Source organism: Ralstonia sp. SET104, assembly GCF_003851545.1.
GTDB lineage: Bacteria > Pseudomonadota > Gammaproteobacteria > Burkholderiales > Burkholderiaceae > Ralstonia.
On the sequence record NZ_BHVX01000023.1, the window covers coordinates 1 to 50,367 of the forward strand.

General features: G+C 63.4%; 49 protein-coding genes. 29 read left to right on the forward strand and 20 right to left on the reverse strand.

Annotated elements, in window-relative coordinates:
- The first annotated feature begins 172 nt into the window (after positions 1–172).
- Complete coding sequence (locus tag PSUB009319_RS20925) at positions 173–868, forward strand: cytochrome c biogenesis CcdA family protein (protein WP_124384100.1); 696 nt, start codon at positions 173–175, stop codon at positions 866–868.
- Between the two features lie 182 nt (positions 869–1,050).
- Positions 1,051–1,575, forward strand: a complete 525-nt coding sequence (locus PSUB009319_RS20930; protein WP_260393095.1) for a cytochrome c family protein — start codon at positions 1,051–1,053, stop codon at positions 1,573–1,575.
- An 80-nt stretch (positions 1,576–1,655) separates the two neighbouring features.
- Here PSUB009319_RS20930 and dsbD read toward each other — a convergent pair whose 3' ends face one another.
- The 10 genes from dsbD to cueR all read right to left on the reverse strand — a co-directional run bounded on the left by dsbD (position 1,656) and on the right by cueR (position 10,060).
- The gene (dsbD, locus tag PSUB009319_RS20935; protein WP_124384102.1) at positions 1,656–3,602 is read right to left on the reverse strand and encodes a protein-disulfide reductase DsbD; all 1,947 of its coding nucleotides are present in this window, start codon (positions 3,600–3,602) and stop codon (positions 1,656–1,658) included.
- Positions 3,603–3,742: 140 nt separating this feature from the next.
- Positions 3,743–4,072 (reverse strand): P-II family nitrogen regulator, encoded by a 330-nt coding sequence (locus PSUB009319_RS20940; RefSeq protein WP_124384103.1) that lies wholly within the window; start codon positions 4,070–4,072, stop codon positions 3,743–3,745.
- A 59-nt stretch (positions 4,073–4,131) separates the two neighbouring features.
- Entirely contained in the window at positions 4,132–4,737 is a 606-nt protein-coding gene (gene petA / locus PSUB009319_RS20945) for a ubiquinol-cytochrome c reductase iron-sulfur subunit (RefSeq protein WP_124384104.1), read from the reverse strand.
- A 58-nt stretch (positions 4,738–4,795) separates the two neighbouring features.
- On the reverse strand, positions 4,796–5,455 hold the full coding sequence (locus PSUB009319_RS20950; protein ID WP_124384105.1) for an isoprenylcysteine carboxylmethyltransferase family protein: 660 nt from the start codon (positions 5,453–5,455) through the stop codon (positions 4,796–4,798).
- A 159-nt stretch (positions 5,456–5,614) separates the two neighbouring features.
- On the reverse strand, positions 5,615–5,848 hold the full coding sequence (locus tag PSUB009319_RS20955) for a DUF2933 domain-containing protein (protein ID WP_260393096.1): 234 nt from the start codon (positions 5,846–5,848) through the stop codon (positions 5,615–5,617).
- Positions 5,849–5,908: 60 nt separating this feature from the next.
- Positions 5,909–6,214 carry a hypothetical protein gene (locus PSUB009319_RS20960; RefSeq protein ID WP_124384107.1) on the reverse strand — a complete coding sequence of 102 codons (306 nt, stop codon included), beginning with the start codon at positions 6,212–6,214 and terminating at the stop codon, positions 5,909–5,911.
- Positions 6,215–6,346: 132 nt separating this feature from the next.
- Positions 6,347–6,589 (reverse strand): hypothetical protein, encoded by a 243-nt coding sequence (locus PSUB009319_RS20965; RefSeq protein WP_185453515.1) that lies wholly within the window; start codon positions 6,587–6,589, stop codon positions 6,347–6,349.
- A 121-nt stretch (positions 6,590–6,710) separates the two neighbouring features.
- Positions 6,711–7,097 carry a hypothetical protein gene (locus PSUB009319_RS20970; RefSeq protein WP_124384109.1) on the reverse strand — a complete coding sequence of 129 codons (387 nt, stop codon included), beginning with the start codon at positions 7,095–7,097 and terminating at the stop codon, positions 6,711–6,713.
- Positions 7,098–7,210: 113 nt separating this feature from the next.
- Complete coding sequence (locus PSUB009319_RS20975; RefSeq protein WP_124384110.1) at positions 7,211–9,619, reverse strand: heavy metal translocating P-type ATPase; 2,409 nt, start codon at positions 9,617–9,619, stop codon at positions 7,211–7,213.
- Between the two features lie 12 nt (positions 9,620–9,631).
- Complete coding sequence (gene cueR, locus PSUB009319_RS20980; protein WP_124384111.1) at positions 9,632–10,060, reverse strand: Cu(I)-responsive transcriptional regulator; 429 nt, start codon at positions 10,058–10,060, stop codon at positions 9,632–9,634.
- A 247-nt stretch (positions 10,061–10,307) separates the two neighbouring features.
- Between cueR and PSUB009319_RS20985 the strand changes: the two genes are divergently transcribed.
- The 10 genes from PSUB009319_RS20985 (at position 10,308) to PSUB009319_RS21035 (ending at position 20,916) form a co-directional block, all read left to right on the forward strand.
- On the forward strand, positions 10,308–10,715 hold the full coding sequence (locus PSUB009319_RS20985; protein ID WP_124384112.1) for a hypothetical protein: 408 nt from the start codon (positions 10,308–10,310) through the stop codon (positions 10,713–10,715).
- Between the two features lie 70 nt (positions 10,716–10,785).
- Positions 10,786–12,087 (forward strand): TolC family protein, encoded by a 1,302-nt coding sequence (locus PSUB009319_RS20990; RefSeq protein WP_124384113.1) that lies wholly within the window; start codon positions 10,786–10,788, stop codon positions 12,085–12,087.
- Entirely contained in the window at positions 12,084–13,616 is a 1,533-nt protein-coding gene (locus PSUB009319_RS20995) for an efflux RND transporter periplasmic adaptor subunit (protein ID WP_124384114.1), read from the forward strand. The genes PSUB009319_RS20990 and PSUB009319_RS20995 overlap by 4 nt, the downstream gene beginning before the upstream one ends.
- Entirely contained in the window at positions 13,613–16,783 is a 3,171-nt protein-coding gene (locus PSUB009319_RS21000) for an efflux RND transporter permease subunit (RefSeq protein ID WP_124384115.1), read from the forward strand. Before PSUB009319_RS20995 ends, PSUB009319_RS21000 begins: the two co-directional genes overlap by 4 nt.
- Positions 16,780–17,118, forward strand: a complete 339-nt coding sequence (locus tag PSUB009319_RS21005; RefSeq protein ID WP_124384116.1) for a copper-binding protein — start codon at positions 16,780–16,782, stop codon at positions 17,116–17,118. Before PSUB009319_RS21000 ends, PSUB009319_RS21005 begins: the two co-directional genes overlap by 4 nt.
- Positions 17,119–17,513: 395 nt before the next feature.
- Complete coding sequence (locus tag PSUB009319_RS21010) at positions 17,514–17,795, forward strand: hypothetical protein (RefSeq protein ID WP_124384117.1); 282 nt, start codon at positions 17,514–17,516, stop codon at positions 17,793–17,795.
- A gap of 118 nt (positions 17,796–17,913) precedes the next feature.
- Positions 17,914–18,420: a CzcE family metal-binding protein gene (locus PSUB009319_RS21015; protein ID WP_185453516.1), complete on the forward strand. Its 507-nt coding sequence runs from the start codon at positions 17,914–17,916 to the stop codon at positions 18,418–18,420.
- Positions 18,421–18,552: 132 nt separating this feature from the next.
- Entirely contained in the window at positions 18,553–18,780 is a 228-nt protein-coding gene (locus PSUB009319_RS21020) for a hypothetical protein (RefSeq protein WP_124384119.1), read from the forward strand.
- 343 nt (positions 18,781–19,123) lie between these two features.
- The gene (locus PSUB009319_RS21030) at positions 19,124–19,465 is read left to right on the forward strand and encodes a copper-binding protein (RefSeq protein WP_124384121.1); all 342 of its coding nucleotides are present in this window, start codon (positions 19,124–19,126) and stop codon (positions 19,463–19,465) included.
- 140 nt (positions 19,466–19,605) lie between these two features.
- Positions 19,606–20,916: a site-specific integrase gene (locus PSUB009319_RS21035; RefSeq protein WP_124384122.1), complete on the forward strand. Its 1,311-nt coding sequence runs from the start codon at positions 19,606–19,608 to the stop codon at positions 20,914–20,916.
- Positions 20,917–20,928: 12 nt separating this feature from the next.
- On the opposite strand, the gene PSUB009319_RS21040 is transcribed toward PSUB009319_RS21035, so the two are convergent.
- From PSUB009319_RS21040 to PSUB009319_RS21060, 6 genes are all read right to left on the reverse strand, one after another.
- Positions 20,929–23,862 (reverse strand): Tn3 family transposase, encoded by a 2,934-nt coding sequence (locus PSUB009319_RS21040; RefSeq protein WP_124384123.1) that lies wholly within the window; start codon positions 23,860–23,862, stop codon positions 20,929–20,931.
- A gap of 104 nt (positions 23,863–23,966) precedes the next feature.
- Positions 23,967–24,101, reverse strand: coding sequence for a hypothetical protein (locus PSUB009319_RS23325; protein WP_260393099.1), 135 nt, complete (start codon positions 24,099–24,101; stop codon positions 23,967–23,969).
- A gap of 375 nt (positions 24,102–24,476) precedes the next feature.
- Positions 24,477–26,090 carry a rhodanese-related sulfurtransferase gene (locus PSUB009319_RS21045; RefSeq protein WP_374704221.1) on the reverse strand — a complete coding sequence of 538 codons (1,614 nt, stop codon included), beginning with the start codon at positions 26,088–26,090 and terminating at the stop codon, positions 24,477–24,479.
- Between the two features lie 35 nt (positions 26,091–26,125).
- Complete coding sequence (locus PSUB009319_RS21050; RefSeq protein WP_124384124.1) at positions 26,126–26,791, reverse strand: cysteine dioxygenase; 666 nt, start codon at positions 26,789–26,791, stop codon at positions 26,126–26,128.
- A 200-nt stretch (positions 26,792–26,991) separates the two neighbouring features.
- Positions 26,992–27,357 carry a hypothetical protein gene (locus PSUB009319_RS21055; RefSeq protein ID WP_124384125.1) on the reverse strand — a complete coding sequence of 122 codons (366 nt, stop codon included), beginning with the start codon at positions 27,355–27,357 and terminating at the stop codon, positions 26,992–26,994.
- 54 nt (positions 27,358–27,411) lie between these two features.
- Positions 27,412–28,308: a LysR substrate-binding domain-containing protein gene (locus PSUB009319_RS21060; protein ID WP_124384126.1), complete on the reverse strand. Its 897-nt coding sequence runs from the start codon at positions 28,306–28,308 to the stop codon at positions 27,412–27,414.
- Between the two features lie 127 nt (positions 28,309–28,435).
- Between PSUB009319_RS21060 and PSUB009319_RS21065 the strand changes: the two genes are divergently transcribed.
- The 9 genes from PSUB009319_RS21065 (at position 28,436) to PSUB009319_RS21105 (ending at position 39,849) form a co-directional block, all read left to right on the forward strand.
- Entirely contained in the window at positions 28,436–29,497 is a 1,062-nt protein-coding gene (locus PSUB009319_RS21065; protein ID WP_124384127.1) for an SMP-30/gluconolactonase/LRE family protein, read from the forward strand.
- Between the two features lie 183 nt (positions 29,498–29,680).
- On the forward strand, positions 29,681–30,619 hold the full coding sequence (gene kdgD / locus PSUB009319_RS21070; RefSeq protein WP_124384128.1) for a 5-dehydro-4-deoxyglucarate dehydratase: 939 nt from the start codon (positions 29,681–29,683) through the stop codon (positions 30,617–30,619).
- Positions 30,620–30,645: 26 nt separating this feature from the next.
- On the forward strand, positions 30,646–32,217 hold the full coding sequence (locus tag PSUB009319_RS21075; RefSeq protein WP_124384129.1) for an aldehyde dehydrogenase (NADP(+)): 1,572 nt from the start codon (positions 30,646–30,648) through the stop codon (positions 32,215–32,217).
- Positions 32,218–32,316: 99 nt separating this feature from the next.
- Entirely contained in the window at positions 32,317–33,669 is a 1,353-nt protein-coding gene (locus PSUB009319_RS21080; protein ID WP_124384130.1) for an MFS transporter, read from the forward strand.
- 18 nt (positions 33,670–33,687) lie between these two features.
- Positions 33,688–35,097 carry an enolase C-terminal domain-like protein gene (locus tag PSUB009319_RS21085; RefSeq protein ID WP_124384131.1) on the forward strand — a complete coding sequence of 470 codons (1,410 nt, stop codon included), beginning with the start codon at positions 33,688–33,690 and terminating at the stop codon, positions 35,095–35,097.
- A gap of 37 nt (positions 35,098–35,134) precedes the next feature.
- A complete protein-coding gene (garD, locus tag PSUB009319_RS21090) occupies positions 35,135–36,736 on the forward strand; it encodes a galactarate dehydratase (protein ID WP_124384132.1) in 1,602 nt (533 codons plus the stop codon).
- A gap of 1 nt (position 36,737) precedes the next feature.
- The gene (locus PSUB009319_RS21095) at positions 36,738–37,583 is read left to right on the forward strand and encodes an NAD(P)-dependent oxidoreductase (RefSeq protein WP_124384133.1); all 846 of its coding nucleotides are present in this window, start codon (positions 36,738–36,740) and stop codon (positions 37,581–37,583) included.
- Between the two features lie 4 nt (positions 37,584–37,587).
- Positions 37,588–38,490 (forward strand): SMP-30/gluconolactonase/LRE family protein, encoded by a 903-nt coding sequence (locus PSUB009319_RS21100; RefSeq protein WP_124384134.1) that lies wholly within the window; start codon positions 37,588–37,590, stop codon positions 38,488–38,490.
- Positions 38,491–38,547: 57 nt separating this feature from the next.
- Positions 38,548–39,849 (forward strand): MFS transporter, encoded by a 1,302-nt coding sequence (locus tag PSUB009319_RS21105; RefSeq protein WP_124384135.1) that lies wholly within the window; start codon positions 38,548–38,550, stop codon positions 39,847–39,849.
- Between the two features lie 25 nt (positions 39,850–39,874).
- Here PSUB009319_RS21105 and PSUB009319_RS21110 read toward each other — a convergent pair whose 3' ends face one another.
- Positions 39,875–40,456: a hypothetical protein gene (locus tag PSUB009319_RS21110; protein WP_124384136.1), complete on the reverse strand. Its 582-nt coding sequence runs from the start codon at positions 40,454–40,456 to the stop codon at positions 39,875–39,877.
- A 383-nt stretch (positions 40,457–40,839) separates the two neighbouring features.
- Between PSUB009319_RS21110 and PSUB009319_RS21115 the strand changes: the two genes are divergently transcribed.
- Positions 40,840–43,596, forward strand: coding sequence for a DNA translocase FtsK 4TM domain-containing protein (locus PSUB009319_RS21115; RefSeq protein WP_124384137.1), 2,757 nt, complete (start codon positions 40,840–40,842; stop codon positions 43,594–43,596).
- Between the two features lie 81 nt (positions 43,597–43,677).
- Here PSUB009319_RS21115 and PSUB009319_RS21120 read toward each other — a convergent pair whose 3' ends face one another.
- The 3 genes from PSUB009319_RS21120 to PSUB009319_RS23330 all read right to left on the reverse strand — a co-directional run bounded on the left by PSUB009319_RS21120 (position 43,678) and on the right by PSUB009319_RS23330 (position 44,275).
- Positions 43,678–43,863 (reverse strand): hypothetical protein, encoded by a 186-nt coding sequence (locus PSUB009319_RS21120; RefSeq protein WP_124384138.1) that lies wholly within the window; start codon positions 43,861–43,863, stop codon positions 43,678–43,680.
- Between the two features lie 45 nt (positions 43,864–43,908).
- Complete coding sequence (locus tag PSUB009319_RS23430; protein ID WP_306308035.1) at positions 43,909–44,016, reverse strand: phage integrase family protein; 108 nt, start codon at positions 44,014–44,016, stop codon at positions 43,909–43,911.
- A gap of 70 nt (positions 44,017–44,086) precedes the next feature.
- Positions 44,087–44,275 carry a hypothetical protein gene (locus PSUB009319_RS23330; protein ID WP_260393097.1) on the reverse strand — a complete coding sequence of 63 codons (189 nt, stop codon included), beginning with the start codon at positions 44,273–44,275 and terminating at the stop codon, positions 44,087–44,089.
- 339 nt (positions 44,276–44,614) lie between these two features.
- Here PSUB009319_RS23330 and PSUB009319_RS21130 point away from each other — a divergent pair, with 339 nt between their 5' ends.
- The 7 genes from PSUB009319_RS21130 (at position 44,615) to PSUB009319_RS21165 (ending at position 50,123) form a co-directional block, all read left to right on the forward strand.
- The gene (locus tag PSUB009319_RS21130; protein WP_020830062.1) at positions 44,615–45,055 is read left to right on the forward strand and encodes an Hsp20/alpha crystallin family protein; all 441 of its coding nucleotides are present in this window, start codon (positions 44,615–44,617) and stop codon (positions 45,053–45,055) included.
- Positions 45,056–45,070: 15 nt separating this feature from the next.
- The gene (locus PSUB009319_RS21135; RefSeq protein ID WP_016727451.1) at positions 45,071–45,478 is read left to right on the forward strand and encodes an Hsp20/alpha crystallin family protein; all 408 of its coding nucleotides are present in this window, start codon (positions 45,071–45,073) and stop codon (positions 45,476–45,478) included.
- A 185-nt stretch (positions 45,479–45,663) separates the two neighbouring features.
- Positions 45,664–46,230: an Hsp20/alpha crystallin family protein gene (locus PSUB009319_RS21140; RefSeq protein WP_124384139.1), complete on the forward strand. Its 567-nt coding sequence runs from the start codon at positions 45,664–45,666 to the stop codon at positions 46,228–46,230.
- Positions 46,231–46,431: 201 nt separating this feature from the next.
- On the forward strand, positions 46,432–46,818 hold the full coding sequence (locus tag PSUB009319_RS21145; protein ID WP_124384144.1) for a hypothetical protein: 387 nt from the start codon (positions 46,432–46,434) through the stop codon (positions 46,816–46,818).
- A 172-nt stretch (positions 46,819–46,990) separates the two neighbouring features.
- The gene (dnaK, locus tag PSUB009319_RS21150) at positions 46,991–48,928 is read left to right on the forward strand and encodes a molecular chaperone DnaK (protein ID WP_124384140.1); all 1,938 of its coding nucleotides are present in this window, start codon (positions 46,991–46,993) and stop codon (positions 48,926–48,928) included.
- 178 nt (positions 48,929–49,106) lie between these two features.
- Positions 49,107–49,379 carry a hypothetical protein gene (locus PSUB009319_RS21155; protein ID WP_071615345.1) on the forward strand — a complete coding sequence of 91 codons (273 nt, stop codon included), beginning with the start codon at positions 49,107–49,109 and terminating at the stop codon, positions 49,377–49,379.
- A gap of 486 nt (positions 49,380–49,865) precedes the next feature.
- On the forward strand, positions 49,866–50,123 hold the full coding sequence (locus PSUB009319_RS21165; RefSeq protein WP_124384142.1) for a hypothetical protein: 258 nt from the start codon (positions 49,866–49,868) through the stop codon (positions 50,121–50,123).
- Positions 50,124–50,367 lie beyond the last annotated feature (244 nt).

A 50,367-nucleotide genomic window follows, 5' to 3' on the forward strand; every position in this document is an offset into this window, starting at 1 on the left:
TATGTGAGGCTTCGCATATTCACGAATCCCGGCCATCCCTCTACCCAGCGCCGCCAAACTGCGCGAGGCGTTGGCACGGCGACTGAGGTGGACCGAACCGGGCGGCGCCGTCCATGAGCGGTCGGCCAAGTGATAAACGGCTCGGCACCGGCACACTGAAAGGAACAGGCTAATGGATATCGAGGCATTGCGAAGCACCCTGGAGCAAGCCAGCCTGGCATCGCTGGGCGTGGGCTTTCTGCTCGGGTTCGTGTTCACCTTCAACCCGGTGGCGCTGGCCGCGATCCCGGTGTCGCTGGCCTACGTCACCAAAGCACGCGAAACGAAAACGGCGATCCGGTATGGCGCGATGTTCATCCTCGGGATGGTCCTCACGCAAACGCTGCTGGGACTGGCGGCGGCCTTGGGTGGCCAAGGGGTGGAGCGGGTCATCGGACGTGAGTGGGGCGTCGTGCTGGGACCGGCGCTGATTCTGCTTGGACTCATATGGCCAGGATGGATCAGGCTGCCCTTGCCATCGCTTCCCGTTCGCGCCAAAAGAGTGGGTAGCGGTTGGGGCGCGTTCGCTCTCGGTGCCCCCTTTGCCGTGGCCGTCTGCCCTGCGTGCACGCCGGCTATGGTGATCTTGCTCGGCATCGCCGCCGTGATCGGCTCCCCGTTGTTCGGCGCGACCCTGTTATTCGCGTTCGCTTTGGGCCGTGCCGTGCCGATCATCGTCGGCGCGGTGGCCTTGGGACGGCTGGAGAGCCTCTCGATGCTGAAGCGTTACCAAAAAACCTTCGAGATTGCCGGCGCGGTCGTGCTGATTCTTTCCGGCCTTTACATGTTGAATGCGTACTTCTTCATCATTCCGGAGCTCGCGGCCTGAAGGTGAGCTGGCGCGCAAACAGGAGCAGTCCAATGATTCGACGACTTGGCGTTCATGCGGTCGTGGCCGCTTTGGGCCCACTTGTGTTTAGTGTGCCGGCTCGTGCAGAGGGTGACCTCACACGTGGCGCACAAGCCGCCCGTGCCTGCATGGCGTGCCATTCATTTGCACCGGGTCGGCACATGACAGGCCCGAGTTTGGCAGGCGTTTTGGGCCGCAAAGCAGGCACAGCCGACGGTTTCGTGCGCTACTCTGACACCCTCAAGCAATCAGGTCTGGTCTGGGACAAACGGAACCTCGATGCATGGCTCAAAAATCCGGCGGCCGTGGTGCCGGGTAACGCGATGACCTTTCCCGGTATTGCCGATGCACGTGCGCGAGCCGATCTGGTTGCTTACCTTGAAGCCGTTTCCACGGGTCGTGTGAAGGTGCCCGATAGTGGCCTGCCGAACTTGAAGGAGCTCGACGCGGCGTCGAGGGTCACCTCAATCCGTTACTGTAGCGACACCTATCGCCTGACCACCGCCGACCGGAAGACCCACGCCTTTTGGGAGTTCAACCTGCGATTCAAAACCGATGGCAGCGCTGCCGGCCCGGCTGCCGGTCAGCCTGTGCTGATCGGCGCAGGCATGCAAGGCGACCGTGCTGCCGTGGTGTTCGCACGCCCCGAGGAAATCTCGACCTTCATTCAGAGGCGGTGCCCATAAAATCTGGCCACCCAACCTGCGGCATCTGGAACTCAGCGGCGATGCCGCTGCAGAGCTGCGGCCGGGGAATCGGCCAATTCTCAACTCTTCCCGTTGTGGTTCCACGCCCGCGAGAGGCTGTCGAGAAAAAGGCTTGCCGACTGAAAACCGATCACCCGCACCGAGCTCTCACGTCCGTCGGCACCAAACAAGATGATGCCGGGCGGCCCGAACAAGCCGAAGCGTTTGAGCAGGGTGCGGTCGTCGGCCGTATTGCCGGTCACGTCCGCCTGCAACAGCACAGCCCCCGCCAGCTGCGCCTGGACTCTTGGATCGCTAAAGGTCAGGCGTTCCATTTCCTTGCAACTGACGCACCAATCGGCATAGAAATCCAGTAGCACCGGCTCGCCGGCCGCGGCGGCCTGCACCAAGCGCGCATCGAGCTCGGTCACAGAACGGATGCGCTCGAAGTGCACCACCGCCGGGCCAGCAGTGGAGGCAGGTGCCACCTGGCCAGCACGCAGATGCGACAGCGGCTGGAGCAGGTCCCGTCCGCCAGACGCCAGCCCGACCAGCAGGATCGCCCCTGCCAGCGCGGCCACCACGCCCATGCCTTTCCCCAACCGGGCCAAGCTGCGAGGCTCGGGACCAAGCGAATCGAAGGCGCCCAGGAAGGCGGAGGCAATCAGCAGCAGCATGCCCCACGCCGTCATTGCTGCCCAGGGAGGCAATAGCGGACCGACAGCCCAGAGCGCCTCGCCCAGCAGCAAGAAGCCCAAGAAGCCCTTCGTCACCTTCAGCCAGTGTCCAGCGCGCGGCAGAAGATTGCCGGCGGCGACGCCGATCAGCACCAGCGGTGTCCCCACGCCGATCGCCATAGCGAATAGTGCAACGCTACCGCTGATGCCATCACCGGTTTGCATGAGATAGGCCAGCGTGCCCGACAGCGGCGCACGCACGCCGCGAACGACGACCAACGCTGAAATCACCCCCGATACTGCGGCAACAGCAATCTGGCCGCCCGACCGCTGGTTCGAGGACGCCGCCATTGGGGGCTGTCGCCCCAGCTCATAGAGTCCGAACATCGACAGCGCCAGGGCCACTGCCAGCGTGGCAAAAGCTCCCAGCGCCCACGACATCTGCGGCCCCGCCGAGAATCTCTCGCCGAAAAATCCTGCAGCCACGCCGACGCCGGCATAAGCCACCGTCATTCCAAGCACGTAGGCTAGCGAGACCAGCAAGGCGCGACCGCGCGTGACGTGCTCGCCGACGACGATTGACGACAGCATCGGCACCATCGCCAGCACGCTTGGCGTGAGCGTCAGCAGCAGGCCGAAGCTGAGGAAGACCGTGGCAATCTTCCCCAACTGGCGGCTGGCCAGCACACGGGCAATGCGGTCGCCGTCGTCATTCCTTGGCGCAGCTGATGGAACAGCAGGCTCAATTTGCCCCTCTCCCAAGCCGGGCAAAGTCGGCGCCGCCGGCGGCACGGGCGACGTCATTGGCGTGCTGCTCCGATGCCGATCGAATAGGCCACCGAGCAAGCCACCGCCGACCTTGTACACACTCTTCATCGGCGGGTAGCAGATTCCCTTGTCGGCACAGCCTTGTGATGTCACCGTCAGCGACCATTTGCCGTCGGCAGGCACGACCGCCACCGGCACGCGAATGGTGACGCCGCCATGATAGGTCTCCATCTGCTTGCCGAGCGCTTCGTCAAACTTGACCTGCCCCGGCGGAAACTCGGGGGCGCCGAGATTGACCTCAGCCGGTTGTGCGGTGAACGCGAATCGCTCACGGTAGAGGTGATAACCGTCGGCAATGTCGAAGTGCACCTCGATGGAGTGGTCTTCGAGTTGCCGCGCCACCAAACGGAAGGCCCGTTCCGGTGGCAGGAGATCTTGCTCGCCAGCAGCATGGGCAACCCCACCGGCGCCTGCGATGCAGAGCCATATAAAAGCAAGCAGCTGCAAAACGAGCTGTGCCGGGGCGAGGAGTCGTACTCGCCCGTCACCGCCAGTGCGCATGGCTGCCACGCTCCATCCCATACACCACTCCCTGACCTCAATGACCGACCATACAGTGCTGATCGCGCTGTAGCCTCTCGGCTGATGCCTTCACGCCTCTCGAGCCACCGGGCATCGTGAGCCGGTGCCATCTGGCGCCCCACCATTGACACCCGATGGGATCATTCCGCCGCGCCACCCGACGCCCCAGGGGGAACGTGAAGATGCAAGAACTTCTCGACGGGAACAACCGCCACGATCCCGGCGCCCGGCACCGTCGATTTTCCGACCGCAACGATCGCGTTGGTGATGGCCTCAACCTCGGCCTCGTCCGCGAAAATTTCAACCTTGGTATGCACGGTGGTCAGGTCACTGGAAAAGAAATTCTTGTACTCGCCGTACCCCTTGACCCTGGTGATCGTCAGACCCGGGGCGTGAACGGTCGCAAGCTTCCGTTCAAGCTGCTCCAGCAGTTCGGTGGGAACAATGGCAATCACCCATTTGGTGCTCATGACCGTCTCCTTGACAACCGAGGTAGGGGCCACCGCAGCCGGTGCAGCGGGGCAAGAAATCATCTGGCTCCATAGCGATCCTCGCCAACTATCAAGCGGGCGTTGTCCAGGTACTGGTACGGAGGGATCTCCAGGTTGAGCGGCGCAGGAACATTCCGGAACACACGTCCGGCCAGATCGAATTTGGAACCATGGCAAGGACAAAAGAAGCCACCGGGCCAACGATCGCCCAAATCCGGGGCGCCGACTTCCGGCCGATAGTTCGGTATGCAGCCAAGATGCGTACAAATGCCTACTGCCACAAAGTAGTCAGGCCGAAGGGAGCGGGTTGCGTTGCGTGCATAGGCCGGCTGTTGATCTTCTTTGGATTGCGGATCGCCCAACAGATTGTCGTGTGTGCCTAGACGATCCAGCATGTCGCGGGTACGGTGCAAGATCCAAACGGGCTTACCGCGCCAAGCGACGGTAACCAGAGCCCCGGGCTCAACGGCATCGAGGTTCACCTCGACGGGGGCTCCTCTCGATCTGGCGGCGCGGCTCGGCGCCATGCTCGCGACGAATGGCAGCATGGCGCCAGCGAGCCCCACACCACCCACGGTGCCGGTGGCCAGCAGAAGCAATCTGCGCCGGCGTGCGGTTCGGGAGTCTGCGCTTGGCTTGCTCATCGCGGTGATCTCCAAGCCGGGATCAATGTGGTCAGTCACCGGACTTTGACCGAGCACATCAGTCCACGAGTGTGCTGAACAATTGCTTCCATTGCCTGACGCCTGGCATGAACATGGGGACGTCTTTTCGATACGCCTCGTAGGCGGCCCCAAAACGGCTGACCATGTCTTGTTCTTCCTTGCGCGCCAGCCTGTTATAGACAAACACAATGACTGGCAACAGCACCACGGTGATCAGCGTGGGCCAATGCACCACCTGCCCGAAGACAGCCAGCATGATGCCGAGGTACTGCGGATGACGGACGAATCCATAAGGTCCCTCCTGGGCGATGCGCCCGGCGCGGCTTGCCCGATAGACAGTGCTCCATCCCCAAATCAGCAGAATGAGGCCCGGGAGGATGAAGACGGTAGCTATCACCATCTCGACCATTGCGCCAGCCATGCCATAACCGAGCAGCGTAGCCCACAGATGCCCACTGTAGACAGTAAGCGGTATGTCGATTCCGAGGAAGCCCGTCAGGAGGTAGATCGTGAGGGGGAAGCCGTACATTTCCGCGTACAGCGCGATCACAAAGGCCTGAACGAGACCCGCCCCAGTCCATTCGCGCCAACCTTGCGGCGCCACGTACCGATACAAGATCCATGACACCACCCCAACCAAGACCGCGACAAGGTTCCAATGGCCGTAGTGCGCACTAAAACTACTCATGATGTTCATGGCACTCCTCGCGCAGACGACAGGATTGGATTTGCCCCTGCATCTCCGGACACCGCCTCACACTTGCGTTGATGATTCGCGCACTAGGATGGCCTACAGCCCTTGTCCTGCTCTTGCTGGAACCCGCCTTCGCGATACACGTGCGGCCTCACTCGCGATTCACTTTTCGATCCGAAATGGCTGCTTCTGCTCAGGCGTGTCCTCTCTCGTCGAACGCCGCTGATCGTCTTGACCTTGCATGCCTTTCATCATCAGCCACATCGATAGCGGGCAGACGAGGATCAGCAGGTAGGGACCAATGCCCAGCACGAAGGCACGAACTGACGGGAAAACGGCATAGGCGAGCGCCAAGATCGCCACCAGGGCAGCGCCCACGGCGGCCATGGTTCTCATATTGCATTTCATAGCGGTACTCCTGTGGTGCTCGGTCGTTCGCGATACGGCCGACCACCGTCATTTCGATGAGGGCGTCTGGATCTTGTCCGCGTACTTGCGCAGGATTTCCCCCATCGCCTGCATCATCTCCCCATGCATCTGCATCGAGAGCTTCTCGTTGCCGGGCGGCAGTTGCCCCATCATCGGACAACCGCCCATCATTCCGTCGCCCATCATGTGATCCATCATCATGGAGTGCATGGGGTCTTGCGAACCCGGCTTGGTGCCGTCGGTGCCACGGCTGGGGCCGGCTGCCACGCTCCAGCCACCGGCCCCAAGCAGGGCAAGCGCAAGCGTTGCGGCCACGACTGATTGCGTCTTCATGTCATTCTCCATATTCGATTGAGCTGGATCGCTCTCACCTGATTTCGTGTGTCATCGACCTGACGACTGGTCTCTCAGCATCCGCATCGCACTGACGCGAGCACTTCGATCATCGGGCTGCGGCGCACACGCTCATTTCGCTTCGGAAGAACCCTTTGTGCTGCCGCCGTCTGCCGGGCGGGCATCCGTTGATTTCATCATTTCAGCGCACTGCTTCTGCATCGCCTCTTTGCTCGATGCAGTACCGGAAGCGGCGGCGGAATGCTTTGCAGCCGCGCGCGCACTGTTGATGGCGTCCCAGTTGGGACCCGCGAAGGCCGCGCCAGCGGCAACACCAAGCGAAACGAGAACGATGATTCTGAGAACAGAATGCATGATGGTCTTCCCCACATAAGGTTTCTTCCCGGCTCATTCCAGGCAGAGTCAGCAGACATCCTGCCGGGGGAGCGATTGAAATCAGAGCTTGCGGCGACGGATTGCCGCGTATGGGGGGGGATCAGATTCGCAAGCGCGCTGTTGCGAGATAGATGGGCCCAGGCACTGCAGCGGGCCGAGAGGCCAACGGGTAAGCCGGTCCGGCGTAAGGCGTCGGAGGAAGAACGTGCACGAGCCCGATTGCGGCAGGCAGCATGCCAAGATCAAGAGCATGGCCGTTGGCATCCGCCAGGTGGCGGCCATCGTGCCGATGGTCCGCGCAGAGCGCAGGCTGCGCATCGTCCATGTCCTGGCAGTTCACGACGGAAACAGCCATCGCCGAGGAGTCCATCATGGCCCCCGACTCGGGCGGGCAAACGTATCCCGCGATCGCCACGCGCGTGAACAACACCGTCGCGAGCAACGCGAGCACAAGCAACCGAGCGAGGGGGTGATGGTGATGCTTCATGTATCCCTGCAAACAGGTGCGTTCAGTCTAGGCCTGCCAAAACTTGACCACAAGGCGGGCGCGACTTTGGGGACGGTAGGCGGTGGACATGATCTTCATCCAACATGCGGCGCTTAAGGCACCTGCGTTCTCAACCGCAGCGCATTGGAAATCACCGACACCGAACTCAGGCTCATGGCAAGTGCCGCAATCATCGGTGACAGCAGCCACCCCGTGAACGGATACAGCAGCCCAGCGGCCAGCGGGATTCCCAGCGCGTTGTAGACGAACGCAAATCCGAGGTTCTGTTTCATATTGGCAATGGTGGCTTGCGACAGTTCCCGCGCACGCGCTAACCCGCGCAGGTCGCCCTTGACCAGCGTGACCTGGGCGCTATGCATCGCCACATCGGTTCCAGTCCCCATGGCGATGCCGACGTCGGCTTTGGCTAGGGCCGGCGCATCGTTGATGCCGTCGCCAGCCATGGCCACCACGTGGCCTTCGCCTTGAAGTTTTGCGACCAGCGCTAGCTTGCCGGCCGGTTTGACTTCACCGTGAAACTCGCTAATACCAAGGGGGCCGGCCACGGCTCGCGCTGTCGCGATGCTGTCGCCGCTGGCCATCACCACGCGAATCCCGGCTGCTTTGAGCGCCGCAAGCGCTTCGGGAGTGCTGGCCTTGATCGGGTCCGAGACCGTCAGCAGCCCCGCCAATTTCCGGTCAACGGCCAGGTACATGACACTGGCGCCGTACTGCCCCAGCACATTTGCCCGCAACGCTTGTGATTCAATGACGACTTGCTCCCGACGCATCAGGGCGGCATTGCCGAGTATCAGTTGGTGACCGTCAACCCGGCCCCGCACGCCCATACCCGCGTCCGATGCGAAATGTTCGACCTTCCCTAACGTCAGGCCCCGCTCACGCGCCGCCGCAACGATGGTGGCCGCCAGCGGGTGCTCGCTACCCTGATCGAGACTCGCCGCCAGGCGTAGCACCGTGGTCTCATCGAGCGAATCGACGGCCAATGCCCGCTCGAAGACCGGACGGCCCTCGGTCAGCGTGCCGGTTTTGTCGACGATCAGGGTGTCGACCTTGCGGAAATGCTCGATGGCGGCCGCATCCCGGAACAGAATGCCCTGGGTTGCCGCCTTGCCGCTGGCCACCATGATCGACATCGGCGTAGCGAGCCCCAGCGCGCATGGACAGGCGATGATCAACACGGCCACGGCATTGACCAGCCCAAAGACCCAGCTCGGCTCGGGACCGAACAATCCCCAGCCGAAGAAAGCAAGCACGGCAATGGCTACCACCACCAGCACGAACACGCCGGCAACCTGGTCCGCCATGCGCTGCATGGGCGCCTTGGAGCGCTGGGCCTGGGCCACCATCTGGACGATCTGCGACAGCACCGTCTGGGCGCCGACCTTTTCCGAGCGCATCACCAGGCTGCCCGACGTATTGAGGGTGGCGCCGATCACGTGGTCGCCAGCGTGCTTGGAAACGGGCAACGGCTCGCCGGTGATCATCGATTCGTTGATGGCGCTTGCTCCTTCGGTCACGATGCCATCGGTTGGCACCTTCTCGCCCGGCCGAATCCGAAGCAAGTCGCCGACATGCACGTGCGTGAGCGGAACGTCCTCCTCGCTGCCGTCAGGCTTGATGCGGCGTGCCGTCTTGGGTGCCAGGCCGAGTAGCGACTTAATGGCAGCCGAAGTCTGCGAACGCGCCCGCAGTTCAAAAATCTGGCCGAGCAGCGTGAGCGAAATGATGACGGCCGCAGCTTCGAAGTAGACCGGGATGCGGCCGTGCATGGCAAAGCTGGAGGGAAACAGCCCGGGCGCAACGGTGGCTGCAACGCTGTAGACGAAGGCCGCGCCAGTGCCCAGACCGATCAGGGTCCACATGTTCGGGCTGCGGCTGCGCAACGACTGCAGGCATCGGGCATAGATGGGGAAGCCGGCCCACAAGACCACGGGCGCGGACAAGGCAAACTCCACCCAGCCTTGCGCCGCCGGGGCCACGCCAGCGACATGGCCCCCCAGCATCACCAGCGCTACGACAGCGATCGTCAGCGGCAAGGTCCACCAGAAGCGTCGGCGGAACGCCGCGAGTTCGGGATGCTCATCCGCGTCAAGACTCGGCATCGCCGGCTCAAGCGCCATACCGCACTTCGGGCAACTCCCGGGATGGTCCTGGCGGATCTCGGGGTGCATGGGGCAGGTGTAGACGGTGTCCTGCGCTGCATTGGCGTCGTCTACAGCGGAGGTGACATGTGGATGCGTGTACCGCGTGGGGTCCGCATCGAACTTCCGCTGGCATGCTGCGCCACAGAAGCTGTATCGGGTTCCCGCGTAGCTTGACTGATACGGCGTATTGGGCTTGACCGTCATCCCGCACACCGGGTCCCGTTCCTCAGTGGCGGTCACGAGCGTCAGTCGCGTCGCCGTGGCATGCGGGTGACCCCCAGCTTGGGCTCGCTCCGGCTCGCCGTCGTGCCCGGGCGCGGCGGATGACATATGCGGATGCGGTTGTTGGTCGCGCATTTTCGCGGTGCCTCAATGCCTTGTGGCCTGCGGTGCGGGCAATTGCCGTGGGGCTGCGCTGCTGATGGCCTCCAGGATCGGACAAGCGGGTCGATCGTCGCCATCACAATGCTGCGCCAGATACAGCAGGGTGTCCCGCATGCCGCTGAGCGCGGCAATCCGAGCGTCCAGTTCCTGAATGCGCTGCAACGCGATGGCCTTCACCGCCACGCTCGCGCGCCGCTTGTTTTGCCACAGCCCGAGCAGCTCCCGAATCTGCGCCGTGGAGAAACCCAATGCCCGCGCACGCCCAATGAAGCGCAGGGTGTGGATGTCGTTTTCACGATACATCCGGTAGTTTCCCTCGCTCCGGGTAGCCGAAGCGACCAGGCCAATACTTTCGTAGTAGCGGATCATTTTGGCCGAGACGCCGGAGACACTCGCGGCTTGTCCGATATTCATGGCGTGCTCCTCGCTCCTGCGCGCATGGCAGCTTCGGTATCCTGTGTTCGCGACATCTTTCACGGAACCGACGCGTGCCCAAATCTTCACGATTTCACGGTACACCCTTCCCAAGTGGGAAGGTCAAGGATGTCGCAATCGTGCTTTTGCCCGATGCCCATGCGGGCGCCTGATCCTGTTTTCCGCGCAGTTGCATTGCGAGCAAAAACCGGTATCCTTGCGAAAATTCTGCCGCTGCAAAAAACCCTTGCGTCACACGCCACGCCGGCATCCTTTCTTCGCTGGCATCCTCCTGCTGGTTTTCCTGACTGTTCAACTGGCAGCGGCGGCGTACGCCTGTGCCGGCAGTCAGTACCGGATGGACGGCGGCGACGCAAAAGCAGCCCTGACCGAATCGTGCACTGACATGGCCGATCATCACGGCAGCAGCGTGGACAAGGACAACGGCGCCCTTTGCCTGGCCCATTGTCAGGCCGACTCAAAGAGCGCCGACCATGTCGCACCGCAACTGCCGGTTTTCTTGCCGGTGCTGACGGGCGTCATCGAGCCGACACGCGTCGTTCTAGCCGATGTTCGCGCCGCGCTGCGCACCGAGGTGACAGCGCGCGCTCCCCCGCCACCCCTGGCCATCCTTTACTGCAGTTTCCAAACGTAGCCTCCGGATCGACGTCATTCTGTGCCCCCCTCTCTAGGCGTGGGGAGCTGTCGTCGTTCTTGGAGGCTTTATGCTTTTTCCTCGTCGCCTGACGCTGGCGCTGCTCTGCGCGCCTGCCTTCGGCATCGCGATGTCGCATGCCGCGACCTCGCAATCCGTTCCCCCGCTTTCCGTTGAGGAAACCGTCGCGCTCGCCACCGCGCATGCCAGCGACGCCGAATCCTCGCGCGGCACCATCGAAGCCGCAACCCAAATGGCGGTCGCCGCCGGCCAGTTGCCGGACCCCGTACTCAAGCTCGGACTCGACAACGTGCCGGTCAACGGCCCCGACCAGTTTTCGCTCAGCCGGGATTTCATGACCCAGCGCTCCATCAGCGTGATGCAGGAATTCACGCGCGCGGACAAGCGCCGCGCCAAAGCGGCACGTTTCGAGGCGGAAGCCGACGCCGCCGAAGCGCAGCGCGCGGTCGGCCTCGCCAACGTGCAGCGCAACGCCGTCGGTGCGTGGCTGGACCGCTGGTATGCCGAACAGACCGGCACGTTGCTGGGCCACCATGGCCACCCGCTGGAACTCGCATTGCAGGCGGCAACTGCCGCGTATCGCAGCGGACGGGGCACACGCGCCGACGTGCTGGCGATGGAACTGGAAATCCAGAAGCTGCAGGACCGCCTGGACGAAAACCGCGCTGCCGTGGCGACCAGCACCGTCGCTCTAGAGCGCTGGGTTGGCCCGGCTGCGAGCCGCCCGATGTCCGAGCGCCCGCGCCTCGATGTTCCCCCGCCGGTCGAACAACTGGCGCGCGGTGAGTTGGACGCGGTACCCGAGATCACCGCCGCGCAGCGCGAAGTGGGTCTGGCGGAGAGCGAGATCCGGGCCGCCGCCGAAACAAAGAAGCCGGATGTCACGGTCGAGCTGATGTACAGCCAGCGTGGCTCCGCGTTCTCGAACATGGGTTCCGTGAACATCAGCTTTCCGCTGCCTTGGGACCAGGGCAACCGGCAGGACCGCGAAGTCGCGGCCAGGCTGGCACAAGCCCAGGCGGCGCGTGCCAAGTCCGAAATCCTCCGGCGCGATACCCAGGCCATGGTCGGCGCCAAGCTGGCCGAGCTGCAGCGCAATCTCGAGCGGCTCAAGCGCTACGACGAGAAGACCCTGCCGCTCGCCAGCACGCAGGCGGAGGCGGCCCTGACCGCCTACCGGTCCAATACCGGATCGCTGGTGGCCGTGGCTGAAGCCAATCATCGCGCCATCGATACGGAATTGGAGCGACTGGCGCTGGAAGCCAAGACGGCCAAGCTGTGGGCGGACCTGACCTTCCTGGTTCCGCTGCCCACCGCGCAGACCGAGTCCGCCATCAAGGAACGCAAATGAAAAAACAGGTCATTGCAACGGCTGTGGGGCTCGTTCTTGCCGGGGCCGCCATCTATGGCGCCTACCGGGTCGGCGTCACGCAGGGTGCCCGGTCGGCATCATCGTCGATGCCGGCCAGCCCGGCATCTGGTCTCGCGGCCGGCGACGTCGATCCCAAGACCGGCAAAAAGGTGCTGTACTGGCACGATCCCATGGTGCCCGGGCAGCGCTTCGACAAGCCGGGCAAATCTCCCTTCATGGACATGCAGTTGGTGCCTGTCTACGCGGAGGGGGACAGCGGTGCCAGCGGCATCACGGTTGATAGCCGTGTCGCGCAAAACCTCGGCATCCGCACGGCCGAGGTCAAGGCCGGCCGGTTGAGCGCGGTGCTGGAAGCGCCCGGCAATATCGCCATCGACGAGCGCAGCGTGCAAGTGATCCAGGCGCGCACGAACGCCTTTGTCCAGCACGTCGCAGTCAGGGCGACCCTCGACCCCGTGCGGCGGGGGCAAGCGCTGGTAACGCTGTATTCGCCAGACTGGGTGGCGGCCCAGGAAGAGTATCTGGCTGTGTTGCGTCAGCCGGCACACGGTCAAGCCGATCTCGCCGGTGCGGCCAAGGCGCGCATGCTGCAGGCCGGCATGACGCCGGGTCAGGTCAGCGCGGTTGAGGCCTCCGGCCGGCTGCAGCCCAGCGTAGGCATTGCGAGCCCCATCGATGGCATCGTGACCGAGGTCGCAGTGCGCGATGGGATGACAGTCTCCCCCGGCATGACGCTGTTCCGCCTGGCCGACTTGAGCCAGGTCTGGGTGGTTGCCGAGGTGCCCGAGGGCCAGGCCCGCACCATCTCGCCCGGCCTGGCGGTCAAGGTGCTGCCGACTGGGGCTGCCGAGCCGCTGGTCGGCAAGGTCGACACCGTGTTGCCCGACGTCAACCCGGCGACACGGACCATCAAGGTGCGCATCGTCCTGCCCAACAAGGGCCGGCACCTATTGCCGGGCATGTTTGCCACGGTCCGCTTCGACAGCGGCGAGCAGCAGGACGTGCTGACCATCCCGTTGGAGGCCGTCATCCGTACCGGTCAGCGCAGCATTGTCATGGTCGATGGTGGCCAGGCGGGCTTTGTGGCCACCGAGATCAAGACCGGGCGCGAGGCCGAGGGTATGGTCGAAGTCCTGGCGGGTCTCAAGGCTGGCCAGAAGGTGGTCACCTCCGGCCAGTTCCTGATCGATTCGGAAGCCAGCCTGCGCGGCACCACCGAGCGCATGGCTGCCCCGGCTGCGGCCTCCGCACCCGCAGCGGCCACCACCGAACACGAAGGCGTCGGCCGGATCGAGGCCGTCACCGGTGAAGGCCTGACGATCTCACACAGTCCGATTCCGTCGATCCAGTGGGGTGCCATGACGATGGACTTCGGGGCGCCGCCAACAGGTCTGCCAAAAGGCCTGAAGCCGGGCGACCGGGTGCGTTTCCGCTTCCATCTGAACGCCGATGGCATGGCAGTTCTGTCTTCGGTCGAGCCAGCCACTGGCGCAGGGGACAAGCCATGATCGCCCGGCTGATTCTGGCGTCCATCCGCAACCGCTTCCTGATTCTGCTGGCGACGCTGATGCTGACCGCCTGGGGCCTGTGGGCCGTGCGCAGCACGCCGCTCGATGCCTTGCCCGACCTGTCGGACGTGCAGGTCATCATCCGCACGCCGTTCCCCGGCCAGGCACCGCAGATCGTGGAGAACCAGGTCACTTATCCGCTGACCACCACCATGCTGTCGGTGCCCGGTGCCAAGACGGTGCGCGGCTACTCGTTCTTTGGAGACTCCTTCGTTTATGTGCTGTTCGAGGATGGCACCGACCTGTATTGGGCCCGCTCGCGCGTGCTGGAGTACCTGAACCAGGTGCAATCCCGCCTGCCGGCCGCCGCCAAGCCCGCGCTGGGCCCGGACGCGACCGGCGTGGGCTGGATCTACGAGTACGCATTGGTGGACAAGACCGGCCAGCACGACCTCAGCCAACTGCGTGCGCTGCAGGACTGGTTCCTGCGCTTCGAGCTCAAATCGCTACCCAACGTCGCCGAGGTGGCGTCGCTTGGTGGGATGGTCAAGCAGTTCCAGGTCGTCCTGATGCCGGATCGGTTACGCGCGTACAACCTGTCCCAGGCTAAGGTGCTGGCGGCACTGAAGGCGGCGAACCAGGAGACCGGCGGTTCGGTGCTCGAACTGGGCGAGGCAGAGTACATGGTCCGTGCCAGTGGCTACCTTAAGACGCTCGACGACTTTCGGCATATTCCGCTGATGACGAACGACGCGGGCATTGCTGTTCGCCTGGGCGACGTCGCCTCCCTCCAGCTTGGGCCCGAGATGCGGCGCGGCATTGCCGATCTCGACGGCCAGGGTGAGGTCGCTGGCGGTGTCATCGTGATGCGCTCCGGCAAGAACGCACTGGAAACCATCGAAGCGGTCAAGGCCAAGCTCGCCACTCTGCAGAAGAGCCTGCCGGCCGGCGTCGAGATCGTGCCAACCTACGACCGTTCCGCGCTGATCAATCGAGCGGTGGAGAACCTGACGCACAAGCTGATCGAAGAGTTCATCGTCGTCGCGCTGGTGTGCCTGGTGTTCCTGTTCCACCTGCGTTCCGCACTAGTGGCCATCGTGTCGCTGCCGTTGGGCGTGCTCGCCGCCTTCCTGGTGATGCGCTATCAGGGCGTCAATGCCAACATCATGTCGCTAGGCGGCATCGCCATCGCCGTCGGCGCGATGGTCGATGCGGCCGTGGTCATGATCGAGAACGCGCACAAGCACCTGGAACACTGGCATGCAGACAATCCCGGCCGTGACCTGGCCGGGCATGAGCGCTGGAGCGTGATCGGGGAGTCGGCGGCGGAAGTGGGTCCGGCGCTGTTCTTCTCGCTGCTGATCATCACGCTGTCGTTCATTCCGGTGTTCACGCTGGAGGCACAGGAAGGCCGGCTGTTCTCGCCGCTGGCCTTTACCAAGACCTATTCGATGGCGGCGGCGGCCGGGCTGTCCGTGACGCTGGTGCCGGTGCTGATGGGTTACCTGATCCGCGGGCGCATCCCCACCGAGCAATCGAATCCGCTCAGCCGCTGGCTGATCCGGCTTTATCAACCGGTGTTGGCCAGGGTGCTGGCGTATCCCAAGACGACGGTTGTCATCGCCGCCGTGCTGCTTGCAGCCACGGCTTGGCCGATCATGCGCACGGGCGGTGAATTCATGCCGCCGCTGGACGAGGGCGACCTGTTGTACATGCCGTCGGCGCTGCCGGGGTTGTCAGCGGGCAAGGCCGCCCAGCTCCTGCAGCAGACCGATCGCCTGATCAAGACCGTGCCGGAGGTCGCCAGCGTGTTCGGCAAGGCGGGCCGCGCCGACACCGCCACCGATCCGGCCCCCATCGAGATGTTCGAGACCACCATCCAGTTCAAGCCGCACGACCAGTGGCGGCCGGGCATGACGACCGACAAGTTGGTCGAGGAGCTGGACCGCGTGGTCAAGGTACCAGGCCTGTCCAACATCTGGGTACCGCCGATCCGCAACCGGATCGACATGCTCGCCACCGGCATCAAGAGCCCGGTCGGCATCAAGGTGGCGGGCACGGACTTGAAGGAGATCGACCGCCTGACCACGCGGATCGAGGAGGCGGTCAAGACTGTACCCGGGGTTACCTCGGCGCTGGCCGAACGCCTGTCCGGCGGGCGCTACGCCGACGTCGATATCGACCGGATGGCTGCGGGACGGTATGGCCTCAATATCGAAGACGTGCAGAGCATCGTGTCGTCAGCCGTGGGTGGAGACAACGTGGGGGAAGTGGTCGATGGCTTGGCCCGGTTCCCGATCAACGTCCGCTACCCACGTGACTACCGCGACTCGGTCGAGCAACTGCGCAGCTTGCCGATCGTCACCGACCGCGGCCAGCAGATCACGCTGTCTGACGTCGCTCGTATCCAGGTGGTGCAAGGGCCACCGATGCTGCGCAGCGAGAACGCGCGCCTCTCCGGCTGGGTGTATGTGGACATCCGGGGGCGCGACTTGCGCTCGGCGGTGCAGGACATGCAGGCGGCAGTGACCAAGGCGGTGCCGATGCCGGCAGGCTACGCGTTGAGTTGGTCGGGCCAGTTCGAGTACCTGGAGCGTGCCAGCGCCAAGCTGAAGGTGGTGGTGCCGTTCACCTTGCTGATCATCTTCGTGCTGCTGTACCTTGTGTTCGGCGGCATCGACGAGGCGCTGCTCATCATGGGCACGCTGCCGCTGGCGCTGATCGGCGGCTTCTGGCTGCTCTATCTGCTGGGATACAACCTGTCGGTGGCCGGGATCGTCGGCTTCATCGCGCTCGCCGGGGTGGCGGCCGAGTTCGGTGTGATCATGTTGCTCTATCTCAAACAGGCATGGTCGGAGCGGCAGGAGGCCGGCCAGAACACGACAACGGCGCTGCTGGAAGCCATTCAGGAAGGCGCGGTCCTGCGCGTGCGCCCAAAGGCCATGACGGTCGCCGTCATCCTGGCCGGCCTGATCCCGATCATGTGGGCGCACGGCACCGGTTCCGAGATCATGCAGCGCATTGCCGCCCCGATGGTTGGTGGCATGGTCACCGCGCCCTTGCTATCCCTGTTCGTCGTCCCGGCCGTGTATCTACTGATCCGCCGACGGCAGACGAACTCATCATCGCTTTCCACCCACCCCTCACATCAAGAGGAATCGACATGAAACACATCAAGACTCTCGCAATCGCGCTTGCGCTCGCTGCGGCACCGGCAGCATTTGCGGCCGAATCCATGGACGGCATGAACATGAAGCCGTCGGCCGAATCGATGCAGGCACCCGGTCCGGTTGCCGCGGAGATCCAGAAGATCGACCTGCAAGCGGGCAAGGTCACGCTCAAGCACGCTGCGATTGAGAACCTCGGCATGCCGGCCATGACCATGGCGTTTCCGGTCAAGGACCGCGCGTCGCTGAAGAACTTCAAGGAAGGCGAGTCGGTCTCGGTCATGTTCGATAAGGTCGGTGGCAAACCGACCGTGGTGGGTATTCAGCGCAAGTAAACGCCGGAGTGCACTCCCGCTGATGAGCGCGGGAGTGTGCCGCAGCGCGCAGTGGCTCGAAAAATGATGAGCTGCAGGATTTCGAATATTTTCGCTTAGTCCTTGACCTTCCCACGAATGGAAGGTTTATCTTGAAATCATCGCTTTAATTACCAAACCGGAATCCCCGTCGTGAGAACTCAGGCCATGGATATGCTCCCCACGCCGGCTGGCTTTGCCAGGCGGTGGCATGCGTGCGGCCGGTTTGATATCCACGGCCGCAACCTCGATCCAAGTTTGCAAAAAGGGGCGCTCCGATGAGGGCCGGAAGCCGAATCCTCCGCCGATTGGCCGGCTGGGTCGTCCTGGCCAGCTTGCTCTTCACCCGTCTGGCGGCAGCAGGGTATGTGTGCCCGATGGAATCGGTGTACGGGCCGGCGCACCAGAATCTGGTGTCGCGCGACGACTGCCTAAATGCGGGCGGCGATCAGTTGGCGCTGTGTGCCGACTCGTTTGGCGACGGGCGTCTCTGGGCCGACAACAAGGGCCATCCGCCCGATGGCGATGGGCCACCAGTACGGGAAGCTCGCTATCCCCGCCCGGAGATGTCGGGGCGCAGTGATTCGTTGCATTCCCTGTCGCTCTACACGGTGGTATCTGCGCCGGTCTATCTTCAGACGGCCAGACTACGACTCTGATTGATCCCGAATGGCGGCAGTTGCTGCTGCCAATTGCAGAAGCCATGCGCACACCCTGCTGCGAGCAAAGCACGCAATGTGGTGTCGCGCCTCTGAGAGTCAACATTCGGGATCAATCATGAAAGCTATCCAAGTTCTTTCCACTATTACCTTCGCCGCACTCAGTGCATCCGCCTTTGCAGGCCCGAACTGGGACGCCATCAACAGCGCTCGCAAGGCTGCGCAACAACAACGGGTCGCGAGTGCGGGCGATGCGGCCGACCAAGCGGTGTGCGACCACTGCGCCATGATGGGGCAGATGTCCGCAACGGGAGACAAGATGCACGAGCAAATGATGCATCGGTCGGACGGCCAGCGGAGCAATGCGAATGCTGCGCTGTTCGGCGAGCGGGCAGCGATGCCCGCCGACTCTCGCACGGTTGCCGTCGTCCCGGGGATGAAAGCCGTTCCCGTGCGCGCTGGCGAAACGGTGCGCTTTGACTTCGGCTCAAGCTCAGCAACGTGGACCTTTGCCGCGCGGCCGGGCAACTCCGCCGTCGAACTGAGCACGCTCTTTCCGGAGGTTCCTGCCGCCAAGGGCGTCTGGGCCTATCCCAACGGCTCCGGCCTGTACGCCGGCCACTAAATCAACTCGCGGTGAGCTCCCGGGGTCCTGGGAGCCGGCGCGTTTCGCGCCGCATTACTGGATATGAGAAATACGAGATCCTGAGCGATGGCGACGCCGCCCCACTCAGATCCGCACGATTGGAGAAAAATCATGCAAACGATCAAGAAAATCATTCTCGCCAGCACGGTACTGGTGTCTCTTGGTGCAAACGCCGGTGTGGTGATGGCCGCGCAGACGGTAGACCCATACCATGATGGCGCGCACGTCGCGGACAAGCGCGATCTCTACACCGACGGCGCACGTTCGGTGAACGATCCGCGCGACCCGTACACCGATGGCGGCAACGCGCTCACCGCTCGAAACACATCAGCGGCCTGACGCTGCCCCGCCTCTTGCATGGCAAAGAAGCCAGGGACGCCAAGGCGTTCCTGGCATTCAGTCGAGCATCGATGCAAATCGCAATGCGTGTGACCAACCGTGAATAGAGCCCCAGTCTTCGATCTTCCACTCAATGTCATTGTGGCCATCTTGGTTGCCCTGGTGCTGACATTTTGTGCGATCTGTTTATTCGCTTGGTACCTGCGCCGACGATATGGCACCGGTCATCACCGCGGACATGGCCGCGCGCCCCGTTCGCGCACGCGTTCTCGCAAGACCGTCAACCGCCGCCACAAGTAAGTGGATCTGTTTCCCAACCACCTTCTCATGACGAGGTCCCACGATGAAGTACGTTTCCGCTTTTGCATTCGCCATGATGCTGGCCTCGGCTCCCGCCGCCTTTGCAGCCACGCCGATGGACGGCATGGACATGAAGCCGGCAAGCCAGGCCAAGCAAGCAGCACCCGAGCCCGTCGCGGCGGAGGTCCGGAAGATTTACCTCGATTCCGGACAGGTGACCCTCAAACACGGCCCGATCGACAACCTCGGCATGGACGCCATGACGATGCCCTTTGCCGTGAAGGACAAGGCGTCGCTGAAGAACTTCAAGGAAGGGGATACGGTGTTGGCGACCTTTGACATGATCAACGGTCAGCCCACCGTGGTGGAGATGCGCCGGCGGTAAGCGTCACAGAGCAGCCCAGCATGCGATAGAGTCATAAGGGGCAACAATGGAACACGCCCTTCATGACCAGCACGATAAGAAGCTGTCGCGCCCTACAATCGGGGCGCGACAATCTCGAAATCGTATCCATGCGACCCGACATGGCTGATATTGACCGGTATATTGAGGCTGCCACCCGCGATCACACCCGGCGCAGCTATCAGTCCGCCATCCGCCATTTCGAGCGGGAATGGGGAGGCTTCCTGCCGGCGAGCGCCGACAGCATTGCGAGGTATTTGGCCGAGCACGCGCAGACGCTTTCCATCAATACGCTGCGTCAACGGTTGGCTGCGATCGCGCAATGGCATGTCTCGCAAGGCTTTCCCGACCCAACCCAAGCACCGCATGTTCGCAAGGTGCTCAAGGGCATCCAGGCACTGCACCCGGCTCAAGTGCGGCGGGCCAAGCCGTTGCAGCTCGCCCAACTGGAGCAGCTGGCAGGCTGGCTGGATATGCAGATTGCGGCCGCCTCGGTTGCGGGAAACATCCATCAACTACAGGTCCACACCCGCAACAAAGCGCTGGTGCTGATCGGCTTCTGGCGCGGCTTCCGCTCGGACGAGCTGAGTCGGCTGCAGATCGAGCACATCACGGTCGAGCCTGGCCGGGGCATGACGATCTTCCTGCCGCGCACCAAGACGGACCGGAACCACGTCGGCACGACCCACAAGGCACCGGCGTTGTCGCGCCTGTGCCCGGTCGCGGCCTACGAAGCCTGGTTGGCAGCATCGGGCCTGACCGGTGGCCCCGTGTTCCGACGGATCGACCGCTGGGGCCGGATGGCTGATGACGGGCTGCAGGCCAGCAGCATCGTGCCGATGCTACGCTCGCTGTTTCGCGAGGCAGGCCTGCCGCAGGCGGACAGCTATAGCAGCCACTCGCTGCGGCGGGGCTTCGCGACCTGGGCCAATGGGAACCAGTGGGATCTCAAGATGTTGATGGAATACGTCGGCTGGAAGGACGTGCGCTCGGCCATGCGCTACATCGACGCGGCCGACCCGTTCGCACAGCACAGGATCGAATCCGCACTGGCACCCCCCGCAGCGCCCGTGCCGCTCTCCACCGCCATACCGATGGCACCGCTGCCTGAGCGGCTTCCGGCGCTCCCACCCAAGCCAGTTGCCCAGACGCGGCTGATGGTGAATCTGTACATCGAGCGCAACAGCAAGTTCGTTCGCGGCATGTCCAAAGCGCGCCGATGGATCGAGCAGTTCTGCCTGTCCCAGTACCAAATGCGTGTCTTCGAGAAGCGGCGTCCCCGCTACGAAATCGTCATGCCTTTCGCTGGGGGCCCCGAACTGGAGAAGGCCATCGAGGAGCTCATCTCGGAGATGCACGAAAACGCGGACCTCTGCAATTGCTTTGTCGAGGTTACCTTGCACGATCCGCTGACCGACACCTATTGGAGCTAGCCGGACCGGTTCTCAGGTGCTGCTCGCACGCCGCCGAGGCGCCGTCTCGATCAGCGAATCCTGGTAGAGGTGGATCGGGAAGCTCAGGATGCCCCGGAAGTTCACGTGTGCGAAGTGCGCCGGCCCCATGCGGCGCAGCCAGTCATCGTCGATCCGTTGTCCCTTGCGCCGCCACGTATCCACCGTCGTTTGCATGCGCTCGGTATTCCACGCAATCACCAGATTTGTCAGCAGCGTGAGCGCCCCGGAAATCGCGATCATCTCGTCCTGGCGGCGGCCGCGATCATGTTGGACCTTGCTCATATAGATCGCCCGCTGGAGCTGGTGCACGGATTCGCCCCGATTGAGGAGCGTGCGCAACTCCCGACGAAACTCGATGTTGCTGAAAAAGTCGCACAGGAATAGCGTGCGCAGCAGCTTGCCCAGATGGTCCGCTGCCCGGTGAATCGGGTCACCCTGGGCAGCACTGCCGAATCGTTGCAGCGCAACGATCGCGCTCACGCGCCCCGAGTGAATGGACGCCACCAGTCGCAGCAAACCATCCCAGCCGTCGCGGATCGCCTTGAGCGAGATGTCGAGCGAGACAGCCCCCGCCAAACCGTCTGGCACCTGTAGGCCGCGCGGCAAGTACAGTTTGCGCTCCGACAGGTTGCGCAGCCAGGGGCAGAGGTCAAAGCCAAGCAGCTTGGCCATAGCCATCCCCACGTTCGTGTAGCCGTGGGTATCCACGGCGAGCCGCAGCAGCCCGCCGTCGGCGCGGGTCTCGTTGTGACGCATGACACCTTCAATCGCCACGCCGGTCTGACGCTCGTTGAGCACCATGGGCTGGTTGTAGACGATGCCATGTTGGTCCAGCACGTGCGTATAGATGCCGACGGCGTGCGTGCGCCGGCGGGGATCGGCGCGGGCGTAGAACAGGTGTGGGGACGTGTCCAGGCTCATTGAATCGCTGGAGGCGAGTTGGCCCGTTCCCCATAGGTCGGTGATCGCATGCGTGCGCTGGAACTCCACCACGCGCTCACTGGCGCGGCGTAGCCGCCCAGGCATTTCCAGGGCGCGCATCGCTGTGGAGACGTGCGCAGGGTCCAACTGCGGGATCATGGCCGCGACGCCCTTGGCATCCAGTTCGGTGCCGTGCGCGATCAGGGCCGCATAGAGGGAGATGAGTTCGTGTGCGTCCCGCGCCTTGCGCGCCAGCAGCACTTCGCTGAAATTTGTACGGGCATCCATCTCCAGGATCATGTCGGCAAACTGCGCGCTGCCGATGTCCTTGAAGAGCAGATCCCGGGTACGTTGGGGCGTGGTATCGGTTGTCTGCGCTTCCAGGGGCGACAAATGGAGGATGCCCTCCGCGTCGATCGTGAAGTGGCCAGCCTCACGTGCCTCGTTCAGCGCCGCAAGACCCGCCTTCAAATGCTCGGTCAGGCGATCAAGGTAGGTGCCAGCCTGGTTTGGCAAGCCGAGCGAGGACAGATGCCGGTCCCGGTCGGATTCCCACTGTGCCGGTGGAATCAGCAACTGGTCACGCTCCCGAAACGAAAGGCTGTGGTTGATCCACACCGTGCCGCGACGCAGCCCCTTGCGCAAGCTCATCACCGCAGAGGCCTCCAAGGCACGCAGCGCGCGTTGGCGGTCCTCGCCGTCAACCAGGTCGCGCCAACTGGCGCTCACCGGCACATTGCAGTCAGGCGGCAATTCCGTCATGCCCTGGTCGTGCAAACCGCCAATGAGATCGAGTTGGCGCATGGCCGGATCGCTACCGTGACTGGCAAACTCCAACGCCCGCAAGGGTGTCAGGAGATTGCGGATACGGTGGTGGTCCTCCGTAAGCGTTTCGCGCACGCTTGCGGCATGACTCGCCGGAGGCCGGCTGGATAGACCCTCAAGCAGCTTGCCGATATCTGCCAGCCGCTCCTCGGCCGAGCGGCGGGTATCGTTCACCAGCGCCTTGATCTCCACCAGTTGCTGCCGGTACTCGACCGCCGAGCGGGCTTGCTTCGTTGTGGTCTTGTTGTATGCCTGCCGGACCAAGTCTGAGATGCGGCGCCCACTTTGGTAGAGCATTGCGTCCGTTAACTCCAGCAAGGAGACGCGCAGGAAGAACACCAGTTCAATCGTTCGGGTAGACGCTTTGAGTTCGCGAACTTTGGCGGGGCGGCGGGCTTGGATACGCTGACCGTAGGCACGCTGCTTCTCGATAGGGACCGCGTCAAATGTCCAGGTATGCGCGCCCAGGTCCTTCAAAAAGCTGATCTTGGCCAGCGTCTCGGACATGGTCGACGGGCTGTGGCGCGCGGGTGGGGTCTTGAGCCATTCCAGCACCGTCGTTCCCGAGGTGGCGTGCTGAGCAAACACCGCAGCCTCGGCCCGCATGATCTGCTCGGGCGAGACCACCACGTCGATCATCGCCAGCAAATCCCGCTCGATGCCAGCCCATATGGTGCGGGCAAGATCCTGCAGCGCACGCGTCGAAGGGATCAGAATCCGACGCTCGTACAGCCAGTAGTGGGCGTGTTGAAGGAGTTCTTCAACGGTCAGCGATTCGGCGGCGTCCTGGCGTATCCAGGCTTCGAGGCCGGCCCATTGCTCGTCATCGAGGCGTGTCAGGCCGAGGTATTGGAAGGCCCAGACCTGATGCTCATACAGCGTCGGATATCGCTGGTAAATGGTGCGTAGCGAGGCGATCGTCGGCGTCTCGACGCCGAGCTTGTCGCCGATGTAGCGCAGCAACTGACGGGGAAGTGTGTTGAGTTGGTCCAGCGTACGGCCGCTGGCGCGCAGAAAGACCAACTGAATGGCGGCTCCGGGGCGTCCGGCGCGTCGAAACTTCTGGTTGATCGCTGCAACATCGCTAGCGGTCAGCGCGAAATAGTGCTCGACATCGAACTCCGACAACCGAGTGGGCAGGGAGTCCTTTCCCACATAGCGAAATTCCAAGCCCGGCATCTTCTGCCCCCGTCAGGGTGGCGCGATCCGAAATCGCGGGCGGACATCGTACTCCCGAAGTCACTTGAGAGCAGCAGACAATTGTCGGAAAAGGCCTGGGAGCATTATGAATAAAGGCTCTGCGGGGAAACCGTAAGAAAATGCACGAAAAGGACGATTACCCCAAAGCGGATGGCGAGATAGGTTGTGCCCCACACCACGTAGGTGATGAGCAGGCACAGCGCGATGAAGGGAGACATGACGGGAGCCTCGGCGAGGAAGCCCCGATGCTACTCAAGACCGACTGATGCGCAAAACGAGTTTTGTTAGCGCTCGTTGTGAGCGGCGTTAGCAAGCAAGTGAAGTACGGCCAGCGCGGTGTTGTGAACATCGACTGTGCGGTCCGGAACGCCATTCGAGTGGTTCGTGAACCTCAAGCGGCGGGTCCGGAACCGCGCCTGCGGCGTTCCGGACTTCAATCATGGCGTTCGCAACGCCACACCATGGGGTTCAGAACCTCAACGGCGGTGTTCAGAACCGCATGCATGGCGTTTTGAACCCGGCTCCCTGGTGTTCCGAACCTCAAGTGTGGGGTTCAGAACGCCAAGGCAGGCGTTCCAGACGCCAGCGGCTGGTCAGATCACCCGGAACCCGTGCGTGCCATCCCGGCCGAGTTGTTCCACCAGCCCGAACTCCCAATCCAGATACGCCTGCATGGCTGCGCGCGGTGCGCTCGTGCCTTCGTACGGGCGGCGGTAGCGGTCGATGCGGTTTGAGGCCAGGCGGGTCTCGCCGGCTTCAACGGGCAGGCCTGCGGCCACCCATGCTGCGGTGCCACCGTCGAGCGCCCACACCTCGGCCTGCGTCAGCTCGGCCAGGTCGGCGGCGGCAAAGCGCGCGAGCTGGCTGCTGCCGCAAGTCAGCACATAGCGGCGTGCAGCCGGGATGCGTGTGAGGGCGGCGGGCAAATCGGAGCGCACGGCAAACCATGCCCCCGGAATATGCCGCGCAACATAGTTGGCGCTGCGCGTGACATCGATGACCGCCGTGTCGCCAGCTTCAAGCCAGCCGGCCAGGGTGCGCGCATCGACGGTGCACACGGTGGGGGATGGGGCGGGGGATGGAGCGGCAGGTGTCTGCCATGCGCCGGTGGCGCTGCGCTCGCTGGCGTCGACCGGGTCGACCACGTAGACCTCCCAGCCCATCTGTGCGAGCCACGAGGCAGACATGTCGGCGCGCACGCCGTCGTCATCGGCCAGGACGATGCGGGCGCCACGTACAGCGGCGATGTGGTCTGTTTCCTGCACGAGCTGGCCGCCCGGGGCGCTGGCAAAGCCGGGCAGGTGGCCGGCGGCGTATTCCTCGGGGGTGCGTACGTCGAGCTTGTAGAGCGTGCGGTCGGGGGCGTCGAGGGTGGCAACGTCTGCAAGCGCAATGCGCGGCACGCTGGCGCGCTCGGCCACGGCGCGGGCATCGGCTTGCGCCTGGGCGCGCGTGCCTGCACAGACGCCCTGCGGATGCCGGCGGCTGGCACCGTGATCGAGCACCTGATCGGCCAGCAGCCAGCCGATGGTGCCATTGCGCAACGCCGCCACCGGGTTGGGAATGCCCGCGTTCACCAGCGATTGCGTGCCGATGATGCTGCGCGTGCGTCCGGCGCAATTGACGATGACCTGCGTGTTCGGGTCCGGCGCCAGCTCACGGATGCGCAACACCAGCTCGGCACCCGGCACGCTCGTCGCAGTGGGAATGCTCATGGTCTGGAATTCTTCATAGCGGCGCGCATCGACGATGACCACATCGCGCTTGGCATCGAGCAGCGCCTTGACCTCCTGCGCGCTGAACGACGGCGTGTGGCGACGCGCCTCCACGTATTCGCCAAACGATTTGCTGGGCACGTTCACGTCCTGGAACACCTCACCGCCGGCTGCGCGCCAGCCGTCGAGCCCGCCGTCGAGCAGGTACACGCGTGTGTAGCCCAGTTCGGCCAGCTTGGCCGCAGCACGCGGGGCGAGGTCTACGCCGTCGTGCACGCCATACAGCACGATCAACGTATCGCGGCGCGGAATGCGCGCCCACGCCTCCAGCTCCAGCCGGGAGAGCGGCAGGTTGGCGGCCCACAGCGGGTGCGCCTGGGCGTACGGGTCTTCTTCTCGCACGTCAACCAGCGCGATCTCCTTGCGGGCGAGCAGCGCGGCACGTACGTCGGCAAACGACAGCGCAGGGAGGTGGCTTTGGGCCAGTGGCACAGCGGCCGGTGATGTGCAAGCTTCGATGAACGTGCTCACGATGCGGGTGTGTCCTTGGAACGATCCCAGAGATTGGGCAAGTGGGTATTGGAGTAACCGGAGATGAAGGGCTTGCGTGTGCCGTCTTCTGTATAGACGGCGCGATGGATGCCGCCGATGTTGCCGCCGTACACGTGGATGCTGATTGACGTGCGGTCATCAAAGGCGTTGTGCACGCGGTGGATGTCGCCCACGCGCGGCGAGACGCATTCGACAGCGCCGGGCTCCAGGCGGATGGCGGCGCCGTCGGGCTGCGGTTTGCCTTGGGCGTCGAGCGCAAACGGCTGCGAGTACTCTGCGCCGCGCAGCATGCCAATCAGGCCCCACGTGGTGTGGTCGTGGATGGGGGTGCGCTGGCCGGGGCCCCAGACAAAGCTGACGATGGAAAAACGCTCGCCGGAATCGGCATGCAGCAGGAACTGCTGGAAGTGCTCGGGGTGAGGCTGTGCGTATTCCGCTGGCAGCCAGTCGTCGCGGGCGACGAGCGCGCTGAGCAGGGGGCCGGCGCGCGCGAAGATTTCGGCTTCGGCCGGTTGCTGATCCAGCAGGCGCGACAGCGCGGTCACGAAATCGCGCAGCGGCACGATGGACTGCGATTGCGCTGGTGCCGAAACGGAGAGGGCAGCGGAAGCGGAAACGGAAGCGAGGGCAGGCGTGCTCATCGGCAGGTTCCTGATGTGGGGCTCTGACGCATCTTGCTGGACTTGCGCGCAGGCGTCTACCTAACCTAAACCCCGAGCGCAGTGCCGCGGGCGGCCTGCAAGATGGCGCTGTTCTGCGGCGCCAACCGTTCAGGCGCTGATGCTCCGAAGTGGCCGCTGGAGGCCGCGTCCACCTTTAAAACGGGGTTTGTGCTGACGCGCTAACGGGCATTGCCCGAATGGGATTCTGCACTGGGCCGTGAGCCGCCATGCGGGCCGGCGCTGCCGGGCGCTTCCACAACGCTCTTGGGCAGGTTGGCTGCCGGGGTGGTGGCGTCTGGGGCGTTGTTGCCACCCTTGCCGAAGCGTGCCGCCAGGCGGTTTTGCGCCTCGGTCAGTTGGGCCTGTTCTTGCGCTTTTTGCGCGCGTTCCGTTTCGGCCTGTTTGGCTGAAGCGGCTTGCTCGGCCTGCGTTGGTGGCGGCAGTTTGCCGTGGGTTGGATGCGAAAACGCCGCCATCGCCAAACCAAGCGCCACTGCGGCAGGCCACATGGCGGGGCGTTGAAGGCTATGGACAGTTTGGGGCATGGCGATCTCCTGGTCGGGAACACCATGGTTCAGCAAGCGCGGTGCCGCGTGAGTTCAGCGCCCCTCGGCAAGCGCGTTGTGCAGCACCGTCTTGAGCACGTTGAACACCGGGTTGTCGTTGTCCTTGCGATACGCCATCCAGAGTTCGACCGGTTTGGCCGGCGTCGTGCGCACCGGGCGGTAGACCACGCCCTCGAAGTGCAGCATGGCCGCGGCCGCCGGGATGAGCGCCACGCCAATACCCGCACGCACCAGCGCCAGCATTGAGTGGATCTGGCTGACATATTCCACGATGTCGGGCAATACCTCCGCGCGCTCGAACAGGCTGCTCACCATTTGGTGGAAGTAGCGTGCTTCGTATGGCGAATACATCAGCAGCGGCTGGCCCTCGCAATCGCGCAGGCTGGGGCGTTGCGGCCAGTTGTCGGCCACGGCTTCCGGCAGGGCGATCACGAGCGCTTCCTGCGAGCACGGCACGGCGATCAGCTCGCCGTGCTCGACCGGCGGCCGCAGCAGACCCACGTCGATTTCACGCGCATCCAGTGCAGAGAGTTGCGCGCCGCTCACCATCTCTTTCAGCGTTAATCGCACCCCGGGTGAGGCCGCCCGCACCGCGCTCACCAGTGAAGGCAACTTTCCATAGCCGACCGACGCGGTAAACCCGATTGCCAACGCCCCCGACGCACCGGTTGCCACACGCCGCGCCGTGGCCGCCGCTTCATCGGCCAGACGCAGGATGCGCGAGGCATCGGGCAGGAAACTGCGCCCCGCCGCCGTCAACTTGACCGAGCGGCTGTTGCGCTCCAGCAGCGCTGTGCCGACCTGGTGTTCCAGCAGGCGCACTTGGCGCGAGAGCGGCGGCTGCGTCATGTGCAGGCGCTCTGCTGCGCGCCCAAAGTGCAGTTCTTCTGCCACGGCAACAAAGCAGCGGAGTTGGCTGAGTTCAAACATCGATTCAAAACCTGTATGGATTGAGTCAGTGCTTATCTTGAATGGGAAAGATTGGCGATGCAAGAATCGGCTCGCCTCGGGGCGGGGTCAATCACCCGAGGCCAACAACAACCAACTGGAGGCATGCATGTCGATGGAAAGCACGGAAGTGAATCGCCGCACATTTCTCAGGGGCGTGGCGGGGGCGGGCCTTGCAGCGGCCAGCGGCTTGGCCGGTGCGCAGAAGGTCGAAGGGTTCAAGCCGAACGCGCGTTACCCCGATGTGGCGGTGGAGGTGCTCGACCCGAGCTTTCTGAAATACCGCCTGTACAGCAGTTCCGTAGAGCAACTCGCAACGGGGATGCGCTGGGCGGAGGGGCCGGTGTACTTTCCGGCCGGGCGCTACCTGCTGGTGAGCGATATCCCCAACAATCGCATCATGAAGTACGACGAGACGAACGGCGCCTTCAGCGTGTTCCGCGAGCCGTCGAACTACGCCAACGGCAATACGCGCGACCGGCAAGGGCGGCTGGTCACTTGCGAGCACTCGGTCACGCGCCGCATCACGCGTACCGAATACGACGGCAGCATCACCGTGCTGGCCGATCACTACCAGGGCAAGCGCCTGAATGCGCCCAACGACATCGTGGTCAAGTCTGACGACAGCGTGTGGTTCACAGACCCGCTGTTCGGCATCAACGGCAACTGGGAGGGCTTCAAGGCGCAGTCGGAGCAGGCCACCACGAATGTCTACCGCATTGATCCGAACGGCAGCATCCGCGCGATCATCACTGACCTCATCAACCCGAATGGGCTGGCGTTTTCGCCGGACGAGAAGAAGCTCTACGTGGTCGAGTGGAAGGGCACGCCGTCGCGCAGCATCTGGAGCTATGACATCGCGCCCGATGGCACGGCATCCAACAAGACCAAGCTGATCGATGCCAACGGCGCGGGCGCCCTGGATGGCTTTCGCGTTGACAAGGACGGCAACCTCTGGTGCGGCTGGGGCTCGGACGGGCGCTTGGGCATCAACTCGGCCGACTACGATGGCGTGAAGGTCTTCAACGCGCACGGCAAGCCGATCGGCTTCATCCACCTGCCGGAACGCTGCCCGAACCTGACCTTCGGCGGGCCGAAAAACAATCGCTTGTACATGGCCAGTTCGCACTCCCTTTACGCCCTTTATGTGGAGGCCGAAGGCGCGGTGTAACGCCGCCCTGACCGAACGCGGCCGCTCCATCACGTGCGGCCGCAGCATCCGAATCGGTGGATTAGGGTAGACCCTGTATCAATACAAGTTCTGTATCAATCGAGTTAGCAGTTGGCTTGGACTTGAATTGATCGTGGTGCAAGAATTCGTTCACCAACAACACGCATTGATCACGAGCGCGACATGTCCCGATACAGCCCCAAAGAATTTGCCCAACAGATCGGCTCCGGTCTGCTGTCTTTCCCGGTCACGCACTTCAAGGCGTCCGACCTGTCGTTCGACGAGCCGGCCTACCGCGCCAACCTGAACTGGCTGTTCAGCCACGATGCCGCGGGCCTGTTTGCCGCAGGTGGCACGGGTGAGTTCTTCTCATTGACCGCCGCTGAAACCGACCGCGTGGTGCGCGCTGCGGTGGAGGAAACCGGCGGCAAGATTCCTGTCATCGCCCCGGCTGGACGTGGCACTGCGGAATCGATCGAATACTGCAAGGCTGCTGAAGCGGCTGGCGCAGACGGCATCCTGCTGCTGCCGCCGTATCTGACCGAAGCGTCTGCCGATGGCGTGGCCGCGCACGTGGAACAGGTTTGCAAGTCGACCAAGCTGGGCGTGATCGTCTACAACCGCGCCAACCAGGTGCTGGATGAAAACCACCTGGAGCGTCTGGCCGCGCGTTGCCCGAACCTGGTCGGCTTCAAGGACGGCGTGGGCGATCTCGAACTGATGACCCGCATCTACGCCCGCCTGGGTGAGCGCTTCACCTACATCGGTGGCTTGCCCACCGCCGAGACGTTCGCGCTGCCGTACCTGACGATGGGCGTGTCGACATACTCGTCGGCCATCTTCAACTTCGTGCCGAAGTTCGCCCTGGAGTTCTACGCTGCCGTGCGCGCGTATGACAACGCCAAGGTCTACGAGATGCTGAATGCGTTCGTGCTGCCGTACCTCCAATTGCGCAATCGCAAGCGCGGCTATGCAGTGTCGATCGTCAAGGCGGGCATGAAGGTCATTGGCCGCGATGCAGGCCCGGTGCGTGCCCCGTTGACCGACCTGACCGATGCCGAACTGGCGGATCTGTCGGCGCTGGTGTCGCGCATTGCCGAAGTGGAAAAGCTGGCTGCCTGAACGCAGCAAAAACGCAAGGAACCAACATGTATTTGAGCGGCGAACTGTTGTTGGGTGCTGCCCGCGTGGCGGGTGGTGCCGGCACGGTTCGCGCCATGAACCCCGCCACCGGGGAATGGCTCGAACCTGAATTCACGCTGGCCTCCAAGGCCGATGCCGCACGTGCCGCGGAACTGGCCGCCGCGGCTTTTGACGTTTACCGCGAGAGCGCGCCGGAAGCACGCGCGGCCTTCCTGGAGGCCATCGCCAGCCAGATCGAAGCGCTGGGCGATGTGTTGATCGAACGCGCGATGGCCGAGTCGGCATTGCCGCGTCCGCGTCTGGAAGGCGAGCGTGGCCGCACGTGTGGTCAGCTCCGTCTGTTTGCGAGTGTGGTGCGGGCCGGTGATGCCGTGGGCGCGCGCCTCGATTCAGCGCTGCCCGAGCGTAAGCCGCTGCCGCGTTCCGACCTGCGCATGCGCCGCATCGCGCTGGGGCCGGTGGCCGTGTTTGGCGCAAGCAACTTCCCGCTGGCGTTTTCAGTGGCGGGCGGGGATACCGCGTCGGCGCTGGCGGCCGGTTGCCCGGTCGTCGTGAAGGCGCATCCGGCACACCCCGGTACGTCCGAGCTGATGGGCCGCGCCATTCAAGCTGCGGTTGCACAGTGCGGTCTGCCGGAGGGCGTGTTCTCGCTGATCCTGGCGGACAACGATGTGGCTGGTGCACTGGTGGCAGATCCGCGCATTCAGGCGGTGGGCTTTACGGGCTCGCGCGCTGGGGGTCAGGCGCTGCTGCGCATTGCGCAGGCGCGTCCGCAGCCGATTCCGGTGTATGGCGAGCTGAGCGCCATCAACCCGGTCTTCCTGCTGCCCGATGCACTGGCCAAGCGCGCCGCTGTGCTGGGTCAGCAGTACGTGGCATCGCTCACGATGGGCGCAGGCCAGTTCTGTACGAATCCGGGCCTGCTGCTTGCCATCGACGGACCGGAACTGGACGCTTTTGAAGCGGCCGCCGCCGCTGCCATGGGCGGCGTGGCCGCGCAGCCGATGCTCACCGCCGGTATTCACGCCGCCTACACGCGCGGCGTCGACAAGCTGGCGGGCGAGGCCAACGTGCGCTGCGTCGCACGCGGGCAAGACAGCGACCAACCGTATCGCGGGCAAGCGGGCTTCTACATCACCGATGCCCAGAGCTTCCGGGCGCAGCCGACGCTGCATGATGAAGTTTTTGGCGCCACGGGCCTGGTCGTACGCTGCCGCGATGCGGAAGAGCTGCGCGCGCTGGCCGAATCGCTTGAAGGTCAGTTGACCGCCACGCTGCATCTGGACGCAGGCGACACCGCCATTGCGCGTTCGTTGCTGCCGATTCTGGAGCGCAAGGCGGGCCGCATTCTGGCCAATGGCTGGCCGACAGGCGTCGAGGTGTGCCAGGCGATGGTGCACGGCGGCCCCTGGCCGGCAACAACGGATGCCCGCACGACTTCGGTTGGCACGGCGGCCATCGAGCGCTTCCTGCGCCCGGTGTGCTACCAGGATCTGCCGGCCGAACTGCTGCCCGAGGCACTGCAGGACGCCAATCCCCTCAAGCTGCGCCGTTTGGTGGATGGAAGCTGGGCCTAAAGTCGCAACACACGCATAGCAAGAACAACACGCCGGGCCACACAGGACCCGGCAACTTGAACCGACTGGCACGACAGGTGCCGGCTTAAGGAGGAGACGATGGACATCAAAGCCCCCACAGTGGGAGCCCAGGCTGTGCCGCACGCTGAGCGCATGAGCCGGGTGCGTTTCTTGATCCTCGCGATGCTGTTTATCGTGACGACCATCAACTACGCTGATCGCGCGACCATCTCCATTGCCGGCTCGGCCATGCAGAAGGATCTCGGCATCGATGCCGTGTCGCTCGGCTACATCTTTTCAGCGTTCGGCTGGTCCTACGTGATTTCGCAGCTCCCAGGCGGCTGGCTGCTTGACCGCTTCGGTTCCAAGCGCGTGTACACGTTCAGCATTTTGCTGTGGTCGCTGTTCACGCTGGCGCAGGGTGCGATTGGCTTCTTTACCGGTGCGACTGCCATCATCGTGGTGTTCTGCCTGCGCTTTCTGGTGGGCGCGGCGGAAGCGCCGTCTTTCCCGGCCAACAGCCGTATCGTGGCAGCGTGGTTCCCGGCCAATGAGCGCGGCACTGCAGCGGCCATCTTCAACTCTGCACAGTACGCCGCCACGGTGGTGTTTGCTCCGCTGATGGCCTGGCTGGTGCACGAGTTTGGCTGGCATCTCGTGTTTATCGTGATGGGCGTGATCGGCATTGTTATGGCGGTGGTGTGGAAAACGTTCGTGCACGAACCGAAAGACCACCCGCGTGTCAACCGCGCCGAAATCGAGTACATCGAAGCCGGTGGCGGCCTGGTCAACATGGACCGTGCGGGCGTGGCAAAGACAGAAGGCCCGAAACTCGGTTACGTCAAGCAGCTTCTGCAGAACCGCATGCTGATGGGCGTGTACATCGCGCAGTACTGCATCAACGCGCTCACGTACTTTTTCATCACGTGGTTCCCCGTGTATCTGGTGCAAGCGCGCGGCATGTCGATCCTGAAGGCGGGTTTCGTGGCGTCGATTCCGGCGGTGTGCGGCTTCCTGGGCGGCATTCTGGGCGGGATCATTTCTGACGCGCTGCTGCGCCGTGGTGCCTCGCTGTCAGTGGCGCGCAAGGTGCCGATCGTGCTGGGCATGCTGCTCTCCATGACCATGGTGATCTGCAATTACGTCGATGCGCAGGCCGTTGTGGTGGCGGTGATGGCGCTGTCGTTCTTCGGCAAGGGTCTGGGCGCGCTGGGCTGGGCCGTGAACTCGGATACGGCACCCAAGCAGATCGCAGGCTTGTCGGGCGCGCTGATGAACACCTTCGGCAATCTGTCGAGCATCACCACGCCGATCGCCATCGGCTACATCGTCAACACCACCGGGTCGTTCAACGGTGCGCTGGTGTATGTGGGTATCCATGCCGCGGTTGCCATCGTCTGCTACCTGTTCATGGTGGGCGAGATCAAGCGTGTGGAACTCAAGCCGCTGTAAGCCACGGGAGCAATAGAAGTGACGTTGCAATCGATCGAATCCGGCGCACGCACCCATACACCGCGTGTGACGGAGATGCAGGTGATCCCGGTTGCCGGGCGCGACAGCATGCTGCTGAACCTGTGCGGCGCGCATGCTCCGTTCTTCACGCGCAATCTCGTCATCCTCAAGGACAACGCCGGGCGCACCGGCGTGGGCGAGGTGCCCGGCGGTGAGGGCATCCGCCAGACGCTGGAGCGTGTGATTCCGCTGGTGGTTGGGCAGCCCGTGGGCCGTGCCAACGGCGTGCTCAACAGCATCCGCCATGCGCTGACCGGTGGCGGCAGTGCCGCGCATCAGGCAACGGTGCACCAGGTGAGCTCCGCCTCGGAAGCTGCCGTGCTGCGCCAGCCGCACGAGATCAACCTGCGCATGGACAACGTCATCACGGCGGTGGAAGCGGCGTTGCTCGATCTGCTGGGCCAGTTTCTGGAAGTGCCGGTGGCCGAATTGCTTGGCGCCGGGCAGCAGCGCGATAGCGCCCCGATGCTCGCCTACCTGTTCTACGTGGGCGAGCGTCGCAAGACCGATCTGCCGTATCTTGATGGCGCGAATGGCGCTGACGATTGGTTGCGCCTGCGGCACGAAGCGGCCATGACACCCGACGCCATCGCCCGCTTGGCTGAAGCGGCCACCGAGCGCTACGGCTTTGCCGATTTCAAGCTCAAGGGCGGGGTCATGCGCGGTGCAGAAGAGATGGAAGCGATTGCCGCCATCAAGGCACGCTTCCCGCATGCCCGCGTGACGCTCGATCCGAACGGCGCGTGGTCGCTCGATGAAGCGATTGCGCTGTGCAAGGGCCAGGGCCATCTCCTGGCGTATGCCGAAGACCCATGTGGCCCGGAAGCCGGCTACTCGGGCCGTGAGGTGATGGCCGAATTCAAGCGCGCCACCGGCATCCCGACAGCCACCAACATGATCGCCACCGATTGGCGCCAGATGGGCCACGCGGTCCAGTTGCACGCGGTGGATATTCCGCTGGCCGATCCGCATTTCTGGACCATGCAGGGCTCGGTGCGCGTTGCGCAACTGTGCGACGAATGGGGCCTGACCTGGGGCTCGCATTCCAACAACCATTTCGATGTCTCGCTGGCGATGTTCACGCATGTGGCCGCCGCGGCACCGGGCAATATCACGGCCATTGATACCCACTGGATCTGGCAAGAGGCCGAAGAGCGCCTGACGCGCGAGCCGCTGCGCATCCAGGGCGGCCACGTGGCCGTGCCGGAGCGCTCGGGGCTGGGCATCGAGATCGACATGGACCGCGTCATGGCAGCCCATATGCTTTACAAAACCCTTGGCCCTGGCGCGCGCGACGACGCCATGGCCATGCAGTACCTCGTGCCGGGCTGGACGTATGATCCGAAGCGCCCGAGCCTGGGGCGCTGAGCTGAATATCACTTGAGAATCAATCACGGAGTCTGTGATGTCTGAACCAACGCTGGCCTCTGAAGCCGGCAACGCAATTGAAAAGGCGCTGACGATCCGCGTGCATGACGGTGACAACGTTGCCATCGTCGTTAATGCACGCGGCTTGCCCGCCGGCACGGTACTGGCCGATGGCACCGTGCTGGTTGAAGGCGTGCCGCAAGGCCACAAGGTGGCGCTGGTTGACCTGGCCGAGGGCGACGCCGTCATCCGCTACAACGAGGTGATCGGCTATGCCGTGAAGCCGCTTCCGCGCGGCAGTTGGGTCAACGAGCACGCTGTGAAGCTGCCGTCTGCACCCGCGCTGGATGAGTTGCCGCTCGCCACGCGCCCCGACCCCAACCTCGCCAGGCTCGAAGGCTATACCTTCGAGGGCTATCGCAACGCAGACGGCACAGTCGGCACGAAGAACGTGCTTGGCATCATGACCAGCGTGCAGTGCGTGGCGGGCGTGACGGATTACGTGGTCGGCCGCATCAAGCGCGAGCTGCTGCCGCGCTTCCCGAACGTCGATGATGTGGTGGCACTCAACCACGTGTACGGTTGCGGCGTGGCCATCAACGCGCCAGCCGCCATCGTGCCGATCCGCACGCTGCAAAACCTTGCGCTCAACCCGAACTTCGGCGGCGAGATCATGGTGATCGGCCTGGGCTGCGAAAAGCTCGTGCCTGAGCGCCTCGTACCGGAAAAGCTCGCACCTGGGGGGCGTATTCCCATTGAAGTTGCCGGCACGGCAGATTCGCCGGTGCTGCGCCTGCAAGACGAAGCCTTTGACGGCTTCATCGGCATGACCGACGCCATCATGGAGATGGCCGAGCGCCGCCTGCAACACCTCAACAAGCGCCAGCGCGAAACCTGCCCGGCATCCGATCTCGTGGTTGGCGTGCAATGCGGCGGCAGCGATGCGTTCTCTGGCGTGACCGCCAACCCGGCGGTCGGTTTTGCGGCCGACTTGATCGTGCGGGCCGGCGGCACCGTGATGTTCTCGGAAGTGACCGAAGTGCGCGACGCCATCCATCTGCTTACGCCGCGCGCCATCGATGAGGATGTCGGCCGTGCGCTGTTGCGCGAAATGGCGTGGTACGACAATTACCTCAGCGGCGGCCAGACCGACCGCAGCGCAAACCCCTCGCCGGGCAACAAGAAGGGTGGCCTCTCAAACGTGGTGGAAAAGGCGCTGGGCTCGATCGTGAAGTCGGGCAGCACGCCCATCGTCGACGTGCTCGGGCCCGGTGAAAAAGTGCGCCGCAAGGGCCTGATCTTTGCCGCAACGCCCGCCAGCGATTTCGTGTGCGGCACGCTGCAGTTGGCCTCGGGCATGAATCTGCAGGTGTTCACCACTGGCCGCGGCACGCCGTATGGTCTGGCCATGGCGCCGGTCATCAAGGTGTCGACGCGCAAGGCGCTGTCCGAACGCTGGCATGACCTGATCGACCTTGATGCGGGCCGCATTGCCACTGGCGAAGCGAGCATTGCCGACATCGGCTGGGAGCTGTTCCACCTGATTCTTGACGTGGCGAGCGGGCGCAAGGAAGTTTGCGCCGACAAGCTGGGCCTGCATAATGCGCTGGCTCTGTTTAACCCCGCCCCGGTGACCTGATATGCCCACTGAAGTTCACGTTCAATCCGACCCGCTCGCGGGTGTGACCACGCGTTGCCATCGCCTGCTGCTGACCGGCGCAGGCGGCAACCTCGGCAAGGTGCTGCGCGATCGTCTGCCCAAATATGCCGATGTTTTGCGCTTGTCTGATATATCAACCCTGGGCGAGGCACGCATTGGTGAGGAGATCGCGCCGTGCGACCTGGCCGATGCGCAAGCGGTCGATGCGCTCGTTGCCGGCACGGATGCGATCGTGCATCTGGGCGGCGTGTCGGTCGAGCGGCCGTTTGAAGAGATCCTGCCAGCCAATATTGCCGGCACGTACAACCTGTACGAAGCTGCGCGTCGCCATGGCGTGCGCCGCATCGTGTTCGCCAGCTCGAACCACACCATCGGTTTCTACAAGCAGGGCGAGGTGATCGACAGCGCCTCGCCCACCAAGCCCGATGGCTACTATGGCTTGAGCAAGGTCTTTGGCGAGCAGCTTGCGAGCTTCTACTTTGATCGCTACGGCATCGAGACGGTCGCCATCCGCATCGGCTCGTCGTTTGCCGAAGCGAAGGACCGCCGCATGCTCATCACCTGGCTCGGCTACGACGATCTGGAGCAGCTCATCCGCCGCGCCTTGTTTGTGCCCCGCGTGGGTTTTACCGTGGTCTACGGCATGTCGAACAACCGTGACCACTGGTGGGACAACCGCCACGCCGCACATCTCGGCTACCAGCCCACCGAGACGAGCGAGATTTTCCGCGCGCAAGTTGAAGCCCAACCGCCGCTGCCCGCCGATGACCCGGCTGCGCAGTACCAAGGCGGCGCATTCGTCAAAGCCGGCCCGTTCGGAGACTGACGCAATGCAAGTGAACGTAGAGCCGACTGTCGAGCGGATTGGCACCATGCAATGCGGCGTGGGTGAAAGCCCCATCTGGCACGCCGGTGAGCAGGCACTGTATTGGACGGACATTCCGGGCCGCAAGCTATGGCGCTGGAATTTCTTCTCCGGCCAGCTCAATACATGGGCGCTGCCCGAGATGGCTGGCTGTATTGCCATGGCTTCCGATGGTTGGGCGATGGCCATGGAGACAGGCATCTTCCTGGCGTCGTCGCCCAAGGCTGGTGTCGAGCTTGCACCGCTGGAACGCCTCGCCACGGTGGCGCACCCGCGCCCCGACATGCGCTTCAACGATGGCCGCTGTGACCGCCAGGGCCGCTTCCTGGCAGGCACGATGGTGTTGGACACCTCCTTGGGTCTGCCGCTCGGCAAGCTGTATCGGTTCGATGCGGAGGCCGCTCGCAAGGGCAGCGTGGATGCCGTCATTGACGACCTGATCGTCCCGAATGGCCTGGCCTTCAGTCCGGATGGCAAGACGATGTATCTGTCGGATTCGCACGCGAGCCGCCAGACCATCTGGGCCTTCGACTATGACATCGACAGCGGCACGCCGCACAACCGTCGCGTCTTCATCGACATGAACGCCCACCCCGGTCGCCCCGACGGCGCCGCTGTAGACGCCGACGGCTGCTATTGGATCTGCGGCAACGATGCAGGACTCGTGCATCGCTTTACGCCGGACGGCCGCCTTGATCGCAGCATTGCCATTCCCACGTCCAAGCCTGCCATGTGTGCATTTGGCGGTCCGGGGCTGGACACCCTGTTTGTAACGTCGATTCTCATCGGCGACGACCCGCTCTCGGGCGCCACGTTTGCAGTACGCCCGGGCGTGACCGGATTACCGGAACCTGCCTTGCACCTCTGAACCCGCAGTACGCCCCACACACAAGAACAACCCCGGGGGGCTCTTAGGAGACAACACATGAAACCCATCAAAGGCTTGCGCTGGTGGATCATCGGCCTCGTCCTCAGCGGCCTGATCATGAACTACCTGGCGCGTAATGCGCTGGCCGTCGCAGCTCCCGAAGTCAACAAGGTGCTGAACATCAGCACGCAGCAGTACGGCTACATCGTCGCGGCATTTCAGGCGGCCTACATGGTGATGCAGCCGGTGGCGGGCTACGTGCTCGACGTGCTGGGCACCAAGCTGGGTTTTGCGCTGTTTGCGGCGGCATGGTCGGTGGTGTGCCTGTTGCACAGCACGGCGGGCAGTTGGCTGTCGCTGGCGGCGTTTCGCGCAATGCTCGGGATGACAGAGGCAGCGGGTTTTCCGTCGGCGCTGCGGGCCACGGCGGAGTGGTTTCCGGCCAAGGAAAGGTCGATCGCAACCGGCTGGTTCAACATCGGTTCTTCCGTGGGGGCTGTGGTGGCGCCGCCGCTGGTGGTCTGGTGCATCCTGCATGGCAACTGGCGCCTTGCCTTTGCGGTGATCGGCGGGATCGGGCTGGTGTGGAGCGTGCTGTGGTTCCTGCTATATCGCGTGCCAGCCAAACACCATCGCCTGTCGGAAGAGGAGCGCAACTACATCCGCGCCGGCCAGGAAACGCCGGATGACAACGCGAACGTGCCCAAGCCCTCGTGGGGCAAGATCGTCAGCGGCCGCCGGTTCTGGGGCATTGCCATTCCGCGCTTTCTGTCTGAGCCGGCATGGCAGACGTTCAATTATTGGATTCCGCTCTATATGGCCACCGAGCGTCATATGAACCTGAAAGAGATCGCGCTGTTTGCGTGGCTGCCCTTCTTGGCGGCCGACGTGGGCTGCGTGCTGGGCGGCTATCTGGCGCCCTGGTTTCAGAAGCGGTTTGCTGTGTCGCTGGTGACATCGCGCAAGCTGGTGATGGTCACGGGCTGCCTGTGCATGGTCGGCCCGGCTTGCATTGGACTGGCGGCGAGCCCGTACACGGCCATTGCACTGTTTTGCGTGGGCGGCTTCGCACACCAGATGCTTTCAGGCGCGCTGTACACGCTCACGTCTGACATGTTCGGCAAGCATGAAGTCGGCACCGCCGTGGGGTTGGCCGGCATGTCGGGCTACATGGGCGGCATGCTGTTCTCGCTGGCCGTGGGCGCGCTGGCAACCACCATCGGCTACAACCCGCTGTTCGTGGCGCTGGCGGTGTTCGACATCGTGGCGGCCATCCTCGTGTGGACGATGCTCAACGACAAGCAGGCGCGCCCGGTGCCGATGCAACCCGGCAATACGGCGCCCAGCACAGCGGTCTGATTTCAGTTGCTGCAGATGCTGCTGATCACGCCGCCTGCTGTGCAATCTTCGGGTTGAGCTTGGTGGGGCTGAGCGGGTCGAAGTCGACCCACTCGCCGTTGCGCCAACGTCCGGCCGCTTCTTCGACATCCATACCGCCGCAGCCGGCCAGGATGCGCGCGGCTTCGGTCTCCCGGTCGGGTATGACGCGCACGGCCAGCAGCACGCCGGAATGGCGTGTCCGCAAGGTGGCATCGGGCGGTTGCACAGGGTTGGGCGCGTCGCGAGTCGCGAGCATTGCACCCGCCAGGGAGCCGATATACGCGCCCACCCCGGCTGCTACCACTGAGAACAGCACGGCCACGTGCAGCGCAATCAGCACGACCACCCCAGCCACCGCGCCAATGGCGGCGCCAATCGCCATCCCTTTGCCCGCGCCGGCATGTGCATGGGCGGCTCCGGGGTCGGCATTGCGGTCGCCACCAATCGGAAACACCGCGTGCTGGCCGGACGGGTTGACGAAGAAGACGTTCACATCGTCTTCGGAAAAGCGCTGCGCAAACAGTGCACGCGCGGCGCCTTCAGCGCGTTCAAACGTGTCGAAACGGGCGGCGACGATAAGCGACATGGGACCTCCTGAGAAACGCATTTCCCATAGCGCAAGCAAGCCGGGGGCCCGCGGCCAGAGTTACCCAAAAGTTACCAGGCAACAATCCCTCGCCATGCTTCAACCAGACGGTGCACCCCACCGGCACGGCCGCCATGCTTACGGCAGCCTTAATTAAGACCCCTCCATCGTGGGCGCCTCTATGGTGTGTTTGCGCTGGCCGGCGCGATCCTGACGAACATCCTGTGGACTGAAGCCTCGTGCAGCGTGAGCAGCACACGGGCCCTGCTTCGAAGCACGTCGCGCTGAACCGTGTTGCCTGAACGCCCGGCCGTGTGTTTTTCAGTCTGCCGTTTCTCATGGCGGCGGCCCGCCCCGCTACAATCGCGGCCTGGCATTTGTCGATGGCGTTTGAAATGGTGCTTGGCTGGTTTGGCATTTCTACCGTGTGGCTGCTGCCGCTGGTGTGGCGGTATGTAACGCGCGCGCTGGCGGGGGAGCGGGGCTTTCTTAAAGGCCGGGGCACCGTGCGGCTCTGGCTGGTGACGCTCGTCGCGCTGAGCACCAGCGCTGCGCTTGAAGCACTCACCTCGGGCGCCGATCCGCAGGACAAGGCTGGCGGCGCTGCCGGGCGCGCGGTGTCATCGTTGTTCTCGCACCTGCTGGGTTGGACGGGCGCGTTCGTCCTGATGCTCGGCGTGCTGGTCTGGGTAGCACCGATGGTGTTCGGGCGATCGTGGGGCCAAGTGTTCAACCGCCGCCGCGCCGTTGAGGATGAAATCTCTGCCGAACCCGATATTCGCCACGATGAACCCGCTGACGATGGGCTCAAACCGACCGCTTTCGGACTTGGCGGAGCAGGGGAGGCGCACTGGAGCGGCAACACCGGCGCCGCGCAGCCGGCAGTGCGGCACCGTGGCATTGAGGCTGTGTCCGCACGGCGCCATCCCGCATGGCAGCCGCCACCGCGCACGCGCCCGTCGCCGCCGCAGCCCGGAGAAATCTGGCCGCTGATCGATGCAAAGAAGGGCGCGCCGGCGGAGGCGCCCGCCAGCGCAAAGGCGACCACACCTGCGGCGGCGGCAACGCCGCCACAGACGCCTCCAGCACGCCCAAAACCACGCGGCACTATCGTCAGCAGCCCGTTCCATCAACCGCAACTGGGTCTGCAGACCCAGGCACCAGTGACACCTGTGGCACCCGTGGCACCCGTGGCACCCGTGGCGCCTGTAACGCAAGCGGTTCCTGCAAGCGAGCCGGTTGCTCCGGCCGAGCCGACGATGCCGGAGCCGGTGCAAACGCAAGCCCGCGTTGCAGTCACTCAAACCGTTGATCTGGGCGCGGTACGCCAAGAGGCGGAAGCGCTTCTGGCCGAACTGCGAGGGCTGATGATGCCCTCCGCGCCGACGCCGCCTGAACCAGAGATTGCAGAGCCGGTTGTTGAAAACACCGTCCCGATTCTCGACGCGCTGCCCGAAGCGGAAGCGCTGGCCGCTGCGCAGCCCATCGAGCCGACCGCGCAGCCCGAAGCTGCGCCTGCATTGCCAACGGCCAAACCGCGCATTGTTCTGCCCGCCGTGGTGGGGGACGTGGTATCAAGCGCAACGCCAGCCATTGCCGCTGCGCCAACACTGGCCCCCGCACCGGCACCAGTTCCCGCGGCACCGCGCATGGTCGACTACCGCCTGCCCGGCGCCGCACTTCTGACGGCTGCATCGGCCAGTTCTGAAGCCGTTTCAACAGAACATCTTGAAGAAACCAGCAACCTGATTGCCCAGCGCCTGGCCGAATTCAAGGTCCCTGTGACGGTCGTTGGCGCTTCGGCTGGCCCGGTCATCACGCGTTTCGAGGTCGACCCGGCGATTGGCGTGCGTGGCGCGCAGGTCGTCGGGCTGATGAAGGACCTGGCGCGTGCGCTGGGTGTAACGTCCATCCGCGTGGTCGAAACCATTCCCGACAAGACATGCATGGGCCTGGAACTGCCCAATGCCAAGCGCGAAATGATCCGCTTGTCAGAAGTCGTGAACGCGGCGGATTTCCAGTCGCACGCGTCGCACCTCGTGCTCGCCATGGGCAAGGACATCACCGGCAACCCGGTGGTGACCGATCTTGCTCGCGCACCGCACCTGCTGGTGGCCGGCACGACCGGCTCCGGCAAGTCGGTGGCCGTCAACGCGATGATCCTGTCGATGCTGTACAAGGCCACGCCCGACGACGTGCGCATGATCATGATCGACCCGAAGATGCTGGAGCTGTCGGTGTACGAGGGCATTCCGCATCTGCTCGCGCCGGTCGTGACCGACATGAAGCAGGCCGCGCACGCGCTCAACTGGTGCGTCGGCGAAATGGAAAAGCGCTACCGCCTGATGTCTGCCCTGGGCGTGCGCAACTTGGCTGGCTACAACCAGAAGATCCGCGCGGCGGAGCAGGCCGGCCGCAAGGTGCCGAACCCGTTCTCGCTCACGCCGGATGCGCCGGAGCCACTGTCCACGCTGCCGATGATCGTGGTGGTGATCGACGAGCTGGCCGACCTCATGATGGTGGCCGGCAAGAAGATCGAAGAGCTGATCGCACGCCTGGCGCAAAAGGCGCGCGCGGCGGGCATCCATTTGATTCTGGCGACGCAGCGTCCGTCGGTGGATGTCATCACCGGCCTGATCAAGGCCAATATCCCAACCCGCGTGGCATTCCAGGTGTCGTCCAAGATCGACTCGCGCACGATTCTCGACCAGATGGGCGCGGAATCGCTGCTTGGCCAGGGCGACATGCTGTTTTTGCCGCCAGGCACCGGCTATCCGCAACGCGTGCACGGCGCGTTCGTCGCCGACGAGGAAGTGCACCGCGTGGTTGAGCACTGGAAACAGTTTGGCGAGCCCGAGTACGACGAAGCCATCCTCGCCGGTGATCCGGGTGAAGCCTCCGCGAGCGGTGATTTGTTCGGTGGCGAAAGCGGAGATGCAGAAGCCGATCCGCTTTACGACGAAGCAGCCGCGTTCGTGCTCAACACGCGTCGCGCTTCTATTTCTTCCGTGCAGCGGCAACTGCGCATTGGCTACAACCGTGCGGCTCGATTGATTGAGCAGATGGAAGCGGCTGGGCTGGTGTCGCCGATGGGGCGCAATGGGCAGCGTGAGGTGCTGGCGCCGGGTGGTGGGGAGTGACGTCCGGCGCGAGGGTCAATCCGTGATCGTGTAAGCGTCGACCAAGCACGCGCACTCCTCCACGCCGGGGGCCGAAAGCACTCAGCTCTCGGCGGTGACGATCAACGATTGCAGCCACTGCCCAAGCTGCACCTCGCCTTCCTCATCCAACTGCCCCGACAACACGCCGTACCACTGAGCGACCGCCTCGGCCGGCAGGGCGGCCTTGAGAATGGGCAGACTGTTTTCCAGGAAGAGGGTTGGCCGGGATTCGTAAAAAGCCGCCACACGATGTGCCTTGCGCTTCTGACGCCGAGGCCGTCAATTACGCCATCAGCGGCGGCGACGTGGAATGCGGACCGTCAGGTCGGCCAGCGTGGCGATGCCGTGGGCATGCAGGGTGGCGACCGCGCGAGCCAGCAGCCATAGGCCGATGGGCATCACTCACCTGGGGCTCGGGAATGGGCAGCGACCGGAGCGTTTCCAGTGCGCGGGCGACCGATCTGGCGTGCTAGGTACGTTGCGCCACGTCGCAGAGAAACAGTGCGGCCAGATCGTCTTGATGGCGCTGGCGGGCAAGCTCAGCCAGGCGTTGGCGGATTTGTCCGAGCACGCCGCGCGCCGAGCGGCTGTCCCCCAGCGCGCACAGCGGCCAAGGGGCCGCATCCGGCATGACTGTTGAGGTTGAAGAATCGCGCATCGATTTGGGCTCGTACTGGACTGTGAACCCGCAAGACGATACCAGTGTGCCCTCCGATTCGGTCTGGCGTGTTTTGCAGAATCACAGTTTGCACTGAAAAGGACGCTATATCGCTAAGATCGCTTATCGTAACAAGCCTCTCTCCAGCGACGGATTCTTCAAGGGATCCACGTGGCCTTTTCCCCTTGAAATCTACCTAGCCGGATACTATTTTTATTTCGCTCAGGCAGTCGCTACGTTGCGCACTGCGTGTTTCTGTTTGTTTGCCAGCAGCTTGGCAGGTGGATGGGAGCGCGTATGGCTCTTCACCTCCTCGCTGCATCCACGGAGGATACGACCATGAGTGACCTTCTCTTTGGGACCGACCTCTTCAGCGAACTCGATCGCATGCAAAGGCAGATGGCGAGTTTGTTCGGCGGTTTCCCGTCCAGCATTCGCTCCGGGCGTTTTGGGGCATTCCCACCCGTCAATATTGGCTCCACGGACGATTCCATCGAAATCGTCGCGTTCGCTCCGGGCGTCAAGCAGGACAAACTTGACGTGTCAATCGACAAGGGCCTGCTGACCATCAGTGGCGAGCGCGCAGCGACGTATTTGGATGACGAGCCAGAGGCACGGCTGTACGCCCAAGAGCGGTTTTCTGGCACATTCCGGCGCGTGATCGAACTGCCCCAGAGCGCCGACCCCGATAAGGTGCAGGCGCGTTACGCCAACGGCTGCTTGTCGATCAGTGTCGGCAAGCGGGAGTCTTCCAAGCCTCGGGCGATCGCTGTCCAGTAATGCCAGGAGGATGTCATGAACGATACTACCCAAGTCACCAAGCGTGACGAGAGCGCCGTGGCACAGCGCCAGGAAGATAGGCCGACGGCAGCGATGACGCTACTCCCTGCTGTCGACATCATTGAGAACAGCAGTGGCGTCACCCTTTGGGCCGACCTGCCCGGCGTAACTAAGGATAAGCTCGATGTGAACGTCCACGACGGCAACCTCCATATCGAGGCCGAAGCTGTCGTGCCGACACCCTCTGGCCTGCGCGTGCAACACGCGGAAATCCGGCAGCCACACTTCGCGCGCGCTTTCTCGCTGGGGCCAGACCTTGACACGTCAAAGATCGAGGCGAACCTGCAAGACGGTGTGTTGAAGCTGGCCATCCCGCGTCGCGACGAGGCTCGTCCGCGCCGCATTGATGTCACCGTGGCGTGACATCTCCAAGAAGGCGCATACGGAGCCGGCAACGGTGGCGTCCGTACGAGACCACCGTTGCCCCTTCGGGTGGGGCGAACAGTTTTGGCATGTCCAAATCAACACCTCGGTGCCGTACCGCTGGGACACACTCGACTTGGCGCTGCGGAGGCATCGAAGCGCATAGGCGTCGATAGGAGGGCAACATGAAAACGGAACTGGGCAAGTGGAACCCGTTCAAGTTCTTGCGCCGGACGTCTGCCGACAAGCTACCTGGGGCAGAGGAATCCAACGCGCCTGCGCCCAGGCACTGGGCGCCAGAGTGGCCGGATGTTTCGCGGTTGTTTTCCGGCGATCCCTGGCGAGCGATGGGCGAATTCCTGCACGAACCCCTCACGGGCTTCGGCGGTTTGGATCGCTGGTTCGGAGACTTCAGCTCCTCTCGCTTCCAGCCGCGGATCGACGTGGTCGACGATGGCACGGCTCTAAGGATCACCGCCGAGCTGCCGGGGATGGACCGCGAGGAGGTGCAGACGACCATCGAAGATGGCGCACTGGTGCTGCGTGGTGAGAAGAAGCAGGACATTCGGAGCGAGGAAAATGGCTGCTACCGCCTGGAGCGCGCATACGGCGCGTTCATGCGCAGCATTCCTCTGCCAGAGGGCCTCGACCTGGACCACATCGAGGCCCGATTCGAACGAGGCCTGCTGACCCTACGCCTGCCCAAATCCAGCTCACCGCCGCCTTCAGTCAGAAAGATCGAAGTCACGTGAGCAGGTCGGCAATCACATGGACATGGCGTCGCCCCCATGCCCGGCAGGTGTGAGCCAGGCGGCGACGCACGGCCAGGGTGGTCACGGCGGGGCCGGCCACGGTAAGGAGTTCAGCACAACTGGCGAATGGAGGTGAGAGAAATGAAGTCTTCCGAATTGGCATTTCCTGGGGCGGAAGCCGCCTTTGGGATGGGGACATCGGTGGAATTTGATTCTGACTGGCTCACCTTGGGCAAGCATCGGGTGAGGCTCCGATGCACACGTGGATTCCCTTCCGAGAGAACACGGAGCGTAGCGGAACTTGCGAAGATTGCCATTGAGAATAATTTGAGTGCAGCAGCCCGGTTGGTCGAGGTGACTGCGGGACGAGGCGAGAAATCCTACACGATCACCATTGGCACGACCTTCACGAAAGACAAACAAATGACGCCCCATCTTGAATTGGCGCTGGCCACCATTTTTGGGCTGGCGCCCAGCCAACTCAATATGGAGGTCGTGGTGGTCAGCCAGGCGGAAGTGGATATGCATGCCGGCGTGTATGAGCGAATGCTGGCAGAGAAGCTTCACATCGTGCCGCCAATACAGTGAAGGACGGCGAGCACGTGCGGTTTGGCAAGTATGCGGAGGCCGTAGGCAAGGTCGCAGGCGAGGCACTGCTGGTCAAGCGTGAGGATCACATCCTCTGCATCATCGAATAGCGAGCAAGTGAAAGGGTTCGCAGGGAAATTCCGAGCGGGGAAGCGCTAGTCGCTTGAACATCATGAGCAAGATCATCGGAATCGATCTCGGCACCACGAACTCGTGCGTGGCGTTGATGGAAGGTACTCAGGTCAAAGTCATCGAGAATTCCGAAGGCGCGCGCACGACGCCGTCGATTGTCGCCTATATGAACGATGGCGAAATCCTGGTCGGGGCGCCCGCCAAACGGCAGGCCGTTACGAATCCCAAGAACACGCTGTTTGCCGTCAAACGACTGATCGGCCGCCGCTATGAGGACAAGGAAGTGCAGAAGGACATCGGCCTGGTCCCTTTCACGATCTTCAAGGCTAGCAATGGCGATGCGTGGATCGATGCGCAAGACAAGAAGCTCGCTCCGCCCCAAATCTCAGCCGAAGTGCTGCGCAAGATGAAGAAGACCGCCGAAGACTATCTCGGTGAGCCAGTCACCGAGGCCGTCATCACGGTTCCCGCCTACTTCAACGACAGCCAACGCCAAGCGACGAAGGATGCCGGCCGCATAGCTGGCCTGGAAGTCAAGCGCATCATCAATGAGCCGACTGCGGCGGCGCTCGCGTTCGGGCTCGACAAGAAAGACAGCCCGGACCGCAAGATCGCCGTGTTCGACCTCGGCGGTGGCACCTTCGATATTTCCATCATCGAGATCGCCGACGTGCAAGGCGAGAAACAGTTCGAAGTGCTGTCGACAAACGGTGATACCTTCCTGGGCGGAGAAGACTTCGACCAGCGCATCATCGACTACATCATCGGCGAGTTCAAGAAGGACCAGGGTGTCGACTTGTCGAAGGACGTACTGGCGCTGCAACGCCTGAAGGAGGCGGCGGAAAAAGCCAAGATTGAACTCTCATCGAGCCAGCAGACGGAGATTAGCCTGCCGTACCTCACGGCAGACGCCAGCGGGCCGAAGCATCTCAGCCTGAAGCTCACGCGTGCCAAACTCGAATCCTTGGTTGAAGACCTGATCGAGCGCACGATGGAGCCGTGCCACATCGCCATCAAGGACTCCGGTGTTCCGCTGGAGAAGATCGACGATGTGATTCTGGTGGGCGGCATGACGCGCATGCCAAAGGTACAAGACAAGGTCAAAGCGCTTTTTGGCCGCGAGCCACGCAAGGACGTCAATCCCGACGAAGCGGTGGCGGTGGGCGCGGCGATCCAGGGCGCGGTGCTCACCGGTGACCGCAAGGACGTGCTGCTGCTCGACGTCACCCCGCTGTCGCTCGGCATCGAGACGCTGGGCGGCGTGATGACCAAGATGATCAACAAGAACACCACCATCCCCACCAAATTCTCCGAGATCTTCTCCACCGCCGATGACAACCAGGCAGCAGTGACCATCAAGGTCTACCAGGGCGAGCGCGAAATGGCCACCGGCAATAAGCTGCTCGGCGAATTCAACCTCGAAGGCATTGCGCCGGCGCCACGGGGCATGCCGCAGATCGAGGTGACATTCGACATCGACGCCAATGGCACCCTGCACGTGTCGGCCAAGGACAAAGCCACGGGCAAGGAAAACAGGATCACCATCAAGGCGAATTCGGGTCTTTCCGAAGGGGAAATCGAGAGCATGGTGAAGGATGCAGAGGCCCACGCCGCCGAAGACCGGCGGCTGCGGGAGTTGGTCGATGCGCGCAACCAGGGCGACGCGTTGGTGCACAGCACGCGTAAGGCGCTGGCCGAATACGGTGAGAAGCTGGAAGCAGGCGACAAGGCGAAAATTGAATCCGCGATGAGTGAGCTTGAGACGGCACTGAAGACCTCCGACAAGGCCGAGATCGACACGAAGGTGCAAGCGCTCGCCGCGGCGTCACAGAAACTCGGGGAAAAGATCTACGCGGACGTACAGACGCAGGCAGGCGCCGACCCGAATCGCTCAGCGGGAGCCCAGGAGGCAGGCAGCGAGAAGAGCGACGAGGAGGTGACGGATGTGGAGTTTAAGGAAGGCAACCCTAAGCGGTAATCGGGTCACACCGTGACGCAGTGCAAGAGCGGGTGTGGCCAATCGGCTAAGCCGAGACCAGCGGGTCCAGGGTAGGCGTCGCCATTCAAGGCCGAAGGCATACCGTGGGGCCCGCCTCATGGAAGCAGGAGGATGGATTCGGGAACGTAGGGAGGCACACAGGAACGGAGACATTGCCATGCACATTACCAAGGTCGATTCGCGAAATGCGCGTGCCAGTGAGATTCGGGAAATCGTCGGTCCAATTGACGAGGCAGTGATCACTCGGATTCTGGACATTGAGCCGAGCATTGAGGACGTGCGGCTGGCGTACCACAGGCTGCGCGTCGACAAATGTCCCTCGTGCAAGAAGGTATCAAATCTGGGAGGAAAGGCTGCAGAAGTGTTCGAAATACTTGACGACGAGTTTCCTGATTTCGATTCGTCAGGCCATCCCTATAGTCCTAGCTAGATGCCACGACGTCTACGTGATCATCATGGACATGACCGTGCAAGCGAAGAACGGTAATGTGGAAGTCCGGGTAGTTCGCCGAAGCGATCACAGATGGGACGGAGGGTATCGCTACGTGCCCCATAGGGGCGAAGCAACAGGCTGGTACAGCGCGGCCATGCCGGAGGGTTTCGTTTCGCCTGGCATCGCAAGAAGCGCTGCCATATTGGCGGGGCGCCTATATGTGAAGAAACTGGGTGCGGGCGAGGAGCCCGGCACAAGGCGGGGCTCCTCCTGAGCCGAAGTCCTTAGCTGCGGTCAACCGTACGCTGCACGGTGTGCATCGCTGTTACGAAAGCGGTCAGCGACGAGGCCGGGCTTGCTTCCTGTAGCGTTCATGATTCAGGTGCCAACACGAATGTGTGGACACACAGAGTCAGGACGTAGTGTTCGGCGCAAGAAAGAAGCCACGCCGCGCGGCACGCGACCAAAGAGACACACGGTAGCATGAACACCCTTACCTACACCCTGGTCGCCTACCGCCCCGATGGCGCCACTAATAAGAGCGAGCATGACATCTTCGTCAGCCGCGACTGGCAAGAGGTGGTGCAACGCACCGCGATTCTGCTCGACCAGAACGCCAAGTGCGAGACCAATCAGCTTTGGAATTATTACCTCTTGGTGGACGGGCAGTTTGCCGGCCCCTACACTCGGGAACGGTTGGCGAGGGCCGCGACCAACTACCCACGGCCGGTGCGGGCATGAAGGGGCGGCGCATCGGTTCCGTTCCTTTCTACGCAGAACCTGGACGCTCCTCGTATCTGTTCACCGCGCCCGTGGCCCTTGAAGGTCAAAAACCGAAATTTCGCGCTCTTTGAACGCCAACTTGATCGTGGCGTCGGGTTCGCGTTGCATTGTCGAATACCGGCGATTTACTCTGACAACGGTACTTGCGGCGGCAGAAAATTTCCATTCCTGATCAATACGTTAGGGCCAATCTGGCGGAAAT

Bases quoted from the DNA above. Each gene is read 5' to 3' on its own strand.
- PSUB009319_RS20925 (WP_124384100.1), top strand. From the start codon at position 173: ATGGATATCGAGGCATTGCGAAGCACCCTGGAGCAAGCCAGCCTGGCA.
- PSUB009319_RS20930 (WP_260393095.1), top strand. From the start codon at position 1,051: ATGACAGGCCCGAGTTTGGCAGGCGTTTTGGGCCGCAAAGCAGGCACA.
- dsbD (WP_124384102.1), bottom strand. From the start codon at position 3,602: ATGGGATGGAGCGTGGCAGCCATGCGCACTGGCGGTGACGGGCGAGTA.
- PSUB009319_RS20940 (WP_124384103.1), bottom strand. From the start codon at position 4,072: ATGAGCACCAAATGGGTGATTGCCATTGTTCCCACCGAACTGCTGGAG.
- petA (WP_124384104.1), bottom strand. From the start codon at position 4,737: ATGAGCAAGCCAAGCGCAGACTCCCGAACCGCACGCCGGCGCAGATTG.
- PSUB009319_RS20950 (WP_124384105.1), bottom strand. From the start codon at position 5,455: ATGAACATCATGAGTAGTTTTAGTGCGCACTACGGCCATTGGAACCTT.
- PSUB009319_RS20955 (WP_260393096.1), bottom strand. From the start codon at position 5,848: ATGAGAACCATGGCCGCCGTGGGCGCTGCCCTGGTGGCGATCTTGGCG.
- PSUB009319_RS20960 (WP_124384107.1), bottom strand. From the start codon at position 6,214: ATGAAGACGCAATCAGTCGTGGCCGCAACGCTTGCGCTTGCCCTGCTT.
- PSUB009319_RS20965 (WP_185453515.1), bottom strand. From the start codon at position 6,589: ATGCATTCTGTTCTCAGAATCATCGTTCTCGTTTCGCTTGGTGTTGCC.
- PSUB009319_RS20970 (WP_124384109.1), bottom strand. From the start codon at position 7,097: ATGAAGCATCACCATCACCCCCTCGCTCGGTTGCTTGTGCTCGCGTTG.
- PSUB009319_RS20975 (WP_124384110.1), bottom strand. From the start codon at position 9,619: ATGCGCGACCAACAACCGCATCCGCATATGTCATCCGCCGCGCCCGGG.
- cueR (WP_124384111.1), bottom strand. From the start codon at position 10,060: ATGAATATCGGACAAGCCGCGAGTGTCTCCGGCGTCTCGGCCAAAATG.
- PSUB009319_RS20990 (WP_124384113.1), top strand. From the start codon at position 10,786: ATGCTTTTTCCTCGTCGCCTGACGCTGGCGCTGCTCTGCGCGCCTGCC.
- PSUB009319_RS20995 (WP_124384114.1), top strand. From the start codon at position 12,084: ATGAAAAAACAGGTCATTGCAACGGCTGTGGGGCTCGTTCTTGCCGGG.
- PSUB009319_RS21000 (WP_124384115.1), top strand. From the start codon at position 13,613: ATGATCGCCCGGCTGATTCTGGCGTCCATCCGCAACCGCTTCCTGATT.
- PSUB009319_RS21005 (WP_124384116.1), top strand. From the start codon at position 16,780: ATGAAACACATCAAGACTCTCGCAATCGCGCTTGCGCTCGCTGCGGCA.
- PSUB009319_RS21010 (WP_124384117.1), top strand. From the start codon at position 17,514: ATGGAATCGGTGTACGGGCCGGCGCACCAGAATCTGGTGTCGCGCGAC.
- PSUB009319_RS21015 (WP_185453516.1), top strand. From the start codon at position 17,914: ATGAAAGCTATCCAAGTTCTTTCCACTATTACCTTCGCCGCACTCAGT.
- PSUB009319_RS21020 (WP_124384119.1), top strand. From the start codon at position 18,553: ATGCAAACGATCAAGAAAATCATTCTCGCCAGCACGGTACTGGTGTCT.
- PSUB009319_RS21030 (WP_124384121.1), top strand. From the start codon at position 19,124: ATGAAGTACGTTTCCGCTTTTGCATTCGCCATGATGCTGGCCTCGGCT.
- PSUB009319_RS21035 (WP_124384122.1), top strand. From the start codon at position 19,606: ATGGCTGATATTGACCGGTATATTGAGGCTGCCACCCGCGATCACACC.
- PSUB009319_RS21040 (WP_124384123.1), bottom strand. From the start codon at position 23,862: ATGCCGGGCTTGGAATTTCGCTATGTGGGAAAGGACTCCCTGCCCACT.
- PSUB009319_RS23325 (WP_260393099.1), bottom strand. From the start codon at position 24,101: ATGTCTCCCTTCATCGCGCTGTGCCTGCTCATCACCTACGTGGTGTGG.
- PSUB009319_RS21050 (WP_124384124.1), bottom strand. From the start codon at position 26,791: ATGAGCACGCCTGCCCTCGCTTCCGTTTCCGCTTCCGCTGCCCTCTCC.
- PSUB009319_RS21055 (WP_124384125.1), bottom strand. From the start codon at position 27,357: ATGCCCCAAACTGTCCATAGCCTTCAACGCCCCGCCATGTGGCCTGCC.
- PSUB009319_RS21060 (WP_124384126.1), bottom strand. From the start codon at position 28,308: ATGTTTGAACTCAGCCAACTCCGCTGCTTTGTTGCCGTGGCAGAAGAA.
- PSUB009319_RS21065 (WP_124384127.1), top strand. From the start codon at position 28,436: ATGTCGATGGAAAGCACGGAAGTGAATCGCCGCACATTTCTCAGGGGC.
- kdgD (WP_124384128.1), top strand. From the start codon at position 29,681: ATGTCCCGATACAGCCCCAAAGAATTTGCCCAACAGATCGGCTCCGGT.
- PSUB009319_RS21075 (WP_124384129.1), top strand. From the start codon at position 30,646: ATGTATTTGAGCGGCGAACTGTTGTTGGGTGCTGCCCGCGTGGCGGGT.
- PSUB009319_RS21080 (WP_124384130.1), top strand. From the start codon at position 32,317: ATGGACATCAAAGCCCCCACAGTGGGAGCCCAGGCTGTGCCGCACGCT.
- garD (WP_124384132.1), top strand. From the start codon at position 35,135: ATGTCTGAACCAACGCTGGCCTCTGAAGCCGGCAACGCAATTGAAAAG.
- PSUB009319_RS21095 (WP_124384133.1), top strand. From the start codon at position 36,738: ATGCCCACTGAAGTTCACGTTCAATCCGACCCGCTCGCGGGTGTGACC.
- PSUB009319_RS21100 (WP_124384134.1), top strand. From the start codon at position 37,588: ATGCAAGTGAACGTAGAGCCGACTGTCGAGCGGATTGGCACCATGCAA.
- PSUB009319_RS21105 (WP_124384135.1), top strand. From the start codon at position 38,548: ATGAAACCCATCAAAGGCTTGCGCTGGTGGATCATCGGCCTCGTCCTC.
- PSUB009319_RS21110 (WP_124384136.1), bottom strand. From the start codon at position 40,456: ATGTCGCTTATCGTCGCCGCCCGTTTCGACACGTTTGAACGCGCTGAA.
- PSUB009319_RS21115 (WP_124384137.1), top strand. From the start codon at position 40,840: ATGGCGTTTGAAATGGTGCTTGGCTGGTTTGGCATTTCTACCGTGTGG.
- PSUB009319_RS23430 (WP_306308035.1), bottom strand. From the start codon at position 44,016: ATGCCCATCGGCCTATGGCTGCTGGCTCGCGCGGTCGCCACCCTGCAT.
- PSUB009319_RS23330 (WP_260393097.1), bottom strand. From the start codon at position 44,275: ATGCGCGATTCTTCAACCTCAACAGTCATGCCGGATGCGGCCCCTTGG.
- PSUB009319_RS21130 (WP_020830062.1), top strand. From the start codon at position 44,615: ATGAGTGACCTTCTCTTTGGGACCGACCTCTTCAGCGAACTCGATCGC.
- PSUB009319_RS21135 (WP_016727451.1), top strand. From the start codon at position 45,071: ATGAACGATACTACCCAAGTCACCAAGCGTGACGAGAGCGCCGTGGCA.
- PSUB009319_RS21140 (WP_124384139.1), top strand. From the start codon at position 45,664: ATGAAAACGGAACTGGGCAAGTGGAACCCGTTCAAGTTCTTGCGCCGG.
- dnaK (WP_124384140.1), top strand. From the start codon at position 46,991: ATGAGCAAGATCATCGGAATCGATCTCGGCACCACGAACTCGTGCGTG.
- PSUB009319_RS21155 (WP_071615345.1), top strand. From the start codon at position 49,107: ATGCACATTACCAAGGTCGATTCGCGAAATGCGCGTGCCAGTGAGATT.
- PSUB009319_RS21165 (WP_124384142.1), top strand. From the start codon at position 49,866: ATGAACACCCTTACCTACACCCTGGTCGCCTACCGCCCCGATGGCGCC.